The organism is Yoonia sp. (assembly GCF_965660735.1).
Classification (GTDB): Bacteria; Pseudomonadota; Alphaproteobacteria; order Rhodobacterales; family Rhodobacteraceae; genus Yoonia.
In genome coordinates, this window is record NZ_CBFIBD010000001.1 from 170,809 (window position 1) to 227,528 (window position 56,720).

General features: G+C 60.0%; 53 protein-coding genes (2 of these 53 only partly in view). 19 read left to right on the top strand and 34 right to left on the bottom strand.

The features are described from left to right. The 3 genes from ACTG4B_RS00825 to recQ form a co-directional block, all read right to left on the bottom strand. Positions 1-146, bottom strand: the beginning of a protein-coding gene (locus ACTG4B_RS00825) for a DUF1643 domain-containing protein (RefSeq protein ID WP_439153767.1). It extends 364 nt beyond the left edge of the window; only the first 146 of its 510 coding nucleotides appear in the window; the start codon lies at positions 144-146; its stop codon lies off the left edge, out of view. Further along, positions 143-1,057, bottom strand: a complete 915-nt coding sequence (gene truB / locus ACTG4B_RS00830; protein ID WP_439153768.1) for a tRNA pseudouridine(55) synthase TruB — start codon at positions 1,055-1,057, stop codon at positions 143-145. The genes ACTG4B_RS00825 and truB overlap by 4 nt, the downstream gene beginning before the upstream one ends. Before the next feature lie 95 nt (positions 1,058-1,152). Beyond that, positions 1,153-3,189: a DNA helicase RecQ gene (recQ, locus tag ACTG4B_RS00835; RefSeq protein ID WP_439153769.1), complete on the bottom strand. Its 2,037-nt coding sequence runs from the start codon at positions 3,187-3,189 to the stop codon at positions 1,153-1,155. Between the two features lie 162 nt (positions 3,190-3,351). Between recQ and ACTG4B_RS00840 the strand changes: the two genes are divergently transcribed. Both ACTG4B_RS00840 and ACTG4B_RS00845 read left to right on the top strand, forming a co-directional pair. Continuing rightward, on the top strand, positions 3,352-3,996 hold the full coding sequence (locus ACTG4B_RS00840) for a histidine phosphatase family protein (RefSeq protein ID WP_439153770.1): 645 nt from the start codon (positions 3,352-3,354) through the stop codon (positions 3,994-3,996). 12 nt (positions 3,997-4,008) lie between these two features. Then, positions 4,009-5,058 carry a saccharopine dehydrogenase gene (locus ACTG4B_RS00845; RefSeq protein WP_439153771.1) on the top strand — a complete coding sequence of 350 codons (1,050 nt, stop codon included), beginning with the start codon at positions 4,009-4,011 and terminating at the stop codon, positions 5,056-5,058. Between the two features lie 151 nt (positions 5,059-5,209). On the opposite strand, the gene ACTG4B_RS00850 is transcribed toward ACTG4B_RS00845, so the two are convergent. Continuing rightward, entirely contained in the window at positions 5,210-5,536 is a 327-nt protein-coding gene (locus tag ACTG4B_RS00850) for a DUF3775 domain-containing protein (RefSeq protein ID WP_439153772.1), read from the bottom strand. Between the two features lie 135 nt (positions 5,537-5,671). Between ACTG4B_RS00850 and ACTG4B_RS00855 the strand changes: the two genes are divergently transcribed. After that, on the top strand, positions 5,672-6,475 hold the full coding sequence (locus ACTG4B_RS00855) for a GNAT family N-acetyltransferase (protein ID WP_439153773.1): 804 nt from the start codon (positions 5,672-5,674) through the stop codon (positions 6,473-6,475). 147 nt (positions 6,476-6,622) lie between these two features. After that, on the top strand, positions 6,623-7,414 hold the full coding sequence (locus ACTG4B_RS00860) for a hypothetical protein (protein ID WP_439153774.1): 792 nt from the start codon (positions 6,623-6,625) through the stop codon (positions 7,412-7,414). Between the two features lie 72 nt (positions 7,415-7,486). Here the strand turns inward: ACTG4B_RS00860 and ACTG4B_RS00865 are convergent, their stop codons facing one another. Genes ACTG4B_RS00865 through ACTG4B_RS00885 form a run of 5 tightly spaced genes read right to left on the bottom strand, consistent with a single transcriptional unit; the run spans position 7,487 to position 12,078 of the window. Further along, a complete protein-coding gene (locus tag ACTG4B_RS00865; RefSeq protein ID WP_439153775.1) occupies positions 7,487-8,224 on the bottom strand; it encodes an SDR family NAD(P)-dependent oxidoreductase in 738 nt (245 codons plus the stop codon). A 1-nt stretch (position 8,225) separates the two neighbouring features. Beyond that, entirely contained in the window at positions 8,226-8,798 is a 573-nt protein-coding gene (locus ACTG4B_RS00870; RefSeq protein WP_439153776.1) for a DUF3833 domain-containing protein, read from the bottom strand. Positions 8,799-8,801: 3 nt separating this feature from the next. After that, positions 8,802-10,028 carry an MFS transporter gene (locus ACTG4B_RS00875; protein ID WP_439153777.1) on the bottom strand — a complete coding sequence of 409 codons (1,227 nt, stop codon included), beginning with the start codon at positions 10,026-10,028 and terminating at the stop codon, positions 8,802-8,804. Next, complete coding sequence (locus tag ACTG4B_RS00880; RefSeq protein ID WP_439153778.1) at positions 10,025-10,783, bottom strand: DUF1365 domain-containing protein; 759 nt, start codon at positions 10,781-10,783, stop codon at positions 10,025-10,027. Before ACTG4B_RS00880 ends, ACTG4B_RS00875 begins: the two co-directional genes overlap by 4 nt. Next, a complete protein-coding gene (locus ACTG4B_RS00885) occupies positions 10,780-12,078 on the bottom strand; it encodes an NAD(P)/FAD-dependent oxidoreductase (protein WP_439153779.1) in 1,299 nt (432 codons plus the stop codon). Before ACTG4B_RS00885 ends, ACTG4B_RS00880 begins: the two co-directional genes overlap by 4 nt. A gap of 257 nt (positions 12,079-12,335) precedes the next feature. Between ACTG4B_RS00885 and ACTG4B_RS00890 the strand changes: the two genes are divergently transcribed. The 3 genes from ACTG4B_RS00890 (at position 12,336) to ACTG4B_RS00900 (ending at position 14,586) form a co-directional block, all read left to right on the top strand. Continuing rightward, positions 12,336-12,860, top strand: a complete 525-nt coding sequence (locus ACTG4B_RS00890; protein ID WP_439153857.1) for a sigma-70 family RNA polymerase sigma factor — start codon at positions 12,336-12,338, stop codon at positions 12,858-12,860. Between the two features lie 8 nt (positions 12,861-12,868). Beyond that, positions 12,869-13,519, top strand: coding sequence for a ChrR family anti-sigma-E factor (locus ACTG4B_RS00895; RefSeq protein WP_439153780.1), 651 nt, complete (start codon positions 12,869-12,871; stop codon positions 13,517-13,519). A 332-nt stretch (positions 13,520-13,851) separates the two neighbouring features. Beyond that, entirely contained in the window at positions 13,852-14,586 is a 735-nt protein-coding gene (locus ACTG4B_RS00900) for a DUF2189 domain-containing protein (RefSeq protein WP_439153781.1), read from the top strand. A gap of 17 nt (positions 14,587-14,603) precedes the next feature. Here ACTG4B_RS00900 and ACTG4B_RS00905 read toward each other — a convergent pair whose 3' ends face one another. The 9 genes from ACTG4B_RS00905 to ACTG4B_RS00945 all read right to left on the bottom strand — a co-directional run bounded on the left by ACTG4B_RS00905 (position 14,604) and on the right by ACTG4B_RS00945 (position 26,287). Continuing rightward, positions 14,604-15,839, bottom strand: a complete 1,236-nt coding sequence (locus ACTG4B_RS00905) for a DNA recombination protein RmuC (RefSeq protein WP_439153782.1) — start codon at positions 15,837-15,839, stop codon at positions 14,604-14,606. Continuing rightward, positions 15,836-17,647: a DNA mismatch repair endonuclease MutL gene (mutL, locus tag ACTG4B_RS00910; RefSeq protein ID WP_439153783.1), complete on the bottom strand. Its 1,812-nt coding sequence runs from the start codon at positions 17,645-17,647 to the stop codon at positions 15,836-15,838. The genes ACTG4B_RS00905 and mutL overlap by 4 nt, the downstream gene beginning before the upstream one ends. Before the next feature lie 106 nt (positions 17,648-17,753). Beyond that, positions 17,754-19,064 carry a M16 family metallopeptidase gene (locus ACTG4B_RS00915; RefSeq protein ID WP_439153784.1) on the bottom strand — a complete coding sequence of 437 codons (1,311 nt, stop codon included), beginning with the start codon at positions 19,062-19,064 and terminating at the stop codon, positions 17,754-17,756. Then, a complete protein-coding gene (locus tag ACTG4B_RS00920) occupies positions 19,064-20,395 on the bottom strand; it encodes a M16 family metallopeptidase (protein ID WP_439153785.1) in 1,332 nt (443 codons plus the stop codon). Before ACTG4B_RS00920 ends, ACTG4B_RS00915 begins: the two co-directional genes overlap by 1 nt. A gap of 84 nt (positions 20,396-20,479) precedes the next feature. Next, complete coding sequence (locus ACTG4B_RS00925; RefSeq protein WP_439153786.1) at positions 20,480-20,989, bottom strand: DUF3035 domain-containing protein; 510 nt, start codon at positions 20,987-20,989, stop codon at positions 20,480-20,482. 54 nt (positions 20,990-21,043) lie between these two features. Further along, positions 21,044-21,523, bottom strand: a complete 480-nt coding sequence (gene lspA, locus ACTG4B_RS00930; protein WP_439153787.1) for a signal peptidase II — start codon at positions 21,521-21,523, stop codon at positions 21,044-21,046. A gap of 64 nt (positions 21,524-21,587) precedes the next feature. Beyond that, complete coding sequence (purH, locus tag ACTG4B_RS00935; RefSeq protein WP_439153788.1) at positions 21,588-23,177, bottom strand: bifunctional phosphoribosylaminoimidazolecarboxamide formyltransferase/IMP cyclohydrolase; 1,590 nt, start codon at positions 23,175-23,177, stop codon at positions 21,588-21,590. 16 nt (positions 23,178-23,193) lie between these two features. Then, positions 23,194-24,897 carry a heparinase II/III family protein gene (locus ACTG4B_RS00940; RefSeq protein WP_439153789.1) on the bottom strand — a complete coding sequence of 568 codons (1,704 nt, stop codon included), beginning with the start codon at positions 24,895-24,897 and terminating at the stop codon, positions 23,194-23,196. A 115-nt stretch (positions 24,898-25,012) separates the two neighbouring features. Beyond that, complete coding sequence (locus tag ACTG4B_RS00945; RefSeq protein WP_439153790.1) at positions 25,013-26,287, bottom strand: RsmB/NOP family class I SAM-dependent RNA methyltransferase; 1,275 nt, start codon at positions 26,285-26,287, stop codon at positions 25,013-25,015. 70 nt (positions 26,288-26,357) lie between these two features. Here ACTG4B_RS00945 and ACTG4B_RS00950 point away from each other — a divergent pair, with 70 nt between their 5' ends. Beyond that, positions 26,358-26,534: a DUF1674 domain-containing protein gene (locus ACTG4B_RS00950; protein WP_439153791.1), complete on the top strand. Its 177-nt coding sequence runs from the start codon at positions 26,358-26,360 to the stop codon at positions 26,532-26,534. Positions 26,535-26,618: 84 nt separating this feature from the next. After that, the gene (locus ACTG4B_RS00955; protein ID WP_439153792.1) at positions 26,619-27,737 is read left to right on the top strand and encodes a polysaccharide biosynthesis/export family protein; all 1,119 of its coding nucleotides are present in this window, start codon (positions 26,619-26,621) and stop codon (positions 27,735-27,737) included. 97 nt (positions 27,738-27,834) lie between these two features. Here the strand turns inward: ACTG4B_RS00955 and ACTG4B_RS00960 are convergent, their stop codons facing one another. Beyond that, positions 27,835-30,024, bottom strand: coding sequence for a calcium-binding protein (locus ACTG4B_RS00960; protein WP_439153793.1), 2,190 nt, complete (start codon positions 30,022-30,024; stop codon positions 27,835-27,837). Positions 30,025-30,244: 220 nt separating this feature from the next. Between ACTG4B_RS00960 and ACTG4B_RS00965 the strand changes: the two genes are divergently transcribed. Continuing rightward, entirely contained in the window at positions 30,245-31,624 is a 1,380-nt protein-coding gene (locus tag ACTG4B_RS00965) for a phosphomannomutase (RefSeq protein ID WP_439153858.1), read from the top strand. Between the two features lie 3 nt (positions 31,625-31,627). On the opposite strand, the gene galE is transcribed toward ACTG4B_RS00965, so the two are convergent. From galE to gmd, 5 genes are all read right to left on the bottom strand, one after another. Then, a complete protein-coding gene (gene galE, locus ACTG4B_RS00970; protein ID WP_439153794.1) occupies positions 31,628-32,647 on the bottom strand; it encodes a UDP-glucose 4-epimerase GalE in 1,020 nt (339 codons plus the stop codon). Then, complete coding sequence (locus ACTG4B_RS00975) at positions 32,647-34,233, bottom strand: M10 family metallopeptidase C-terminal domain-containing protein (RefSeq protein ID WP_439153795.1); 1,587 nt, start codon at positions 34,231-34,233, stop codon at positions 32,647-32,649. The genes galE and ACTG4B_RS00975 overlap by 1 nt, the downstream gene beginning before the upstream one ends. Positions 34,234-34,444: 211 nt before the next feature. Further along, the gene (locus ACTG4B_RS00980; protein WP_439153796.1) at positions 34,445-35,857 is read right to left on the bottom strand and encodes a mannose-1-phosphate guanylyltransferase/mannose-6-phosphate isomerase; all 1,413 of its coding nucleotides are present in this window, start codon (positions 35,855-35,857) and stop codon (positions 34,445-34,447) included. A gap of 16 nt (positions 35,858-35,873) precedes the next feature. Continuing rightward, entirely contained in the window at positions 35,874-36,842 is a 969-nt protein-coding gene (gene fcl / locus ACTG4B_RS00985) for a GDP-L-fucose synthase (protein ID WP_439153797.1), read from the bottom strand. Positions 36,843-36,845: 3 nt separating this feature from the next. After that, entirely contained in the window at positions 36,846-37,967 is a 1,122-nt protein-coding gene (gmd, locus tag ACTG4B_RS00990; protein ID WP_439153798.1) for a GDP-mannose 4,6-dehydratase, read from the bottom strand. A gap of 172 nt (positions 37,968-38,139) precedes the next feature. Here gmd and ACTG4B_RS00995 point away from each other — a divergent pair, with 172 nt between their 5' ends. The 7 genes from ACTG4B_RS00995 (at position 38,140) to ACTG4B_RS01025 (ending at position 44,598) form a co-directional block, all read left to right on the top strand. Further along, on the top strand, positions 38,140-38,901 hold the full coding sequence (locus ACTG4B_RS00995) for a DUF2793 domain-containing protein (RefSeq protein WP_439153799.1): 762 nt from the start codon (positions 38,140-38,142) through the stop codon (positions 38,899-38,901). Between the two features lie 357 nt (positions 38,902-39,258). Then, complete coding sequence (locus ACTG4B_RS01000) at positions 39,259-39,819, top strand: F0F1 ATP synthase subunit delta (protein ID WP_439153800.1); 561 nt, start codon at positions 39,259-39,261, stop codon at positions 39,817-39,819. Further along, positions 39,820-41,355: a F0F1 ATP synthase subunit alpha gene (gene atpA, locus ACTG4B_RS01005; protein WP_439153801.1), complete on the top strand. Its 1,536-nt coding sequence runs from the start codon at positions 39,820-39,822 to the stop codon at positions 41,353-41,355. A 24-nt stretch (positions 41,356-41,379) separates the two neighbouring features. Then, complete coding sequence (locus ACTG4B_RS01010; RefSeq protein WP_439153802.1) at positions 41,380-42,252, top strand: F0F1 ATP synthase subunit gamma; 873 nt, start codon at positions 41,380-41,382, stop codon at positions 42,250-42,252. A gap of 18 nt (positions 42,253-42,270) precedes the next feature. After that, positions 42,271-43,695, top strand: coding sequence for a F0F1 ATP synthase subunit beta (gene atpD, locus ACTG4B_RS01015; protein ID WP_439153803.1), 1,425 nt, complete (start codon positions 42,271-42,273; stop codon positions 43,693-43,695). Positions 43,696-43,707: 12 nt separating this feature from the next. Then, complete coding sequence (locus tag ACTG4B_RS01020) at positions 43,708-44,145, top strand: F0F1 ATP synthase subunit epsilon (RefSeq protein ID WP_439153804.1); 438 nt, start codon at positions 43,708-43,710, stop codon at positions 44,143-44,145. 105 nt (positions 44,146-44,250) lie between these two features. Next, positions 44,251-44,598: an H-type lectin domain-containing protein gene (locus ACTG4B_RS01025; RefSeq protein WP_439153805.1), complete on the top strand. Its 348-nt coding sequence runs from the start codon at positions 44,251-44,253 to the stop codon at positions 44,596-44,598. A 56-nt stretch (positions 44,599-44,654) separates the two neighbouring features. On the opposite strand, the gene ACTG4B_RS01030 is transcribed toward ACTG4B_RS01025, so the two are convergent. Then, complete coding sequence (locus ACTG4B_RS01030; RefSeq protein WP_439153806.1) at positions 44,655-45,674, bottom strand: ribose-phosphate pyrophosphokinase; 1,020 nt, start codon at positions 45,672-45,674, stop codon at positions 44,655-44,657. A gap of 112 nt (positions 45,675-45,786) precedes the next feature. Here ACTG4B_RS01030 and ACTG4B_RS01035 point away from each other — a divergent pair, with 112 nt between their 5' ends. After that, entirely contained in the window at positions 45,787-46,386 is a 600-nt protein-coding gene (locus tag ACTG4B_RS01035; protein WP_439153807.1) for a 2-hydroxychromene-2-carboxylate isomerase, read from the top strand. Between the two features lie 7 nt (positions 46,387-46,393). Here the strand turns inward: ACTG4B_RS01035 and ACTG4B_RS01040 are convergent, their stop codons facing one another. The 6 genes from ACTG4B_RS01040 to ACTG4B_RS01065 all read right to left on the bottom strand — a co-directional run bounded on the left by ACTG4B_RS01040 (position 46,394) and on the right by ACTG4B_RS01065 (position 51,242). Then, a complete protein-coding gene (locus ACTG4B_RS01040; protein WP_439153808.1) occupies positions 46,394-47,440 on the bottom strand; it encodes a threonine aldolase family protein in 1,047 nt (348 codons plus the stop codon). A gap of 1 nt (position 47,441) precedes the next feature. Beyond that, positions 47,442-47,909, bottom strand: a complete 468-nt coding sequence (locus tag ACTG4B_RS01045; RefSeq protein ID WP_439153809.1) for a YcgN family cysteine cluster protein — start codon at positions 47,907-47,909, stop codon at positions 47,442-47,444. Beyond that, positions 47,896-48,840: a bifunctional riboflavin kinase/FAD synthetase gene (locus ACTG4B_RS01050; protein ID WP_439153810.1), complete on the bottom strand. Its 945-nt coding sequence runs from the start codon at positions 48,838-48,840 to the stop codon at positions 47,896-47,898. Before ACTG4B_RS01050 ends, ACTG4B_RS01045 begins: the two co-directional genes overlap by 14 nt. Before the next feature lie 36 nt (positions 48,841-48,876). Next, positions 48,877-49,320, bottom strand: a complete 444-nt coding sequence (locus ACTG4B_RS01055; RefSeq protein WP_296374456.1) for a MaoC family dehydratase — start codon at positions 49,318-49,320, stop codon at positions 48,877-48,879. Between the two features lie 90 nt (positions 49,321-49,410). Next, a complete protein-coding gene (locus ACTG4B_RS01060) occupies positions 49,411-50,286 on the bottom strand; it encodes a TIGR01459 family HAD-type hydrolase (RefSeq protein ID WP_439153811.1) in 876 nt (291 codons plus the stop codon). A gap of 35 nt (positions 50,287-50,321) precedes the next feature. After that, the gene (locus tag ACTG4B_RS01065) at positions 50,322-51,242 is read right to left on the bottom strand and encodes a manganese-dependent inorganic pyrophosphatase (protein ID WP_439153812.1); all 921 of its coding nucleotides are present in this window, start codon (positions 51,240-51,242) and stop codon (positions 50,322-50,324) included. Between the two features lie 107 nt (positions 51,243-51,349). Between ACTG4B_RS01065 and ACTG4B_RS01070 the strand changes: the two genes are divergently transcribed. Then, a complete protein-coding gene (locus tag ACTG4B_RS01070) occupies positions 51,350-52,009 on the top strand; it encodes a DUF2161 domain-containing phosphodiesterase (protein ID WP_439153813.1) in 660 nt (219 codons plus the stop codon). Positions 52,010-52,018: 9 nt separating this feature from the next. Here ACTG4B_RS01070 and ACTG4B_RS01075 read toward each other — a convergent pair whose 3' ends face one another. The 3 genes in view from ACTG4B_RS01075 to ACTG4B_RS01085 are tightly spaced (at most 33 nt apart) and all read right to left on the bottom strand, a layout consistent with a single transcriptional unit that may run on beyond the window. Then, the gene (locus ACTG4B_RS01075) at positions 52,019-53,011 is read right to left on the bottom strand and encodes a TraB/GumN family protein (RefSeq protein WP_439153814.1); all 993 of its coding nucleotides are present in this window, start codon (positions 53,009-53,011) and stop codon (positions 52,019-52,021) included. A 33-nt stretch (positions 53,012-53,044) separates the two neighbouring features. Beyond that, entirely contained in the window at positions 53,045-53,725 is a 681-nt protein-coding gene (locus ACTG4B_RS01080; protein ID WP_439153815.1) for a Crp/Fnr family transcriptional regulator, read from the bottom strand. Beyond that, positions 53,722-56,720: the 3' portion of an ATP-binding protein gene (locus tag ACTG4B_RS01085; protein ID WP_439153816.1), read on the bottom strand. Its footprint extends 67 nt past the window's final position; only the last 2,999 of its 3,066 coding nucleotides appear in the window; the start codon falls outside the window, past its right edge; it ends in the stop codon at positions 53,722-53,724. The genes ACTG4B_RS01080 and ACTG4B_RS01085 overlap by 4 nt, the downstream gene beginning before the upstream one ends.

The following is a 56,720-nucleotide window of genomic DNA, read 5'->3' on the forward strand; positions in this document are numbered from 1 at the left end:
GTTGCCTTGGATGGGTTCAGCATCACGAACAACACGCGTTTGCCGCCCGCGTTCCACGTCCGCGTCAGCGCATAGCGGTAGCATGCGCAATCCGAATAGACTGCGGTTGACGGCGCATCGTCCTTGATATGCGTGCGGGTAATCACCCGTCTTGGGTCACAAATACGCGGGTCGGGTGCAATTCGCCGCCGCGATAGGTGCCGACTGCAATCGCCTGCCCGTCGAAAGAGGCCCAGACCTCTTCGCCATAGTCCACATCGGATGCGATGACCGACGCGGGGTTCCCGTTGCGCAGTTTCGCCACGCTTTCGGCAAGGCAGCGGACCTCTGGCAGGTCGGCCAGACCAATTTCCAGCGGCAGGATATGCGCGTCAAGCTGGGGGGTTTTCGCCATGGCATCAATCTGGTCCAGTGACACGCCATCTGTGGCCTGAAACGGCCCTGACCAGATACGGCGCAGGGTGACGACATGGCCGTAGCATCCCAGCACCTCTCCCAGATCCCGCGCGATGGAGCGGACATAACCGCCCTTTCCACATGTCATTTCCAGCACCACGTGATCTGCATCGGGGCGATCCGCCAGCAGCAGTTCCTCGACCCAAAGCGGGCGCGCGGCAAGGTCCATCGCTTCGCCGTCGCGGGCCTTTTTATAGGCGCGTTCGCCATCGACCTTGACGGCCGAAAACTGTGGCGGCACCTGCATGATGTCACCCACAAACTGACCCAGCGCCGCCTTGATAGCATCATCATCGGGGCGCGTGTCGCTTTGCGCAATCACCTTGCCTTCGGCGTCGTCGGTGTTGGTGGCCTGGCCAAGACGCACAGTGAAAACATAGGCCTTCAGTGCGTCGGTGATGTAGGGGACTGTCTTGGTTGCTTCGCCCAGGGCCACGGCCAGCACGCCCGTCGCTTCGGGGTCCAGCGTGCCGGCATGGCCTGCCTTTTTGGCGTCCAGTGCCCAGCGCACCTTGTTGACCACCGCAGTCGAGGTGATCCCGGCGGGTTTGTCTACGACCAGCCACCCGGAAATATCGCGACCCTTGCGTTTGCGTGCCATTGTCTTGTCCTTTGAAACTGCGCGGTTGCTAGTGGGATGGGCCACTGTGGTCAAGGTTTGTGGGGCGGATGGTTGCGGTTAAGACCCTTTATCGTCTACCCGCCTTCCAAAACCTCCAGAAACGCATCGCCAAAGCGTTCGGCGTATCTGTCGCCGATCAGCCGGGTCAGCTGATCGGCATCCGCACTGCGCATCTGCGCCACCTTGGCCAGTTGGGCCGCCGAGCAGCTCATCGGTTTGTCTGCACCGTGGGGGCCGCGGGCCAGCTGCGCCTGCGCCTGCATCAGGCGGTCGTAAATCGCGCCTTCATCGCGCCCTGCCAGTTTACGGCGGGCAGGGTGGATATCATCCCCCGCACCGGCGATCACCTCCAGAAAGGCACGCCCGTAACTTTCCAGCTTTTTCGCGCCGACGCCGCCGATATTGGCCATTTCATCCAATGTGCGCGGCTTGCGTTCGGCCATTTCGATCAGGGTGCGGTCGTTGAAAATAATATAGGCAGGTGCATTCACCTGTTCCGCCAGGAACCGGCGTTTGGCCTTGAGCGCGGACAGCAAAGGCGCATCTTCGTCGCTGACCTGCATCCGCACCTTTGGGCCGGTGCCACGGGCGGCGCGGATCGTGTCGCGGCGCAGTTCAATCGTGGCCTCGCCGCGCAGAATCGGGCGGGCGGCCTCTGTCATGCGCAGGGCGCCGTGGCGGTCTGGGTCGGGGCGCAGCAGGTCGTGGCCCATCATCTGCCGGAAAATCGCCTGCCATTGGCGTTTGTCATATTCCTGGCCGACGCCAAAAGTCGGCAGCCCATCATGCCCGCGTTGCCGGATCTTGTCGGTCAGATCGCCGCGCAGAATGTCGATCAGGTGGCCCGCGCCGAACCATTCTTCGGTGCGCAAGGCCGCAGACAACGCCATGCGCACAGCGGTGGTGGCGTCGAACACCTCGGCGGGTTTGTCGCACAGGTCGCAGTTGCCGCAGGCGGCGGACGTTTCACCGAAATATGACAGCAGGTTCTGGCGGCGACAGCGCAGCGCCTCGGCCAGACCCAGCAGCGCGTTTAGCCGTCCATGATCGGCGGCACGACGTTCGGGGGGGGCCAGACCTTCGTCAATCTGCTGGCGGCGATAGCGGATGTCGTCAGGCCCGAACAGCGTCAGCGTTTCGGCGGGGTCGCCATCGCGGCCTGCGCGGCCGATTTCCTGATAATACGCCTCGATCGACTTGGGCAGGTCGGCGTGGGCGACCCAGCGGATGTCGGGTTTGTCGATGCCCATCCCGAATGCGACCGTGGCGCAGACGATCAGCCCGTCTTCCTGCTGGAAACGCCGTTCGACAATGCGCCTGTCCTCGGCCTCCATCCCGCCGTGGTAGTGGCAGGTCAGGTGGCCGGTTTCAGCCAGCGCGCGGGCCAGCGTTTCGGTCTTGGCGCGGGTGCCGCAATAGACGATACCGGATTGCCCCTTGCGGGCGGCGGCAAAGTTCAGGATCTGCGCGCGTGGCCCGTCCTTGACCGCGAATGCCAGATGGATGTTGGGCCGGTCAAACCCGTGCAGAAAGGTCGCGGGTTGGACGCCGTCGAACAGTTTCTGGATGATTTCCGCCTGTGTTTCTGCGTCCGCAGTCGCGGTAAAGGCCGCCAGCGGGACATCCAGTGTGCGGCGCAATTCGCCGATGCGCAGGTAATCGGGGCGAAAATCATGGCCCCACTGGCTGACGCAATGCGCCTCGTCCACGGCGATCAGGCTGATGCCCGCGCGGCGCAGCATGTTGATCGTTCCGCCAGAGGCAAGCCGTTCAGGCGCCATGTAAAGCAGCTTCAGCGCGCCCGCCTCCAGTGCTGCAAACACGGCCTCGGTTTCCTCGGGGGTGTTGCCGGATGTCAGCGCTCCTGCTTCGACCCCGGCCTCGCGCAGGCCGCGCACCTGATCGCGCATCAGGGCGATCAGCGGTGAAATCACGACCGTCACACCGTCGCGGACCAAGGCCGGCAGTTGAAAACACAGCGATTTGCCGCCGCCCGTGGGCATGATGGCAAGGGTGTTCTGCCCGTCCACCACCGCCTGCACGATGTCCTGCTGGCCGGGGCGGAAGGCGTCAAAGCCAAAGACATCACGAAGCAGCGTAGCGGCGCTCATGCAAGGGGACCTGTTGATTTGTTCATGCTCGTTTGCGCGACAATCCCACAGGCGGATTCCACGAACAAGGGATGCCTTGCCGTCTGGTGGATTTAAATCCACGCTGCCGGGCGTTGCCAACTGGCCGCCGACGCCGTAACCCTGACCCCGCAGGAGGGCACGATGGGCGAGATTGTACTGATACGGCACGGGCAGGCGAATTCAGCCGCCAATGACGAAGAAAGCTATGACAAGCTGTCCGATCTGGGCCACCAGCAGGCGCGCTGGCTGGGCGATTACCTGCGCGAGCGGGAAAAGCCGTTCGACAAGGTGATCAGCGGTAGCTTGCGGCGACACCGCGAAACAGCCGCTGGACTTGGCCATGATGCCCCGCTGATTGATCCGCGTTTGAACGAGATGGATTATTTCAACCTTGGCAAGGCGTTGCAGGATGTGCATGGCGTGCCATTTCCAGGGCCAGATGAATTTGCCGCCCACGTCCCGCAGGTCATGCAGGCCTGGCACAAGGCCGAAATCAAGGGCAATGAAACCTTTGCTTCCTTCGAGGATCGTGTGGCGTCAGTCTTGCAAGAGGCCGCCCGGCCCGGTGTGCGCATCCTTTGCGTCACATCCGGCGGGGTGATCGGTATGATCGTCCGGCATTTGCTGGGGCTTGACCCGACCCGCATGGCGCATATCCTGTTGCCGATCATGAACACCTCGATCCATCGCGTGCATGTGATCCCGCAGGGGCCGATCCTGGGTGGTTTCAACGCGATCCCGCATCTGGACCGGACTGACCGCGCCCATGCCGTGACGCATTACTGAAGGATTGAAATCATGGTTCACCTTTGGGTTCGGTCCGAAAGCCGCGCACATGAGGAACGGGTCGGTCTGACCCCGCAGGGGGCGGCGCGTTTGCGGGTGGCCGGTATCAAGGTGACGGTCGAGCAAAGCGCGCAACGGATCATTCCCATTGCTGAATATGCTGCCGCGGGCTGTGCCATCGCGCCTGAATTTTCATGGCCGGATGCGCCGCGCGACGCGATCATCTTTGGGCTGAAAGAACTGCCCGACGACGACACCCCGCTGCCGCATCGGCACATCATGTTCGGCCATGCCTACAAAGGACAGCCCGCAGGCAAGGTTTTGCTGGACCGGTTCCGCGCCGGGGGAGGTGTGCTTTATGATCTGGAATATCTGACCGATGCGGATGGGCGCCGCGTGGCCGCGTTCGGGTATTGGGCGGGCTATGCCGGGGCGGCGGTTGCGCTGATGTGCTGGATGGCGCAACAGCGCGGCGGCATCGCGGGGCCGGTGCAGGCCTATCCCGGCGCACACCACATGCTTGCCGATTTGCAGCAGGGGCTTGTCACGCTTGGCGCAGCGCGGCCTACGGCGCTGATCATCGGGGCGCTGGGGCGGGTCGGCACGGGGGCCGCAGACCTGTGTCAAGCGATGGGTGTGGCCACGACGAAATGGGACATGGCGGAAACCGCATCAGGCGGGCCGTTTCCGCAGGTCCTGACGCACGGCATATTCCTGAACTGTATTCTGGCACGCCCCGGCACGCCGGTTTTCGTGCCAGCCAGCGCCAGGGTCGCGGCACGCGATCTAAGCGTGATTGGCGATATCGCCTGTGATCCCGACAGCGATTTTTCCCCGATCAAGGTTTATGACCGGACAACCACCTGGGATGCGCCCGCGCTGCGTGTGCAAGACGCGCCCGTGCTGGATGTCACGGCGATTGACAACCTGCCCTCAATGCTGCCTGCCGAAAGCAGCGCGGATTTTGCCGGCCAGTTACTACCGCATCTGCTGACGCTGGATGCGCTGGATCAAGGGACTTGGGGCAGGGCACGGGCCTGTTTTGACAGGGCGGTTGCCTGATGGGTGATATGGCGGTGCATTTACCATGTGCCTAGGGTTGCTTCGACATCAATAAACGCGGCTATTTTGGCGCATCCGAAAAGCGCAATCCGCTGGGGATCATTCCCATCGGGCCGTAGCTGGCGTGGGCCAGGGTAGATTGAAATCCACCTTACACGGGCTTGATCAGGCGATCCTCTTCCTCGGTCGCGTCGATGCCCAGCGCGTCCAGCCCCGCCTCCAGATGTGTGGCAAGCAAAGGCGATCCCTTGAGGTATTCTGTGGTTGGCGTTGTCGCCTCGTTCGTGGCCGTTGCCATGGCTTCATCCAGATCGTCAGCGTCGTAAGTGCCGCGCCCGATCCAGTAGATCGCGACTAGGGCGGCCTGTTCTTCAGCGTTAAGCGCATTGACGAGCCCGTCAAATTCAGGTTCTGCGCGGTCCAGTTCGCGGGCCAGAATGATGACCTCTGCAACTTTGGCGACCGAAATTGGTAGCATGATGATGCCCTCCTTTTTTGTCACGATGGGGCATTGTCCTGACAAGAGCCTTGATCTGGCGCAAGTTGCGTGCCCGGCATTTCCGCAAAATTAAGAAGAATTGACCGGACTGTTTGTATCGGCAACAGTTGGTCCATGGAAAATATCTATTTTGGCACCCAGACCCAGCAAGGGCTGCAATACCGCACGGACCGGCTTTGGTCGCTGTTGAAGTCCCGCACGGAATATTCATGCCACGGGCGGTCGGTCGGGCTGGCGGATGCCACATCGGAGAACCTGAAAGAACAGCTCGCGCTCGCGCAGCTTTTGGGGGCCGGCGCGGCTGAGGGTGTTGACGTGGCAGATGTTGCCGCACGCAAAGCCGCGATCGAGGCTGCCGGGATGATGACCGACCAGTATGTCGAATGGCAAGGCGGGAAGCAGGTCGTGGAGGCCGCCCGTGCCGTGAGCGGGGCGCGCCGTCTGAGCGAAGATCTTGTGGTTCATGCAACCGATGCGCAGACCCAGACGGAAGACCTGAAACAGCTGGACGCATTGACCCAGCGTTGCGAGGTTCTGTTGCCGATGGCGTCCTTCCTGCGGGGTCATGATCAACCGACGGTGTGTCTTTATGCCAAGGACAACGATGGCCGCGTGGTCGGTGCGTCGGCATCGGTCATGCAATACCACCGCGATCATGCCAAAGGGCGAAAGGCGTGGTGGGGCATGTTATCGACAGACCCCGATCGCAGGGGGGAGGGGATCGCAATGGTCATGGGTGCCCTGTGCATTCTTGCGATGCACGACCGATTTGGCACTGCCAATTTCATGACAGGCATCAGAGAGGGCAACGGCCCGTCAGAGGCGCTTTGCGGTAAACTCGGGCTGCGACCGACAACCAATATCTTTCTGATCGCGATTGATCCCGTTATTTTCGGGGCAGGGCGCGTGACGAAATAGGTGGTCGCTGCACACTGACATGAGAACTCCACACAACTTTATCTACTCTTTCTTTTTTAAAAGACTGTGACCACACCTGACCTGAAGCCCCACTTTATAGCCTATTCCTAAGAGTGTTAAGTTCACGAATTTCAAAAAGAGCAACCAATGAAATTTGAATTATCCAGCTTTACTGTAATTGCAGCGCACTTCGGTGATTTTTTCTGGATTGGAAATTTGGAAAAAAGAATCAGATCGCTTTCCAAATCCGACTCAATTCAAGATTTCCGCATAGTCGATCAAGACCGAAGCAATAAATCAGCATTATTTCTTGCAGACCTGCCCAGCAAGCCGAGTGTTCTTACGTTCCCAGAGGACGTTGAGCAAATTGCTCAGTTCGGGCATGATCATGCGGCGGCCCTCAATCACTGTATGAACGTGGATTATGCGACCAGCCATCTGATTATCCTGGACTCAGACTGTTTTCCGATCAAACCCGACTGGATCGATATGATCCAACGCATATTGGATGCAGGCAGTGATGCAATAGTCGCCCGGGATCCACACAAAAGCGGATTATCGCATCCATGTTTTATGGTGCTGCCAATTGGGGCGCTTCATCGTCTGGACTTTGCAGAAGGCTTCATGGAAGTGGGTATTGATACCGGCCGACTTATTGGTTTTCAGCTGCAAAAGCAGGGCTATCAGGTGCACTGGGACGAAGGAAAGAAAGCATCGTCATATCGCAGCAGCTACTTTTATCTGGAGCGTTCACTTTATCACCACGGCAGCGCATCATTTGTAAGCTCGTCACAAAAAAAGTTATCATCACAGGTTAACGCCGTCACTGAAGAATTCTTTAGGAAAAAAGTCGCGCACGGTGAGTTCGATTTGACCTTGTCTGACAAAATTCGGCTTTCCATCCTCAAGCGCTGCACCAGACTGTTTGTCACCAGTTGATTTTTCACTCCAGTGCGATCAGTCACCTCAAAATTGCCGTAGCCTGAAGGTTTGATGATTGAACCTCTGGAATCATCTCGCCCCAAAAAGCCTGTAATACATCCAGTCGGGCATGAATTGTGACAGGCGGAATACCCATGAAAACACCATTGGGAAACTTTTCTTGAAGCCGTCACCGTTCATGTGGTCAAAAAATTCCCGCGCGGCGTCTTCGGGCGACATGATGAACGGCATATTGAAATCGTTCTTGTCGGTCAGGCGGGTTTTGATGAAACCGGGGTTGATGACCTGCACCTGAATGTTCGATTTATGCAAATCTGCCTGCATCGATTCCGCCAGTGCCATCAACCCGGCCTTGGATGCGGAATAGCCGATCGCCCCCGGCAGACCCCGAAACCCCGACAGCGACCCGGTCAGCACGATGTGGCCCTGGTCGCGCTTGATCATATCGTCGATCACCGCACCGACGACGCGTGACGCGCCCAGATAGTTGATTTCCCCCATCAGGTCGGCTTTTTCGTTGTCCCATTCGCTGGCTTTCATCGGCCAATAGACACCGGCCAGATAGACGACACCGTCCAGTTCGCCCGCCTCTTTCGCCGCAGCCTCGACCGCGGCGCGGTCTGTGACGTCAACGGTGATGTAGGATGCCTTTCCGGGCAATTCCGCGACCAGTTCTTTCAAACGGTCCTCGGATCGGGCAGAGACGATGACCTCGGTCCCGACGCGGCTGAGGGCAAAGGCAACAGCGCGCCCCAGACCTTCGCTTGCGCCGACAATCCAGTATCGTTTTCCCTGCCAGTCTTTCACGTCATTCTCCTGCGTATGCTTGGTCTTTCGGGCGCATTGTGGCGACAAGTTCAGCTACCTTGATGCCGAATTTCCTAAACTGGCTGCGGTTCATGATGGACCCGTTCGCCATCAGATACATCCAGTCGGTCGTATCCAGAACATGACCGCCTGCCTCGTCCGCCAGCTTGATCCGGTAGTTCAGCAGCACTGCTGACCCTTCCTGTCTGCCTGTTCCCGTGCCGACAACATCAGGTGCGTCGGCCTTGATCCCTCCGTCATTGCCAAGGGTCAGGGTCCAGACCCTTTGTTGCGTGTTTCCACTATCATATTGAAAGGTTTCTGTCATCGTGCCGACATTGCCATCCCAAGATGCATCGAAGTCCGCAACAAACCGCGATGTGACGCGACCGGTTGGTCCGTAAATCACGCCTTCGCAGGCGATGGGACCGTTGAAGCGTTCGCGGATATCAAAGATCGGGCCATCGGTATAATCGGACGGTTTCTGCGCCCGGAAAGACATGTAGCGCGATTTGAGGATGAGGACGGCCGCAACCAAAATGCCACCGATCAGGGTATAGGTCAGAACACTCATCGTCTAATCCTCAAGTTTCGTGGCGATCAAAAGCCCGATCGCCACCAGTTTCAAAAGCGACGGCACCAGTGCATAAAGCACCGTCAACATGGTCAAGGCCCCAACGGGCGATGTCTGTGCCCCGGCCACGAACCCGGATTGTTCCAATGCCGGCAGCAGAACCGCCGCGGCGAAGGCAAGCGTGAACTTGTTCACCAGATTCCAAAGACCGAACCCCTGCCCGCCCGTGGGCGATATCACCGCCATCCGTTTTGCAAACATCGCCGGCAAAAGCGTGAGGTCCGCCCCGATCGTTGCACCACTTAATACGCAGACAACTGCAAAGGGGATCACATCGCCGGTGGATAAAGTGACGGTATAGCCAAATGACGCAACCGCCAGCACCATGGCCGTCAGCAGCACCCGCTTTTCCCCGTATCGTCCCGCCAGTGCCGACCACAGGGGCGACGACAGTGCAGCGGCCAGAAAAAACAGCACCAACAGTGCGCCTTCCCAGCCGGGTGCGCCCAGGCGGCTTTCGACGTAGAACAGAAACAGGGTGGAGGACACCGCCAACGGCGTGGCGTTGACCAGCGCAAGGATCAGCAGTTTGCGCGCGACAGGGTCGCTGATTATTTCGCGGATGTGGGTGGGCTCCGCAGCGGTCCGCCCCTTCCATTCGGGCCACATGAAATAGGCGGCAATCAGCGTGACCACCGCAAAGCCATAGGCAAAGGTTGCAAAGGGCGCGGCGACCACATCCATCAACAGCGTCGGGATAACGGCCGCGATGCAAACACCAAGCAAGGCCCCGCTTTCGCGCCAGGCTGCCAGCCGGATGTGGCCTTGTGGTCCGGCGCCTGCCTTGCTGATGCCTTGCGCGTAAAAATTGATGGTCAGAAAGCTGAACGCCGTGAACAATCCGGTGATGGTCAGCCCGAACCACCAGATCGGCGCGATAGGTGGCGTCACGGCGAACAGCCCCAGCATCGACAAGGCCAGCAGCCCAGCCGTGGCGGTGACAATCATTTTCTTGTTGCTGCGCAGCCGTTCACTGATCCAGCCCAGCACAGGATCCTGCACCACATCGAACAGGCGCAACCCGAACAGCACCGCACCCAAGGCCGTCAGGCTGACGCCATAGGTGTCGGCATAATATTTCGGAGCATAGATATAGATCGGAAGCCCGGCCCCTGACAGCACGGCGGCAAAGCCGGTGTAGGCGGGCAGCCGCTCGGTCAGGGCTGTCATTTGCTGACCTCTTGGGTGGGCGGTTCGGGGCGGGGGCGGAATGTAGCGCCCTTCCACCAGAGTTTCATCGCCTGCCAGTGGATCAGCGCCAGCACCCGGCGCGACCCGAACGGGCGGCGCAGCACAGCGCGAAGGATTGATGTGTTGCGCAGCGGCTTGCGTGCGCCGGTCAGCGTGGCGATCAGCCCGCCGTTGCCGCGCGAATAATCGATCCAGATACCGATACTGTCAGGCTGGATATCAAACCGAAACACATACCCGCCCTCAACCGGCTGGAATGGGGAGACATGGAATATTTTTTGTGCTGCGATGGTATCTGACTTGACGATTTCGCGCCCGTCATCGTGGCGGCACAGATAGGAATGGCGATCACCGAATGTGTTGCTGACCTCGGCGATGATGGTGCGCAGCGTTCCATCGGCATCGCGACACAGCCAAAATGAGACCGGGTTGAAGACGTGCCCCAAAACACGGGGTTGGGCCAGCAACTCGATACGCGCAGGAGGCGCGATACCATGCGCGGTCAAGACGTCGCGCACCCATGCGGCCCCTGTCCCGGCCTTGGGTGGCCCACCATGGTCGCGGTCGTGCAGCGACATCAGGTTGCCGCGGTTACGCGCAAAAAGCGCGGGTGTGTCCGGCACTGCCTCTGCATCCAGCAGCACATAGTCGATGGAATAACGAAAGGTGTTTTTCACACCCCCGCGCCGACCGTGATAGGTTTCCCCTGCGATATGATCGATGGTTGCGGTCACTCTGCCGCGACCTCCATGCGTTCGGCGGCGTTCAGTGCGCGCACAACGTCCATCGCGCTGGAAAGGCCATCCTCGTGAAAGCCGTTTTTCATCCATGCGCCACAAAACCATGTCCGGTTGGACCCGTTCATCGCGGCGGCGGTTTGTTGGGCGGCCAGCGCGGCAAGGTCGTAAACAGGGTGGTGCAGCGTCACCTCGTCCCAGATCAGGTCTTCGCGGATCGGGCGTTTGGTGTTCAGCGTGACCATCATGTCGTCGGCCTGCAACCAGGGCTGAAGCGAATTCATCCAATAGGTCAGGTCAATTTCGCGGGTGCTTTGTGCTGCGTCTTCGGAATAGACCCACGACGACCAGACAGCGCGCCGTTTGGGCATCACCGACGTATCGGAATGGAGCACGACCTTGTTGGGCTGGTATTTCACTGCGCCAAGGGTCGATTTTTCCGCCGGTGTCGCGTCTGACAGCATCGCAAGCGTCTGGTTGGAATGGGTGGCAAAGATGACCTCGTCGAACATTTCCCATTCCCCACCGTGGGTTTTCACCTCGGCCCCAAGTGGGCCGCGCCGGACGGCATTGATGGATGCATCAAGTCGGATATCCACGCCACGGCGCACCATATCGGCGCCAAGCCGCGTGACATATTCACGGCTGCCACCATCTACAGTATACCACTGATGCTGGCCCGTCGCACCCAGCAGGGCGTGATTGTCGAAAAATTTCATCATCGCATAGGCTGGGAAATCAAGGATTTTTTCTTTGGGTGTCGACCAGATCGCACCCGAAAACGGCAGCAGGTAATGATCGCGGAAAAAATCCGACAGCTTTAGCTTGCGCAGCAATTCCCCGATGGTCAGCGTCTCATCCTGACTTGCGGCAAGACCCTTGGCGTTAAAATGCAGGATATCCCGGACCATGCGCAGAAAACGCGGGCTGGCGATGCTGGTGCGCGTGGCAAACAGCGCGTTCAGGCTGGCCAAGCCATATTCCAGCTTGCCACCGGAAAACGACGCGCCAAAGCTCATGTTGCTTTTCGTGACCGGCACTTGCAGGTGATCGAACAGCGCCGTCAGGTGCGGATAATTGGCATAGTTGAAAACGATAAACCCGGTATCCACAGGCTGGTCGGCGCTGCGTCCGGCCATGCGCGTGCGGGCATGGCCACCCAGACGCTTTTCTGCCTCGAACAGGACAACCTGATGATTTTCGGCCAATGCGTGTGCGGCCCCCATCCCGGAAATACCCGCGCCGATCACCGCCACACGCTTTGGAGCGGCTGTCGCTTTTTCAAATGGCATAAATTACTGCTCCGTTGCCGTGTCGTCTTTTTCCTTAAGTCATACGTAACTTACGATTTGATGGATCACACGGAAAAAGCGGCGGATCTTGTGATCCGGTTCGCGACACGTGGCGTATTATTTATATGTCAACGCAAACCGACCTAGCCGTGAAACCGGATGCACTTGCCGGGCTTCCCCTTTATACGGGGGGAGATATAAGACTATCGGCCAAGGGCGGAGCGAAAAAGTTGACAACGGAACAAACGACGAAACGCATGGCCTGGGTGGTCCAGGTCACGGCGGTCAGGGATAGAAAAGACAAGGCCGCGTTTGCCGAACTCTTTGCCTATTTCGCCCCGCGCGTGAAATCGTTTCTGATGAAATCGGGCGCCACCCCTGATCTGGCAGAGGAATGCACACAAGAGGTCATGGTGACCCTATGGAACAAGGCGCATCTGTTCGATCCTGCCAAGGCGAGCGTGTCAACGTGGATTTTCACGATTGCGCGAAACCGCAAGATTGATCTGCTGCGTAAACAGAAACGGCCCGAGCCCGAAGACCTGCCATGGGGCCCCGAGGCGGAACCCGATCAGGCCGATGCGCTTGGCTTGCAGCAAGATACGGAAAAACTGGGTCAGGCGCTTGCGACCTTGCCCGCTGAACAAAGAACACTAATTGAACGTGCTTATTACGGCGAGTTAAGCCACAGCGAAATCGCGGCCGAAACGGGCCTTCCTCTTGGGACGATAAAATCGAGAATCAGACTGGCGCTGGATCGTTTGCGCCACGTAATGAAGTGAATGTAGCCATGAAACAGATCAAACATCACCTGACCGAACCACTTTTGATGGGGTATGCCGCCGGCACATTGCCAGAGGCATTCAACCTTGTGGTCGCGACGCATATTTCCATGTGTGATACCTGCCGCGCGGCCCTGGCCGAGTATGATGCGGTGGGCGGAGAGGTCATGATTGACGCAGAGCCTGTTGAACTGGCCGAAGATGCGCTGGCGGCGACGATGGCGCTCATCGACAATGCGCCGGCGTTTGATATGCCCCGTGCCAAGGTGCTGCGCGGTGGCGTGTTCCCTGCCCCGTTACAGGATTACGTGAACGGCGATCTGGACAATGTTAAGTGGCGTCGGGTCGGTGGCGGTGTGCGCCAGATGGTGTTGGAAACATCGGATCAGGCCAGCGTGCGTTTGCTGTATATTCCTGCCGGAACTGCCGTGCCGGATCATGGCCACCGTGGCACCGAACTGACACTGGTGCTGCAAGGCGCATTCGTTGACGAAACAGACCGCTTTGCTGCCGGTGACGTCGAGGTCGCGAACGAAGACCTGAACCATACGCCTGTCGCCGAGGAAGGGATGGATTGTATCTGTCTGGCCGCGACCGACGCGCCGCTTTCGTTCAACGGCCTGGTGCCGCGCATCGCGCAGCGTTTCATGGGAATCTAGACGCGACATGTTCAGGTCACCCCCCAAAGGCCCCGGTTTTTCCGGGGCTTTTTTGTGGGCTGCGGCCATAGACACTATTTTGTCAACACGGCCACACCACCAGACAATTCACGGATTTTCTGCTACAATGTGATGCGACGGGTTTTTCGGCTATTGCCGGAAAACGAAGGTTTGACATTGATCCAGAGGGAGAATGCGTCATGGTCCAGACAATCGGAAATCCCCTTACTTATATGGCATCTGTGTTCAGGCGCGGCTCTCGGCATTTGGGCGAGGGGGTTGCGGACTTGGGAACAAAGGATACCGAACCGGTCGAAATACGGACCCTGGAATTGTCAGATCTAAAGATGTGTCTGCGCAAAGGTCTGACTGATTTCGGCGCAATGCGGACCGACGTGATCTTCATCGTGGTGATCTACCCTGTCATCGGGGCGCTTTTGACATGGGTGGCTATCAATCAAGAGCTTTTGCCGCTGGTGTTTCCGCTGGTATCGGGATTTGCGCTGCTTGGGCCCATCGTTGCGCTGGGGCTTTATGAAATGAGCCGCCGTCGCGAAGCCGGAAAGGAAGTGACCTGGACGGACGGGCTGGGCGTGCTGGCCTCGCCTTCTCTGATCCCGATCCTTGTTCTGGGCTTTTATCTGGTGGTGATCTTTCTTTTCTGGATGGGGATCGCGCTGGGTCTTTACAGCGCTACCTTGGGACCAGAGCCGCCGGTATCTGTCGTAGCTTTCCTGCGCGATGTCTTTCTAACCACCGATGGCCAGGTGATGACAATTGCTGGTGTCGGCATCGGGTTCGTTTTTGCGGCCACGGTGCTGGCGATCAGTGTCGTGTCTTTTCCCCTGCTTCTTGACCGTGATGTCGGCCTCGCCCGGGCTGTAGTGACATCGGTGCGTGTGACGCTGCGCAATCCGCTGGTCATCGGCACCTGGGGTATCGTTGTGACCGTATTGTTGGGGGTCGGGGTTCTGACGCTTTTTGTCGGGATGATCGTGGTGCTACCGGTGCTTGGGCATGCGACGTGGCATTTGTATCGGCAGGCCGTTGTCAGGCCGGAAAAGTAACCCCGCGGTTGGCCTGATTACCCTTTTTGCGGCGCTGCAATCGGGACGACAGCAGTATCCGGCGACAACTCCTCAAAGTCGAAATTATCCAGCCTGTCTGCCCGCTTGCCTGCCCGTGTGGCAGCAGTCAGCACGCCTGACACGTCTTCTCCGGCCTGCCGCAGATGGGTTTCCAACTTGCCGGCCTTTTCGCTGATAATCTCGACATCACGGTGCAGCAGGCGCAGGGCCTTGCGAATTTCGCCAGCCTGTTCGCGCATCCGCGCGTCTTTCAGGATTGCGCGCATCGTATTCAGCGTTGCCATGCAAGTGGTCGGTGACACGATCCAGACGCGGGCATCGAACCCCGCGCGCACCACTTCGGGCAGGCGGGCGTGCAGCTCGGCATAGACCGCCTCTGACGGCAGGAACATGATCGCGCCGTCGGCGGTTTCGCCTTCGATCAGGTATTTTTCGGATATCGCCTTGATATGAACGCGCACCGCAGCGCCAAGTGCGCGCAGGGCCAGTGCCTGATCGTCCTTGGTATCAGCGGCGGCAAAGGCCTCGTAGGCTTCAAACGGAAACTTGGCGTCGATCACGATGGGCCCGGGGGGATTGGGCAGATGCACCAGACAGTCGGCGCGTTTGCCGTTCGAAAGGGTCGCCTGCAGCGTATAGCTGTCCGACGGCAACGCCTTTGACACGATGTCGGTCAGCTGGATTTCCCCGAACATCCCGCGCCGCTGTTTATTCGACAGGATATCCTGCAACGACAGCACGTCACCTGACAGTTTTTCGATATTCGTCTGCGCCTTGTCGATCGTCGCCAACCGTTCCTGCAACTGCGTCAGGCTTTTGGTGGTTCGTTCTGAACTGCCGGTCAGCGTTTCCTTCATCCGTTCCTGCATATCGGACAGTGACCGCGCTGATTTCAGCGCATTGTCGGCCAGCCGTTCGGCCATTTGCGCCTGCACCTCGGCCAGCCGCGACTCCATCGTCTGGATCACCCGCACCTGGGCATTGGCCTGCGCATCGCTGACGGTCTGGATGTTGCCGGCAAGCTGGCTTTGCCCCTGTCCCAAGGCGTTCACATCCATCGAAAGCCGTCCGACCTGTGACGCCACATATTGCACCGCCTCGCCCGACTTGCCCGCGCGACGCACGGCGGTGATCAGCAGGATCAGCACCAGCAGGATGATCGCGGTCCCGACAAGGGCCGCAATCACCGCCGGATCGCTGAACGCATAAGTCTGTTCGCCGATCTGGATCATGTGCGCCCGAACAGCCGTTCAATATCCGACAGCTTCAATTCCACATAGGTGGGTCGCCCGTGGTTACATTGGCCCGACAGTGGCGTCGCCTCCATTTCGCGTAACAACGCGTTCATTTCCGCCCCCTGCATCCGGCGACCCGACCGGATGGACCCGTGGCAGGCCACGCGGCTTAAAATCGCTTCGATTCTTGCCTGCACCGATGCGCTGTCGCCCTGATCGGCCAGTTCATCCAGAATGTCGCGCAGCATCGCTTGCGCGTTGACCTCGCCAAGGATTGCGGGCGTTTCGCGCACGGCGATTGCCCCACCGCCAAAGGGTTCGATGGTCAGGCCGAACCGCGCCAGATCATCCGCGATATCCAGCAGTTGCGCCGCCTCGCCTTCGGTCATTTCAACAATGTCCGGAATCAAGAGCGCCTGTGCCGCCACACCGTTGTCAGCCATCTGTTTCTTCAGCTTTTCATAGACCAGCCGTTCATGCGCGGCGTGTTGATCTACGATGACGATGCCCGTTTCGGTTTGCGCGATGATGTAGTTTTCATGCACCTGCGCGCGGGCGGCACCCAATGGCAGGTGGTCGGGTTCGTCTTCGACCGTTGGTTCGATCCGTGCGCTGGGCGCTTCGTGAAATCCCGGTGTCTGCGCCTGAAACGTCATCGAGCGCGCGCTGAAACTGGGCCGGTCCATCTGGTAGACGCGGGGCTGGCCGGGTGGCGGTTGCATCGCCCCCAGCGTCGCATGGGCCACGGTTGTCGATGCGCGGTGCCCTGCGCCCGCCAGCGCGTGCCGCAGGCCCGAGACGATCAGCCCGCGCACGGTGCCGGGGTCGCGAAAGCGGACCTCGGATTTGGCGGGGTGCACGTTGACATCGACCAGCGTCGGGTCGCAGTCCACGAACAACGCGGCGACGGGGTGACGGTGACGCGATAGCACGTCCATATAGGCGGCGCGCAAGGCCCCCAGCAACATCTTGTCGCGGACCGGCCTCCCGTTGACGAACAGGAACTGCGCCACGGCAGCGCCGCGCGAATAGGTGGGCAGCGCGGCATAGCCGGTCAGGTGGAACCCGTCGCGTTCCGCATTGATCGACAGTGCGTTTTCGGCAAATTCACGGCCCAGCACGGTTTGCAGGCGCCCATGCAGCGCATCGAACAAATCCCCGGTTTGCGCCTCGGCGCGGAACGTGGTGCGCGTGTCTCCGTTTGATGCATCGCGCAGGATGAATGTGATGAAAGGTTCGGCCATGGCCAGCCGTTTGACGATATCGCCCACGGCCTGCGCCTCGGCCCGGTCCGTGCGCAGGAATTTCAACCGCGCAGGGGTGGCGTAGAACATATCGCGCAACTCAACGACCGAGCCGTTTGACAGGGCGGCAGGGCGCACATCGCTGGTGCGGCCACCGGACACGGCAATGCTGGCGGCATCGGCCCCCGGCACGCGGGACGTGATCGTCAGGCGGCCGACAGCCCCCAGCGATGGCAAGGCCTCTCCGCGGAAGCCAAAGGAATGGATGTTCAGCAGATCAGAGCCGTCGATCTTGGAGGTCGCGTGGCGCGACAGCGCCAGCGGCAGATCAGAGGCTGCGATGCCACAGCCATCGTCGGTGACGCGGATCAGGGTCTTGCCGCCATCGGCGATCACCACCTCGATCCGGGTTGCACCGGCGTCAATGGCGTTTTCGATCAATTCCTTGACGGCAGAGGCGGGGCGTTCCAACACCTCTCCCGCCGCGATCCGGTTGATAGCGGCCTCATCCAACTGCCGGATCACCGGGCGTGGCTTTATCTGGGGGTCTGCAATCGCCATGCCACAAGGACTAGCACAACAACCGGCGATTCTGCGAGGGGGAAAGCGCGAAGGAAATTCGCGAATTTCCTTCGCGCAGATCAATTTTCTGGAAAATTGATTGCACCTATTGCGTGCTTTCCAACCCTTCGGGTTTGCCCACGACCACGAAATGCAGCGCATCGGGTTGCAGCAATTCCGCTGCGACCCGGTTCACATCGTCCAGCGTCACGGCCGCGATGTAATCGTTGCGGTTGACCACATATTCGGGTGGCAGGCCGATGGTCTGCATCCCCACCATGATGTTTGCAATCGCGCTGTTGCCATCGAACCGCAGCGGGTATTCCCCGGTCAGATAGGTTTTGGCGCTGGCCAGTTCCTCGGGTGTGACACCTTCATTGGCCATGCGGGCCCATTCTGCCTGTGTGACGGCAATCGCCTCGGCAATCGTTGCGTTGGACGATGCGACCGACCCCAGCATCATTTCCGCGTGGAATTTCGGCACCAGAAAGGTGCTGATCCCATAGGTCAGCCCGCGCTTTTCGCGCACTTCGGTCATCAGGCGGGATTCGAAACCGCCAGCGCCCAGCACCTGATTCATGATGTAAGCCGCAAAGAAATCGGGGTCATCGCGTTTCATGCCCGCATGGCCGAACAGGGCGACGGACTGCGGCGTGTCATAGTCGATGACCGTGATCCCGCCTTCCAGACCGAATGCGACATCGGCGGGCTGGCTTGCGCCAGTCGCGGGAAGATCACCCAGCAGATCATCCAGCATCGGCCCCACGGTATCCGCCGTGATGTCACCGACCACGGCGACGTAAAGTTGATCGCGTGTGATTGTATCGCGGTAGGCCTGAAACATGTCATCGCGGGTCAGGGCGGTTACGCTTTCGATCGTTCCATCGATGGGGCTGCCATAGGGGTGGTCGCCAAAGGCCGCCGCGTTGAATGCCGCGCTGGCGATGCTGTCGGGGTCCTTGGCGTCGCTGGCGATGCCTGACAAAACCTGTGCGCGCACGCGGTCCAGCGCGTCCTGATCAAATGTCGGCGCGTTTAGGGCCTGCCGCAGCAGTGCCAGCGCCTGATCCTGATTTTCGGTCAGGAAACTGGCCGAGATTGATAGTGTATCATCGCTGGCGCGGAACCCGAAATTGGCCGCCAACGCCTCGCGCGCGGTCTGGAATTCTTGCGCTGCCATATCGCCTGATCCTTCCTCGATCAGGCCGGTCATCAGGTTGACGGCACCACGTTTACCGGGCCGGTCCAATGACGCGCCGCCGATAAAGCGGATTTCGAGCGCTACAAACGGGATGCTGGGTTCTTCGACGACCCACGCGTTGATGCCGCCGGGCGATGTGACTTCGATAATGTCGATTTCGGCGCGGGCGGTGGTTGTGATGATACTCAGGCACAAGGCCAGAACGATGCGCAACATCAGCGTGCCTCCTCTTCATTTGGCACAACCCAGCCAGTGACGGATTGGTCGCGGTTCAAGACCTTGGCGGCTACGGCCTTGATGTCGGCCTCGGTCACGGATTGCAGGATGTCGGGCCATGCCTGGACATCGGCGACCGTCAGGCTTTGGGTCAGGGCGGCACCATAGCGCCGGGCAAGGCCCTGCACGTTATCTCGCGCGTAAATCTCGGATGCGCGCAATTGGGTGCGGATGCTTTCGATCCGGGCCGGGTCGATGTCGCGGGTCATGAAATCCGCGATCACGCCATCCATCGCGGCCTCGGCCTCTGACAGGGGGACGCCGGGTGTCGGCACCACGACAAAGCTGAACGTCGATGTGTCAAGTGAACTGCCGCTGTAGGACGCATTGGTGTAAATCGCGGTTTGCGTATCGAATTGCAGTGCCTGCCCCAAATCGGATGTGAATGATGACCCGCCCAGCAACTCTGCCAGATAGACCAGTGCCGCCGCCTCTGACTGTGCGCCGGGGTCACGTTCGGGGGCCAGATAACTGCGGATCAGATAGGGCTGGCTGACGCGGGGATCGGTGTAGGTGATCCGCCGTTCCGCCCGCTGCGGCGGTTCTTGCGGGCGAATGCGTTCGGGCAGCTGTTCTTCGGGGGGGATCACGCCGTAATATTCTTCGGCCAGTACGCGGACCGCGTCTGGTGCGACATCGCCAGCCACGACCAGAACGGCGTTGTTGGGGGAATAGTACAGGTCGTAAAATCCCAACGCATCTTGCAGATCAAGCTGCTCCATCTCGTGCTTCCAGCCGATTATCGGCACGCCATAGCGGTGGTTTTGGTACTGCGCGGCGCGAAACTGTTCGCTGGCCAGTGCGCCGGGGTTGTTTTCGGTCCGCTGGTTGCGTTCCTCGAGGATCACGTTGCGTTCGGTTTCGATGTCATCGACGGTGATGGCCAGATTGTTCATCCGGTCACTTTCCATACGCATCATCAGTTCCAGCCGGTCGGCGGCGATACGCTGAAAATAGGCCGTGTAATCATAGCTGGTAAAGGCGTTGTCGCGGCCACCGTTCGCCGCAACTGTGGCGGAAAATTCACCTGCGTCCAGCATTTCGGTCTGTTTGAACAGCAGATGTTCCAGAAAATGGGCGACCCCCGATGACCCCACCGGTTCATCCGCCGATCCGGCCTTGTACCAGACCATATGGACAACCACAGGGGCGCGGTTGTCCTCGATCACGACGACCTCCATCCCGTTATCAAGGGTGAAGTGCGTGACATCTTCGGCCTGTGCGGCCAACGGGGCGGCCAGCAAAGCCACGGCAGCAAGCAGTTGTTTCATGGAAACCCTTCACGTTTAGTTGCCATATAATCTACGTCGGGTGCGACGATGTTCAAGGCGACATACGCGGATGTGAAAGCCGGGTTATTGGCGGGTGGGCGCGTTTGGAACCTGCACGCCAAGACTGCGCAGCCGCTGCAATTCTGCATATGGGTCAAGCACTTGCCCCGCATACGCCGGAAAGTAGCGGTCCCGGTTCAAGGGGTTGAAGATATTTGAGCGGCGCTTACGCTGCAAGATCCGTTCATCCTCGGCCGCAAGGGTCGCGCGAATGTCCGGCTCTGTCCCATAGCGGCCGGCCTGTGCCACCAGCCCGGCATCGCTGGCAGGGACGCCGCCGGCCCGCTGTGCATCAGCAGATCCGCCAAGGGCCGTGATCGCATCGGCCCGCGGTTGCGGGTCGGTCAGGTTGGTGCCTCCGGGGGTCGGGGGAGGCAGGGTCAGCTCTGACGGGATTTCAAGCGGTGCCAAGGGGATCACGGCAAATTCGTCGGGGCCACTGCCAGCGGCGCGCATGTCGCGCAGCGGGCGGTCGGTATCGCCACAGGCGGCCAGAAATACCAGCAGCAGGGCAGAGGTGATCATCGCACGCATCACAAATCCTTCAATCCGTCTTGGTCTGTGTTTTAGCCCAAGCACAGGGCGGCGTCACGTGGTCTTCTTTGTCTTGCCGTCTTCCCCCAGAAACGCAAGACCGATGGCCCCGACAAAAATCGCAATGTCGGCGATGTTGAAGGCATAGGGGTTGTTGATACCGCAGCAGGACATGTTCAGGAAATCCGCAACCGCGCCATAAAATACACGGTCAACCACGTTGCCCATCGCCCCGCCGATCAGCACCCCGGCGGAAATATGAACCCATCTTGTCCCACCGGTCCGGCGCAGCCAGATCAGCACCGCGATGCTGATCGCAAAGGCCAGACCGATCAGCACCCAGCGCATGTCGAAATCGGCGAACAGCCCGAAATTCACGCCGCGATTCCATGCCATGCGGAATTCCAGATAGGGCGGCCAGACCGTGATGCGGCCGTCGGGGTCATTGGCCAGGCCAAGCCAGTGCACAACGTAATATTTGCTGGCCTGATCCAGCAGAAAGACAGCAAAGCCAGTCCAAAATATCAGGCGCATTTCAGAAGTTTCCTAAATCTGTCCGTGCCATAGGCACGGACTGTATGATTGTGACTGATGCATTCTAGTGCCGGAAATGCCGCAAGCCGGTAAAGACCATGGCGATCCCGGCCTCGTCCGCTGCGGCGATCACCTCGTCATCGCGCATCGACCCACCGGGCTGGATCACGCAGGTGGCCCCAGCTGCTGCGGCTTCCATCAGCCCGTCGGCAAAAGGAAAGAACGCATCCGATGCCACGGCGGACCCGATGGTCAGCGGTTGCGGCAGGCCCATCGCATCGGCCATGCGCTCGGCCTTTTTGGCGGCGATCAGTGCGCTGTCGAGGCGGCTCATCTGGCCCGCGCCCACGCCGACCGTCGCGCGGTCCTTGACGTAGACGATCGCATTGGATTTGACGTGTTTCGCCACTTTCCATGCGAACAGCAGGTCGGCCATCTGTGCATCGGTCGGCGCGACTTTCGTCACGACCTTCAGGTCGTCCAAGCTGACATGGCCGGTGTCCTTGTCCTGCACCAGCATTCCGCCGGCGACCTGACGATAGGTCGTGGTCCGTGCCTTAACGTCGGGCAGCGCGTCGGTCGTCAGCAGGCGCAGGTTTTTCTTGGCGGCAAAGATTGCCCTCGCCTCATCGGACGCACCCGGCGCAATTACCACCTCGGTGAAAATTTCGATGATCGCCTTGGCGGTTTCTGCGTCCAGCGGCTGGTTCAGCGCAACGATCCCGCCAAAGGCGCTGGTCCGGTCGCAGTCGAACGCGTTCTTATACGCCTCATGCAGGGTCGCGCCGCGGGCCACACCACAGGGGTTGGCATGCTTGATAATCGCGACGGCGGGGCCATCGGCTGGGTCAAATTCGGCAACAAGTTCAAACGCGGCGTCCGTGTCGTTGATGTTGTTATAGGACAGCTCCTTGCCCTGATGCTGCACGGCTGTCGCCACGCCGGGGCGGTTCGTGCCGTCGGTATAGAACGCCGCCTTTTGGTGGCTGTTTTCGCCATAGCGCATGACCTGTTTGAAGGTGCCGCTGAATGACCGGCGGCGCGGATTGTCCTGCCCGATGGCACCTGCCATCCATGTGCTGACGGCGGTGTCATAGGCGGCGGTGCGGGCATAGGCGATCTGCGCCTGATCTTGCCGGAAGGCATAGGTGGTCTGCCCGTCATGCGCATCCAGTTCGGCCAGCAGGGCGGCGTAATCTTCCACATCGACGATAGTGGTCACAAAGGCGTGGTTCTTGGCCGCAGCGCGGATCATCGCAGGGCCACCGATGTCAATATTCTCGATCATCTCATCATATGCGGCACCACGGGCCAGCGTCGCCTCGAACGGGTAAAGGTTGACCACCAGCAGATCGATCGGCCCGATCCCGTGTTCGACCATCGCATCCTTGTGGTCGTCATTGTCGCGCAGGGCCAGCAGGCCGCCATGCACCACCGGGTGCAGCGTCTTGACGCGACCGTCCATCATTTCGGGAAAACCTGTCACATCGGCGACATCGCGCACCTCGATCGCTGCGTCGCGCAGGGTTTTGGCCGACCCGCCGGTGGACAGGATTTCCACCCCGCGATCCGCCAATGCACGGGCAAGGTCGATCAGCCCGGTCTTGTCAGAAACAGAAAGCAGCGCGCGGCGCAGTGGTGCAAGATCGGTCATCCGGTGTCCTTTGAGATTATTCAACGGCGTCCGTCAGCTCAGCTTGCACAAGATCGCGCACAATATCAGGCGTGTCCTGTGCCTTGGCCAGTGACCAGCGGACGCGTGTCGCATAGGCCATACTGCGTCCGGATAAAACCACCTGTTGCGCCTTGGTCGGCGTTAATTGGCCATTTTCAAGATAGACAGAGCCGGAAAGGTCCAGTTTTGCGGTGCCATCGTGGCGAAAGACCCACGTTTCGCCGGATTTCAGTGTCAACTGAACGGCGTCTGTGGCCTCTGTCAGCGTTGCTTGCACGTCCGGATGCAAGTGGAACCGTGCCGACCAGGCGATGCCGTCGTCACCCGCGCGGGCCAAAGCGTTGTCGAACCGCCCCCTATCCACAGGGGTCAGCGTTGTCAGCATGTCTTCACCAGCAAGCATCCGGCCATCATCGGATAGGGTCAGGATGCGGGCGTGGGTCAATCCGTGTTGGGCCTGATAGCCGTTGTGCGAGAGTTCCAGCGTGCGGGGGTCACCCTCGGCCAGTTCACCCTGGACGTAGTCTGGCGTGTCACGCAACCATTCCTGTCCTTTGTGCAAGCGCCCCGACGCTGCCAGCCGCGATGACGATACCGCATCAAGCCCAAGTGTCGCATGGCTGGGTGTCGCCCGACTGGCGCGGTTCCACTCCGGTCCGAACCGCGCGCCTGATCCACAATTCACAATCAAGGGTCTGCGCCCCGACGTCAGTTCGAATGCCAGTGTGCTGGCATGGGCATTGGCCGAAGCAGCCCCGGTGGGCGGGGGGGCTGCATCCACGATCACCGTGGTGCGCCCGCCGGCCAGCCGGGCGAAACCCATCTGCAATCCCGGCCCGGGCAGGTCCTTGACGCCGGATGCCGCCAGCGCCTGATCCAGCCGCCCCGCGATTCCGCGCCCGCCGCCATGAAACCGGGCCAGTGCGCCGTCCGCATGCCGCAGCGCGCGCAGGGTAGGTGCGACCCGGTCAATGGCGCGGCTGATCGGCACGGGGACAGCCCGGTTTGTCTGGGTCAGTGCCTCGTTTGTCCAGTTCAGAAGCGAAAGCAGTTCCAGCAATGCCTCGGGGTTGCGCGTGGCGATAGCGCCGTCTGCATCGATTTCGGTTTCGCAGTCGCGGGTGATGGCCTGCACGGCCGGATCGACGTGTCGGCCCTGCCCTTCAAGCGACACACCCGCGTGGATCGTGCCCGCCAGCGCCTGAAACCGGGGCAAGCCCGCTGGCATGACAGCCCACCGGCGCGACAAGAACAATGTCTGCCGGGCGAGGCTGGTAAAAACCCGGTCCCTTTGGGCGCGGTTTTGTCCGCGCAGCAGAAATTCACCATGGTTAATCCATCGGATCAGACGTCGGCCCACGATTTCGGGCAGCCAGCCTTGGCCCCTGCCATCGCCATGTCGCTCGATCCACTGATTGACCCAGATCTGGGCACGGTCGCGGGCCGCTTCCGTGCCGACGGCGGCCAGATCATCCAGCCAGTCGCAGCCATGAATCTCTTCGGCCACCCCGGCATGTGTTCCCGCGATATCCCAGACCGAGAGGGTCGCGCCCTGAACACGCAGGCCCGAAAAAAGGAAATCACCTTGAAGAAGTTGCTGGCCCTTAGGCAAACTGCCGATGGTTCGCGGCTCTGGCGGGCGCACAAAGCCGGTTGTCAGATCTGTCCGCGCAGCCCGGCGTGCATGCAGCCGATGCATGAAATTGATCCGGCGGGCGTGCCATGTTTGCATATTTACCAATTACCGCAGCCTCAATCGTGACGCGTGCACCCGTGTTCGCATATGAAATCATAACAGCAGCAGGTAGCAAAAGTCACGCAGGCTTTGTCAGCACCGCCATATAGAACCCATCCATTCCACCCAGATCGGGCCAGAAATCAGGGCGTAGGCGCAGCCCGCCTTCGGGGGTGATCCAATCAGGCTGCACGCCGGCGATATCCAGCGCGGCACGATCCACCGTCAAGGCGGGGTGTCGCACAAGCGCCTCTTCGACCTGCACCTCGCCTTCGTCGGGCAAGAGCGAGCAGGTGCAAAACACCAGCCGTCCACCGGGGCGCAGCAAGGTCAGCGCATGGTCGAGCATCGCGGTTTGCTGGTTGATCAGCGCACCGAACTCCGATCCGTCCTTGGCATAGGGCAGATCAGGATGGCGCCGAATCGTGCCGGTGGCCGAACAAGGTGCATCCAGCAGCACCGCGTCAAAGCCCGTTTCGACAAAGTCAAAGGCGTCGCTGACCACTGTCTTGGCCTCCAACTGCGTCCGCGCCAGGTTCTCCTGCACCCGCGCCATGCGTTTGTCCGACAGGTCCACTGCGGTTACATCGGCCCCGCCTGCGGACAGTTGCAGGGTCTTGCCGCCGGGGGCGGCGCAAAGATCAACTATCTTCAAACCCGTCACATCACCCAGCAGCTTCACCGGGAGCGCCGCTGCGGCGTCCTGCACCCACCAGTCGCCGCTGTCGTATCCCGGCAGATTGGACACCTGACCCGGGGCATGCACACGCACTGATCCTGTTGGCACCACATCACCTCCCACAGCGGCCGCTACAGGCACTGGATCGCCTTTGGCAGTCAGATCCAGCGGGGCACCGGCGAAATGTGCGGCCTCAATCCCGGCGACAGCGTCACGGCCCCATGCGGCAACCAAGGGTTGGCGCAGCCACCCGGGCGTCAGCGGTGCTGGGCGCTTGGCCCAGCCTGCGGGGCCTTCGTCGGCGATCTTGCGCAGGACAGCGTTGACCAACCCTTTCATTGCCTGGGTGCGTTTGTTGCGCCCGACAATATCGACGTATGCATTGACGACGCCATGTGCGGCCTGACCGCCGCACAATTCGATCACGCCAAGACGCAGCGCGTTCATGACATGATCGGGGGGGGTCTTTTTCAGGTAGGGTTTCAGCATCCGGTCGGCGCGATCCAGCCCGCGCAGCGCATCGGTGGCAAGGCGCTGGGCGCGGGCGCGATCGTCGGGGGCGAGGTCGGCCAATGCGCCTGCGCCGATCAGTTCGGCCATCAGGCGGCCGTCGCCGATGATCTGCATCAGCAGGGAATGTGCGCTGCGGCGGGCGGGCAGACCGGTCTGGGACATTTGGCAAATCTCTTGAAGGTAGGTGGGGGCGACGTATATCAAAGCCATGCCACCCACAAGGACAGCACCCATGACCGACGCCCCGCACGATCTGCCCCCTGCCGCCCAACGCGCGCTGGCCGAGGCCGAAGAACGCCGCAAGGCCGCAAAGGACAAACTGCTTCCGCTTGAATTGGGCGGGCGCGACGGGCCGGAACCGGTGCGTTACGGTGATTGGGAAAAAAAAGGACTGGCTGTCGATTTTTGAGCCTCAGATTCCGGTTTTGCAACAACATAGTGTTGTCGCGGGCTTCGATGACCCTATAAGCTGTGTAAAATCAGCGGGGGAATCATGCGCCATATCTTGTATCGCTTCACGGTGACGGGTTTGTTTCTGGTGTTGGCCGGTTGTGGTCTTCCCCGGGGGGCCGGTTTCCAGTCAGAGGTCTTGGCCGCCAGCAATGCCCAGACCGCAGCCCAAGGCGAACCGGCAGAGTATGATTTTGCAGTGTTCGCAGTGACGCGCGCGGTTTTGCCTGTTGTGCGTGACTGGCCAGCCAACAAAAGCCGGAGTTTTCCCTGGCTGGATCGCCAACAGCAGCCCGCATCGCTGCTCATTGCACCGGGCGACCGCCTTCAAATGACTGTCTGGGACGCGGGTGAAAACTCTGTCTTTGCAGGTGCCGCCCAACGGGCGACCCCCCTGCAAGAGGTGCAAGTCGGGTCTGACGGGCGCATTTTTGTGCCCTACATCGGTGAGTTGCAGGTCAGCGGCATGTCGCCTGCGACGGCCCGCGACCGCATCGAAGAAGAAATGACGCGCACGATTCCGGCCGCGCAGGTGCAGTTGATGGTCGCGCCGGGCCGGGCCAATACCGCAAACCTTGTATCGGGGGCGGCTGTGCCGGGTGTCTATCCGCTGCCTGACCGGAATTACAGGGTTCTTGATCTGCTGGCGCAGGGCGGTGGGGCAAATCCGGCCCTGATAAACCCGCAGGTTCGACTGATCCGGAACGACAGGATTTACGGCGTATCACTGCGCCGCCTTCTGTCCGAGCCACGTCTTGATACCACGCTGCGCGGTGGTGACCGGGTGATCGTCCAGCAGGAAGAGCGTTATTTCCTGTCATTGGGGGCGACCGGCACGGAATCGCTGCATGTCTTTCAAAAAGACCAGATTTCAGCCCTCGACGCGATGTCGATCATCGGTGGATTGAGCGATGCGCGTGCCAACCCCCAAGGCATTCTGATCCTGCGGGAATATGCGCCCGGTCAGGTGCGCAGCGACGGGTCGGGCCCACCGCAGGAACGGGTCGTGTTCCTGCTGGATCTGACAACGGCGGACGGGCTGTTTTCGGCGGGGTCATTTGCCATCCAACCCAACGATCTGGTCTATGCAACCGAAAGCCCGCTGGGGTCCGCCTTGTCGGTGCTGAACCTTGCGACCGCTGCGTCGAACTTCAGCAACTAGAGCGGTTCGCCTTTATACGGGATAGAAATACCCAGTCTTTGCCCGACGGCCGAACGCAATTTGCGATGTCGGCGTCACAAGTCGGGGCTGCAAAGCATCAGAACAAGGCCATGCTGTCAGCCAACGCGGCATAGTCGATCACGCCGTCGATGTGCAATGTGTTGCCACCACCAAGGTCAATGGTTGCGCGGCGGTCGGCGTAGCTGCCATATACGGCCAGCACGTCGGCGGCCGATGTCAGCCCCGTCCAAAGTGCGGCGTCAAGTGTGATCTGATCGACGCCCTGTTCGAAATCGCCAATGACGTCCGTGCCGCCGTCAAAGATGAACGTGTCGGCGCCAGCATCACCCCAAATCTGGTCGTCGCCCGGCCCACCGCGCAGGGTATCCATCCCGGGGCCGCCACGCAGGATGTCATGCCCGTCTTCGCCATTCAGCAGATCATCACCATCCCCTGCCAGCAACAGATCAGCCCCGCCGCCCCCGGTCAGGTGGTCAGCCCCGGCGCGGCCCATGATAATGTCATCACCTGTGCCACCCGCCAGCACATCGGACGCTGCCGTTCCGATCAACACATCGGGCGCGGTGCTGCCTGTCTGCCCCAAGCCGTTGCCCCATGGCGTTTCGGATTGCGTCAGCGCCCCACGCAAGTCAGCGGTGTTGGCCGCTGCTAGTACACCTAACCCGGGGCCTATACTGAACGGCCCCCCTTGGTCCGTTGGTGTTGCGGGGGTGTCGCCGGGGGGCAGGTCGGGGGGTGGCGTTGCCGGTCCGGGATATCCTGCCACGATATCCGAAGGCACCCGGGTCTGACCAATGATGTCGGCATTTGTCAGCGTTCGATAGTCGATCGTCCGGCCATCGGCGCTTTGGACGACCAGCAGCTCTTGACCATAGCGGATATCCATCCCGTAGGGCTGGATGTTAATCGTCAGTTGGCTGAGATCGTGCAGCATTGACCAAAGCGACAGGTCGATCCGGTCCTGACCCAAGGTAAAGTCCGTGATCGTATCGGTGATCCCATCGGCAGAGAGCAGAAACACATCTGCGCCCGCGCCGCCGGTCATGGCGTCAGACCCGGCCCCGTCGCGGATTACATCATCGCCCGCGCCTGCATTGATCTGGTCGGCACCATCATGGCCCTGCAGAATGTCATTGCCGGCGGTTCCCACCAACGCACCGCCGGCCAGTGTCGCTGTCGCCGTCGCCCCCGCTGGCCCGGTATCAAGGCGAAGCTGTGTCAGCCCCGGTTCGCTGCTGCTGGCCACATATATATCAACCCCGTCGGCCATCCCGCGGGCGGCAATCGCGCTGACGTTGTTCAGCCCCATTGCCGGGGTGTCAGCGATATGCGCGTGGTCCAGCAGATGCCCGCCTTCCAACAAAAGAAAGACAGACAGCCCGTCATCCGCCCCCCCTGCAATCACGTATGTCCGGTCGTTATGGGTCACGATGTCGATACTTGTGACGCCGCCAATGCGGGTTTGCAAACTGTCCAGCAGATGGTCTCGCAGGGTCAGGCCGCCGGCGCTGCCAATTTCCATGACGCTGAGCGTCCCACTGCCTGCGGCACCCAGCACCAGATAGCTGATGCCGCCGACCGTGCCGACCGCCAGCGCGCTGGGCGTCGCGATCCAAAGGCCGTCATCAACGCCTATGGTTTGCACTGGGCCAAGGCTACCATCGTCGCCGATGGCCCAGCTTGTCAGGGTGTCAGCGGTAGAATTCGCGGTGAACAGAAAATCCTGCGCGCCCATATTGACGGTTGCGATCGCGCTGATTTGCGCGGCCACGGCGCCCGGGCTGGCCAGCACCGAGCCTGCAAAGCTGCCTGCCTCGGAAAAATCGAGGCGCGCGATCCCGCTGGTCCCGGTCAGCGCGCCATAGATCGCCTGCGTTCCATTGCCCAGTTGCACGCTGACACCATGCTGAAACCCGGCCATGCCCGGTGGCAATGCGGTGGCAATGCCAAACATGCCTTCCGGTCCAATGACATGGGTTTGCAGTGTTCCGCCCAAGCCGCCGCCGGTCAGAACAGATGTTGCACCGTCCATGGTCACCGGCACGAGGCTGCTGATAATGCCGGGCAGATCGCCGCCCTCATAGGCGACCTCGCCGATTACGCCCGGCAGGCCGTCAATTTGCCAGCTACGCAGCACGCCATCAAAACGGGTCGTGCTGATCAACACCGGTGTGCCGCCGGTCTGGATGATCGCCAGATCGGTAATATGCGACCGGTCAAGGTCGGCAGAGCCCATTACATGAGCCAGAAACGTGAACGAAGCCATGAAAGAACCCCCCGGTCCTGCAAGCGCCATCAAGGGGGAAAGGGTTGCATCGGGCAGGGATGGTGCCATGACCCAATTACGGCAGCGAAGCGACGTTTATCCTTCAATTTCTTCAATATCGCGCCAGATTTGCGATAGTATCGTTAACAGATTTTCGGTGGCTTTGCGGCCAAGGTCGGGCTAGATGCTTTCAGGCAGTTATCGCTTTGGAGGGTTGGCCTTGGCACCGAAATTCGGCACCAGCGGGTTGCGCGGGCTGGTCACTGATCTGACCCCCGCGCTTGTCGGCGATCATGTTGCGGCTTTTGTGGCGGCTTGTCCGACAGGCACGGGCCTGTATCTGGGTCATGATCTGCGCGCGTCATCGTCTGATATTTCCGGTATGGTGGCCAGTGCGGCAAGGGCCGCAGGGCTGGCCGTCACCGATTGCGGGGCTGTGCCGACGCCTGCACTTGCCTTGGCGGCGATGCAGGCGGGCGCGGCGGCTGTGATGGTCACGGGCAGCCATATTCCGGCCGACCGCAACGGGCTGAAATTCTATACACCGCAGGGCGAGATTTCCAAGGATGACGAACGGGCGATTCTGGGTGCGCTGGGCCGCGCGGCCAGCGGACTGACCGGCCCGCCGGTTGCGGTGCGGACTGATGTGGGGGCCGCTTACGTCACCCGCTATGTCGCGGCGTATGGCGCTGCTTTGCAGGGTATGCGGATCGGCATCTATGCCCATAGCGCGGTCGGGGCGGATCTGCTGGATGTGCTCTTGACCCGCCTGGGTGCTGATACCGACATACTGGGTCGATCCGATACGTTCATCCCCGTAGATACCGAGGCTGTGCCGCAGGCCCTGCGTGACCAGTTGCGCCGTTGGGCGCAGGATGGTGGGTTTGACGCCATCGTATCCACCGATGCCGACGGGGACCGCCCGCTGGTTGCCGATGAGGCCGGAACCATCGTGCCGGGCGACATTCTGGGGCAGGTTACCGCAGCGACGTTAGGAGCGGATATTGTCGTGACTCCGGTGTCGTCGAATACTGGTGTCGCGGCATCGGGCCATTTCAAACAGGTTGTCCAGACCGCCATTGGTTCGCCCTATGTCATTGCCGGTATGGCCACTGCAAACGGCCGCGTCGTCGGATACGAGGCGAACGGCGGCTTTCTGTTGGGGTTCCAAGCGTCAGGCCCGGCTGGGGCCATGCCGCCATTGATGACGCGCGATGCTGTTTTGCCAATGGTCGCCGTGCTGTGTCGGGCGAATGGCACCGGGCTGTCGCACGTGGTCGCGGCAGAACCGGCCCGCTATACCGCCGCTGATCGTTTGCAGGACGTGCCAAGCGAGATTTCCAAAGAGCTTGTGGCGCGTTGGGCAGGTGACCGGACTGCGCGCGCGGCTTTTCTGACGGCAATGGGCGGTCAAGAGGCGGAGCTGAACCGTGTCGATGGTTTGCGGATGGGCCTGCAAGACGGGCGGATCATTCACCTTCGGCCATCAGGCAACGCCCCCGAACTGCGCCTGTACGTCGAGGCTGATACGGCAGCGACGGCACAGGAAACGCTGGTGCGCGGGCTTGCTCTGCTGCGCGATATACTGAAAACGCCTTAGCGTCTAATCCGGTGTGCCATAGCCATCGGGATTGGCGGATTGCCAGGCCCATGTGCTGGCGGTCATGTCGTCAAGCGAATGGGTCGCGGTCCAGCCCAGTTCGCGCTTTGCACGGCTGGCATCGGCCTGCATTGCAGCGATATCGCCTGTGCGCCTGCCTGCCTGACGGACAGGTATGTCACCCCCGCAAGCACGGCTGAATGCCGCAACCATGTCGCGGACGCTGTGGCTTTGGCCGGTGCCGATGTTAAATGCCCGCGCCCCGGTGTTGCACGCGGCGTGGTTCAGCGCGGCCACATGCGCGCGGGCCAGGTCAACGACGTGAATATAGTCGCGCAATCCGGTGCCATCGGGTGTGTCGTAATCATCGCCATAGATCGTCAGCGCGTCGCGTTTGCCTACCGCCACTTGCGCGATGAACGGCATCAGGTTGCCCGGAATATCCTGCGGATCTTCACCGATGCGGGCCGAATGATGCGCACCCACCGGATTGAAATACCGCAGGATCACCGCAGCGGCGTCGGGGTTGGCCCCGGCCCAATCGGTCAGGATCCGTTCGGCGGCCAGTTTGGTCTGTCCATAAACTGATGTGGGGTTTGTCGGGTGGTCTTCGTCATAGGGCATATAGACAGGTTCGCCGTAAACCGTGGCCGACGATGAAAAGATGATCCGCCTGCATCCTGCCCGGTCCATGGCCTGCAACAGTGCGACCGTTCCGCAGACGTTGACATCGTAATACGCCAGCGGCTTTTTGGCGCTTTCGCCCACGGCCTTCAAGCCGGCAAAATGCACGACCGCGTCGGGCCGGAACGTGGTCATGACCTGATCCAGCAGTGCGGCATCGCGGACATCGCCGGTATAATCCGCCACGGTGCCGTTCGACAGTGCGCGGACCCTGTTCAAGACTTCGGGCGTGGCGTTGGCGTAGTTGTCCAGCACGCACACCGCATGGCCTTGTGCCATCAGTTCAAGCAAGGTGTGGCTTCCGATATAGCCGGCGCCACCAGTCACAAGAACCCGCATCAGAGGATGAAATCGCTGTCGGTCAGGTCGTTCACATTTTGCATCAAGGCCCCCATTTCTGCAATGCTGTCACCGTCCCGGTCAACATGCACGAACGTGTCGCGACCGGCAACCGTGACCCAGATGTTGCCGGATGTATCGGTCAGGTTACCTGCGTCCCCAAATTGTAATGACTGGTTGCCCTGCATTGCCAGATCTGCATCAATCCCGGACAGATCGATCCGGTCGATACCTACCTCGAAATCGGTGATCGTATCGGCGCGCCCGGCCCAGCTGTCACTGATGAAGTCGAAAACGAATGTATCAGCGCCCGCCCCACCGGTCAGCCGGTCATGGCCGATCCCGCCGTTCAGGATGTCCGGGCCGGCGCCCCCGTCCAGCGTGTCATCGCCCCGCCCGCCATTCAGCAAATCGCCCGTCGCGCCCCCAACCATGATATCGTTCCCGGCGTTGCCGAAAATGGTGTCAGAGCCATTCCCGCCTGTCAGCCGATCGGCGCCGCTATTGCCATAGATAAGGTTGGTACCGGCTGTGCCACTGATTGCATCAGAACCGGAATTGCCATGCAGGCTGTCGTTGTTGCCTCCTCCGATCAGCGTATCCGCACCGGTTCTTCCGGTCAGCACATTCGCCGCATCATTCCCGATCAGCATGTCATTCCCGTTGCCGCCGGTTGCATCTTCGATCACCACTCCGGCGGCAATCGTATAACCCCCGGCGATTCCGTCGGCGGCTGAAACAAAGCCGCCACCCCCATCCTCGTAGCGCAGTGTGGCGGCGCGCAGGTCAAGCGTGACATCGCGGCTGCCGTGGTAGGTAATGGTGTCACGTCCACCGGTATCCCAGATTGCCAGCCAGCCAGAGACCACATCGGTCAGATCATAGCTGTCATTTCCATTGGCATGGCCAAGATTGGCACCGTAGATTTCCTGCAACATTGCGATATCCAGCGCCATGGGCCCCATCGCGCTGCCGGTGTCGTTGTCTTGCGATGGGGCTGCGGCATACCCATCGTTATACGACATGATGGTATAAACGGTCTGGTTCAGGTTGAAATCGCCAAAATCCCCAAACGGGTAATCGGGCTGTTCGGGGTCCAGCCCGTCAAGTATCAGGTCGCCGTCGTGTGGATGATCCAGCCCAAGCCCGTGCAACACCTCGTGGATGATGGTGGAATAGCCCAGCCCGCCGGCAAGCAAGCCCAACGTTGTCCAGCCGTGTCCGTTGACATTGAATACCCCCATCAGCGCCCCGGTGTAATCCGGTGTGCTGGGTTGATAGAAATATCCCAGCAGGTCAGGATCGTTCAATTCGTCGTTGTCCAAAACCATTTGAAAGTCGGCATTCTGATCGCTTGTCTGCACAAATGTCAGATCCGCGTAGGTCGATATTCCTGCCAGCGCCGCCATCACTCGGTCAATCTCGGCCTGCGCCCAGCCATCAGAGATGACGTCAGCCTTTTCGTCGGTTGTCAGACCGGCGAAGGCCGCCGTCCTGTTTTCGGCAACAAAGTGAACAGAGATTGTCCGATCCCGAAGGCTCGCACCGCTGTCAAGCGTGGCAACAGGAGAGGTTGGATCGGGCATGTGTCAACTGTCCTCTGCTCTGGTCAAAGATAGCGCGTGGTCTTTGTCCTGAAAACAATTCACTGCATTTGCCGCCTAAAAAGCACGTCGAATGTGGCGAAAGTCAGACGGCCATGGGCATGATCACGCGCCCCGCGGAATATTGCTGAACTCTGGCATATCGGGCGACCATTGAACCCCTTCCGGTCAGTCACTGATTTTCCGAACGGCACTAGTCCCTTGCATAGACGTCCTCGTAGCGCAGGATGTCGTCTTCGCCCAGATAGCTGCCGGTCTGCACCTCGATCAGGACCATCGGCAGTTTGCCGGGGTTTTCCATGCGATGAACCGCGCCCAACGGCACGTAAACCGACTGGTTTTCACTGATCAGTTGCACGGTGTCGTCAATCGTCACCTTGGCAGTGCCCTGCACGACGACCCAATGTTCGGCCCGGTGATGGTGCGACTGCAACGATAGCGCGGCACCGGGGTTCACCACGATCCGTTTGACCTGAAACCTGTCCCCGATCACAAGGCTTTCGAACCAGCCCCATGGCCGGTGATCCTTGGGAAAGCTTTCTGCCTGTGGCACCTTGCCGGCCTTCAGCCTGTCCACCGCCTGTTTCACCTCTTGGGTGCGGCCCTTGTGGCTGACCAACACCGCGTCGGGCATCGCGATGGCAATGATATCATCCAGCCCGATCCCGACAATCGCCTGCCCCTCGACCTCGGACCGAAGCAAGCTGCCGGTGCAGTCGATGGCCGTTGCTGGCCCATGAAGCGCCAGACCGTCATGTTCCGTTTCGCGCCAGACGGCGGCCCAATCGCCAAGGTCGGACCAGCGCCCTGTGAATGGCACGACGGCAAGGTTGCCGGAATTTTCCATCACGGCATAATCGATGGAAATAGCGGGGGCCTTGGCCCAGGGGCCTGGGGCAAGGCGCAGAAACCCCATGTCGGCGCGCGCCTCTGCCACCGCTTGCGTGACCGCCGTCAGCATGTCGGGTGCATGGGTTCGATAGGCCGACAGGATTGTATTGGCGGTGAACAGGAAGATCCCGGCGTTCCACAGATATCGCCCCGCAGCCAGCATATCGGCGGCGCGGGCGGCATCGGGCTTTTCGACAAAGCTGCGCAGCGGCAGTGGTGCGAGGCCGCCATCGGGCGCTGCGTGCAGTTCCAGATAGCCATAGCCGGTTTCAGGGCGGTCCGGGGTAATCCCGAATGTGACAAGCTGACCGGCACGCGCGGCAGGCACGGCTGCGGTGATAGCGGCGTCAAAGGCCGGTTTGTCGGGAATTACGTGATCCGACGGCGCGACGAGCATCAACCCGTCCGGGTCGGTTTCGGCCAGATGCAGTGCCGCAGCAAGGATCGCGGGGGCGGTGTCGCGCCCTTCGGGTTCGATCAGGACCGCGCCGGGCGTGATCGCGACATCACCAAGTTGCTGCACCACGATAAACCGGAACGCATCTGCGGTGACGATGACGGGGTCGGCATAATCCGGCCCGCTGAGCCGCTGTGCGCTGGCTTGAAACAGGCTGGCGTCGCCGATCAGCGGTGCGAACTGTTTGGGATAGCTTTTGCGCGACAGAGGCCATAGCCGCGTGCCTGATCCGCCGCATAGAATGACAGGTGTAATCAATGACTTGGCCCCTTATTTAATTGGCCCTCAGGTCCGCGCCAGCAGCCCTTTGCGCCTTGTACCAGTCATAAGTTGTGCTGATCCCGTCCCGAAGGTCAATGCCCGCCGACCAGCCAAGCCTTGTCAGGCGACGGACATCCATCAATTTACGGGGGGTTCCGTCGGGCTTTGATGTATCGCAGACGATGTCTCCGGTGTATCCTGTTACATCTGCCACCATCCGTGCCAGTTCCATGATCGAAACATCCGTGCCCGTGCCGACGTTGATATGGCTGAGCATGGGGTCGGTTTCGGCATCATAGGCGGCGCGGTCAAGGTTCATCACGAAAAGCGATGCCGCAGCCATGTCATCCACATGCAGAAATTCCCGACGCGGCGTGCCAGTGCCCCAGATCGCCACCTGGCTGGCGCCATTCTGCACAGCGTTATGAAACCGGCGGATCAGACCCGGCAGAACATGAGAGTTTTCGGGGTGAAAGTTGTCTCTCGGCCCATAAAGGTTGGTGGGCATGACTGACCGGTAATCGGTGCCATACTGCCGGTTATAGCTTTCGCACAGCTTGATCCCGGCGATCTTGGCAACCGCATAAGGTTCGTTGGTGGATTCCAGCGGTCCGGTCAAAAGTGCCCCTTCGGCCATCGGCTGGGGTGCGTCGCGTGGGTAAATGCAGGATGATCCCAGTTGCAGCAGCCGGGTCACGCCAGCAGCGTGGGCCTGATGGATAATATTTGCCTGAATCATCAGGTTTTCATAGATGAACTGCGCGGGATAATTGTTGTTGGCCACGATCCCGCCCACCTTGGCGGCGGCAAGGATCACCGCGTCAGGGCGCTGCGCCCGCATGAATTCACTTACCGCCGCCTGATCTGTCAGGTCCAGTTCCCTGCTGGTCGCGGTGATCAGATCACACCCGCCCTGCGTTTCAAGCTGCCGCAGGATCGCGCTGCCGACCATGCCCTTGTGTCCGGCCAGATAAATGCGCATCGCTTAATCCTCGAACGTCACAGGCAGGTTCAGCCCGTGTTCCTGCAGCAGCGCATGGCGCCGCGCGCCGCGCAGGTCTTCTGCGACCATTTCGGCACACATTTCCTGCGCGGTGATCTGCGGCTCCCAGCCCAGTCGTGCTTTGGCCTTGGCGGGATTGCCCAACAGGGTTTCCACTTCGGCGGGGCGGAAATAGCGTGGGTCAATCCGCAGGATCACATCGCCAACCTTGATCTTGGGGGCAAGGTCACTGGTCACGGCGGTGACGGTGGCTGTTTCATGCACGCCACTGCCAGTGAATTCCAGCGTCAGCCCCAGTTCCGCCGCCGACCAGTTGATGAAATCGCGCACGGAATACTGCTTGCCGGTCGCGACCACGTAATCTTCCGGTTTTTCCTGTTGCAGCATCAGCCATTGCATCCGCACGTAATCGCGGGCGTGGCCCCAGTCGCGCAGGGCATCGATATTGCCCATGAACAGGCACTGTTCCAGCCCCATGGCGATATTGGCCAGCCCGCGCGTGATCTTGCGGGTGACGAATGTTTCGCCCCTGCGCGGGCTTTCGTGATTGAACAGGATGCCGTTACAGGCAAACATGCCATACGCTTCGCGGTAGTTCACACAGGTCCAATAGGCATAAAGTTTCGCCACCGCATAAGGGCTGCGCGGGTGAAACGGTGTGGTTTCTGTTTGCGGTGTTTCCCGCACCAATCCGTAAAGCTCTGAGGTTGACGCCTGATAGAAGCGGGTCTTGCCTTCCAACCCGAGGAAACGGACCGCCTCCAGCAGCCGCAATGTGCCGATCGCATCAACATCGGCGGTATATTCGGGCGCCTCAAAGCTGACAGCAACATGGGATTGGGCGCCGAGGTTGTAAATCTCGTCCGGCTGCACCTCGGATATGATGCGTGTCAGGTTCGAACTGTCGGTCAGATCCCCGTAATGCAGCTTGAAACGGCCGTTATCGGTGTGCGGATCTTCATAGATGTGATCGACGCGGGCGGTGTTGAACAGGGATGCGCGGCGCTTGATGCCGTGAACCTCATATCCTTTTTCAAGCAAGAACTCAGACAGATAGGACCCGTCCTGCCCGGTCACACCTGTAATCAACGCACGCTTTGTCATCGGCAGCCTTTGTCTTGAAATCATCCCTGTCCTTAAAGCCTGCGGGGCAGACGCGCACAACCCTTGGCAGTGGCCTGTTGCGCAGACCAACGGGCGCTGGACCAGGCAAAGGTTTACCGCGCACCCTGCATAGTGTCCCCCAATTCACCACTGCGGAAGGCGCGTTTCCCCTATGTCTGATCAAACCCCCAACCTGTCCCTGCCGTTCATCCAGGCAGCGCAGGCGCAAAAACATGTCACGCACAACGAAGCCATCGAATTGCTGGACATGATTGTTCAACTGGCTTTGGAAAGCACGGGGGCTGCGATGCCGCCTGTCGCCCCGGCAGAAGGGCAGACTTGGGGGGTGGGCACAGGTGCGACAGGCGGCTGGGCTGGCCAGGACGGGAAGATTGCCACATGGCGCGGCGGTGGCTGGCTGTTCGTGGCCCCGCGCGATGGCTGGCGGGCGTGGGTGCGGGATCTGGGCGAAATGCAGGTCTGGACTGGCGCTGCGTGGGACACGCGAGGCGCGCAGGTTCTGGATAATCTCCCCGGTGTCGGAATCAATGCCACTTCAGACGCGACAAACCGGCTTAGTGTGGTCGGTGCGGCAACCTTGTTAAGCCATGACGGGGCGGGCCATCAGGTCAAGATCAACAAATCGGGCGCGGCTGATACCGCATCGGTTCTGTATCAGACGGGGTTTTCCGGGCGGGCCGAAATGGGTCTGGCGGGCAACGACGATTTCGCCATCAAGGTCAGCCCGGATGGCGGGTCTTGGGTTGCGGCCATATCGGTGACTGCGGCGAATGGGCGCGTCGGGATCGGTCAGATGCTGAACCTTGCGCCCGGGGTGGCGCCTGTCAGCCCGATGGCGGGGGACGTCTATTTCGACACCGCCACGGCCAAGCTGCGATGCCATGACGGGACGATCTGGCACGATCTTTTCTGACCGCATCAATCGGCACCCCGGCAAATCGCCGCATCCGACACCCCGGATGCGGCTTTTTGACGTGGCTTGCGCAAGAATCATGCGCGCGCGCGGCGCCGGATCAGCCGGATCGGCAAGAACATCGCGACAGTTGGCGCTAACGGGCAAGCGACGGGCGCGTTTAAATTATTGGCATATCAATCCATGGTGCGATTCATTGGGCGTTTCTTGTCGCAGAGTGCTTGCGACACCCCAGAGGCTCTGCTACATCCGCCAAGATTTTGACGCTTCCGTGATCAACGGGGGCCAAACAAGTTGCCCGTTTGCCACCGTTCACACTGGGGGTGAGGTCGGGCATAAGACATCGGAAGGGTGGACGTGTCCGAAACTGCTGGTATCTCCACAGGCATTGCTGCGCGCTATGCGACAGCCGTGTTTGACCTTGCCAAGGAAGGCAAGGCGATCAAAGCGCTTGAAGCTGATGTAAGCGCTTTGGAAACTGCAATAAACGAAAGCGAAGATCTGCGCGCCTTGCTGACCTCCCCGCTGTATAGCCGGGATCAGCAGGCAACCGCGATCAGCGCCGTTGCCAAGAAAATGGATCTGTCGCAGACAACAGCCAATGTGCTGTCACTGCTGGCGTCCAAGCGACGCTTGTTTGTGCTGCCGCATCTGGTGCGCGTGCTACAGGATATGTTGGCCGAGGAACGCGGCGAGGTGACTGCCGACGTTACCACCGCGAAAAAGCTGACCAAGGCGCAGGCCGACAAGCTGGCGAAAACGCTGAATGCCCAAGTGGGCAAGAAAATCATCATCAAGGAAACCGTCGATGAAAGCATCATTGGCGGTCTCATCGTTAAAGTGGGCTCAAAGATGATCGACACCTCGATCGCCTCCAAGCTCAACGCACTCCAGAACACTATGAAAGAGGTCGGATAAATGGCGATCCAAGCGTCTGAAATCTCTGCGATCCTGAAGGACCAGATCAAGAACTTCGGTCAAGAGGCCGAAGTGGCCGAAGTTGGCCGTGTGCTAAGCGTCGGCGACGGTATCGCCCGCGTTTACGGGCTCGACAATGTGCAGGCCGGTGAAATGGTCGAATTCCCTGGCGGTATCCGCGGGATGGCATTGAACCTTGAATCCGACAACGTCGGTATCGTGATCTTCGGGTCCGACCGCGACATCAAGGAAGGCGACACCGTCAAGCGCACCAAGTCCATCGTGGACGTGCCTGTGGGTGACGAACTGCTGGGCCGCGTTGTTGACGGTCTGGGCAACCCGCTTGACGGCAAGGGCCCGATCAAGACGAAAAACCGCGCCGTGGCCGACAGCAAGGCCCCCGGCATCATCCCGCGTAAATCGGTGCACGAACCAATGGCGACCGGCCTGAAATCGGTTGACGCCATGATCCCGATTGGCCGTGGCCAGCGGGAATTGATCATTGGTGACCGTCAGACGGGTAAGACCGCCGTGGCGCTTGATACGATCCTGAACCAGAAATCCTATAACGACGCCGCCGAAAAAGAATACGACAAGCTGTATTGTGTTTACGTCGCGATCGGCCAGAAACGGTCCACCGTGGCACAGCTGGTGAAAAAGCTCGAAGAATCCGGCGCGATCGAATATTCCATCGTTGTGGCTGCCACCGCATCTGACCCGGCGCCGATGCAGTTCCTTGCACCTTATGCCGCAACTGCGATGGCCGAACATTTCCGCGACAACGGTCGCCACGCGCTGATCATCTATGATGACCTTTCCAAGCAGGCCGTGGCTTATCGTCAGATGTCGCTGCTGCTGCGCCGCCCACCCGGGCGTGAAGCCTACCCAGGTGACGTTTTCTATCTGCACTCTCGCCTGTTGGAGCGTTCGGCTAAGCTGAACGAAGACAACGGTGCCGGTTCGCTGACTGCGCTGCCGATCATCGAAACCCAGGGTGGTGACGTGTCCGCGTTTATTCCAACCAACGTGATTTCGATCACCGACGGTCAGATCTTCCTTGAAACCGAACTGTTCTATCAGGGTATTCGCCCCGCTGTGAACACCGGTCTGTCGGTGTCGCGTGTGGGTTCGTCTGCCCAGACCAACGCGATGAAATCGGTTGCCGGTCCGGTGAAACTGGAATTGGCGCAGTATCGTGAAATGGCCGCATTCGCGCAGTTCGGGTCCGACCTTGACGCTGCAACCCAGCAGTTGCTGAACCGTGGTGCCCGTCTGACCGAACTGATGAAACAGCCGCAGTATTCGCCGCTGACAAACGCTGAAATCGTCTGCGTGATCTATGCAGGGACACATGGTTACCTTGACAAGATCAAGGTCAGCGATGTCGGCCGGTTTGAACAGGGTCTGCTCAAGCATCTGCGTACGAACGCCAAGGACGTGCTGGACATGATCACCAAGGAAGACCCCAAGGTCAAAGGTGATGCAGAGGCCAAGATCAAAGCTGCTTTGGACGCCTTCGCCGCTGACTTCGCGTAAATCTTGAGATAAGGAGACGATGACGTGCCTAATCTTAAGGACCTGAAAAACAGGATCGCGTCGGTCAAATCGACCCGCAAGATCACCAAGGCCATGCAGATGGTCGCGGCTGCAAAACTGCGCCGCGCCCAGGACGCAGCCGAGGCGTCGCGCCCCTACACAGAGCGTTTCAACGCTGTGATGGCCGGGCTTGCCGCGTCGGTTGGCGGATCGGACTCTGCGCCGAAATTGCTGTCGGGCACCGGCAGCGACAAGGTGCAGATGTTGATTGTCATGACCGCCGAACGCGGGCTTTGTGGTGGTTTCAACGGCAACATCGCGAAGCTGGCAAAAACCCACGCCCGCAAGTTGCTGGCCGAGGGTAAAACGGTGAAAATCCTGACGGTCGGTAAAAAAGGCCGCGATGCGATGAAACGTGACCTTGGTGATCATTTCGTGGGTCATGTCGATCTGACCGACGTCAAGCGCGTGGGTTATGCCGACGCGCAGGGCATTGCCAAGGATGTGCTGACCCGTTTCGACAGCGAAGAATTCGATGTCGCGACAATTTTCTTTGCGCGCTTTGAAAATGTCGTCGTGCAGCATCCAACCGCACAGCAAATCATCCCCGCCCAGTTTGAACAGGCCGAGGATGCCGAGGCGACGCTTTATGATTACGAGCCCGGCGAGGAAGAAATCCTTGCCGATCTCTTGCCGCGCGGCGTTGCGACCGCAATTTTCAGCGCGCTGCTGGAAAATGCGGCGTCGGAACAGGGTGCGCGCATGTCCGCCATGGATAACGCGACCCGCAACGCAGGCGAGATGATCGACAAGCTGACAATCGAGTATAACCGCTCGCGTCAGGCCGTGATCACGAATGAGCTGATTGAAATCATTTCGGGCGCGGAAGCGCTCTAAAGAACCGGAGAAACGAGAATGGCACAAGCAAAAGGCAAGATCACACAGGTGATTGGCGCCGTCGTGGACGTGCAGTTCGGGGATCACCTGCCAGAGATCCTGAACGCGCTGACGACTGACAACAATGGCAAGACGCTGGTCCTTGAAGTGGCACAGCACCTTGGCGAAAGCACCGTGCGCGCCATCGCCATGGACAGTACCGAAGGTCTGGTGCGTGGTCAGGAAGTGACCGACGAAGGCACGACCATCACGGTTCCCGTTGGCGACGCAACCCTTGGCCGCATCATGAACGTTGTGGGCGAGCCTGTGGACGAAAAAGGCCCGATCGGTGAAACCGAACGCCGGTCAATCCATGCGGATGCGCCCCCATTCGAAGCGCAGTCTACCGCATCCGAAGTGCTGGTGACAGGCATCAAGGTTATCGACCTGCTGGCGCCATACGCCAAGGGTGGTAAGATTGGTCTGTTCGGCGGTGCTGGCGTGGGCAAGACTGTTCTTATTCAGGAACTGATCAACAACATCGCCAAAGTGCACTCGGGCTATTCGGTGTTCGCAGGTGTGGGTGAACGGACCCGTGAGGGGAACGACCTTTACTACGAATTCATCGAATCCGGTGTTATCAACGCCGAAGACCTGACCAAGTCCAAAGTGGCGCTGGTTTACGGTCAGATGAACGAACCTCCAGGTGCACGTATGCGTGTGGCCCTGTCCGGTCTGACCATGGCGGAATCGTTCCGCGACCAGTCCGGTACGGACGTTCTGTTCTTCGTCGACAACATCTTCCGCTTTACACAGGCGGGTTCCGAGGTGTCCGCGCTTTTGGGTCGTATTCCGTCCGCTGTGGGCTATCAGCCAACGCTGGCAACCGACATGGGCCAGATGCAGGAACGGATCACATCGACCAAGAACGGTTCGATTACGTCTGTTCAGGCGATCTATGTTCCTGCCGATGACTTGACCGACCCCGCGCCCGCCACGTCGTTTGCGCACCTTGATGCGACCACCGTTCTGAACCGTGCGATTTCGGAAAAGGGGATCTACCCTGCCGTTGACCCGCTCGATTCCACATCGCGTTTGCTTGACCCTGCCATCGTGGGCGAAGAGCACTACAAGGTTGCAGCTGACGTGCAGCAGACCTTGCAGCGCTACAAGTCGCTTCAGGATATCATCGCCATTCTGGGCATGGACGAATTGTCGGAAGACGACAAACTGACCGTGTCCCGTGCGCGTAAGATCGAACGCTTCCTGTCACAGCCGTTTGACGTGGCCCAGGTGTTCACTGGTTCGCCCGGCGTTCAGGTTGCATTGGAAGACACGATCGCGTCGTTCAAGGCCGTTGTTGCCGGTGAATATGACCACCTGCCCGAAGGTGCGTTCTATATGGTCGGCGGTATCGAAGAAGTGAAAGCGAAAGCCGAAAAAATGGCGGCAAGCGCCGCGTAAGGAGCTGCCAATATGGCAAATCTACAATTCGATCTTGTCTCGCCCGAACGCCGCCTGGCGTCGGTCGAGGCATCAGAGGTGCAAATCCCGGGATCTGACGGCGACATGACAGCCATGGCTGACCATGCGCCCACGATCACGACATTGCGCCCCGGCGTTCTGCGCGTCACCCATGGCGGTGGCAGCGATGAATACGTGGTTTTCGGCGGCTTTGCCGAAATCACCGCCGACAGCGTATCAGTCCTGGCCGAACAGGCCCTGCCAAAGTCAGAAGTGACGCAGGAAATATACGACCGCATGGTCGAAGAAGCGAAAGAGGCTTACGGCAAGGCCAAGGAAGTGTTCAAGAATGAACCCGGACCGGTCGATGATGCGGCCAAGCTGTTGTCGGATATGGTTGCGATCGGTGGCCACATCGGATTGGACCCGAAACAATCAAACTTTGGCTGAATACGCGATCAAGTAATCAAGAATGGCCCCGTTTTCGGGGCCATTTTTTTGTCTCGTTTTCACATTCGAAATTCACTATGCCTAATCCCGGAGGCATTGGATGACATGTTAAAGCTGAACAGTGGCACAGTCGGAATCGCACAAGGTGATGCCGTGTTGTTTTCAGATTTCGAAGACGACGGCCCGATGTGGCGCGGTGTGGGGCAAAGGGAAAGCCGTAGCAAAGTCAGCTTTGCCCAAGCTTACCGCACGGTTCCGCATGTGCAGGTGTCCGTGTCGATGCTGGATATGTCAAACATCAGTAACATTCGACTGGATGTGCAGGCCGAAAACATCACTGAAACCGGGTTTGATATCGTGTTTCGGACATGGGCGGATTCGCAGGTGGCGCGGGTGCGGGTCGCGTGGATGTCGATCGGTGAACTTCCCGACGAAGACAACTGGGACCTGTAGGCGCACCTCTCGCGGTCGAATATCCGGCAGGTCAGTCTGACAGGCCGGACAAGCGTTCATTCCGCCGCATAAAGCCCTTCATAAATCGGTTCCAATGTCTTGTGATCGAACAAGGATGACACCGATGTCCCGCTCCAGGTGTTCAGAATTGCCTGCGCAAACATGGGCGCGGTCGGGACAATACGAATGTTCCTGGCGCCTTTGACGGCGGTTGTGGGTGCGATCGTGTCGGTGATGACCAGGCTTTTCATCACGGAATTTTCGACCCTTTCGACGGCAGGCCCGGACAGCACACCGTGGGTAATATAGGAATGGACCTCTTTCGCGCCGTTTTCCATCAGCACTTCGGCAGCCTTGCAAAGGGTGCCTGCCGTATCGACGATGTCATCGACGATGATGCACACGCGGTCCTTGACCTCGCCGATGACGGTCATTTCGGCGACTTCCCCGGGCTTGCCGCGGCGTTTATCAACGATTGACAGGGGCGCGCCGATCCGCTGGGCAAGATCGCGTGCCCGTGCGACGCCGCCCACGTCGGGGGAAACGACCATCACGTCATCCATCCGATTACGGAAATTGTGCATCGCATCCAGCGCATAGATCGGCGACGCGTAAAGGTTATCAACCGGTATATCGAAAAAACCCTGAATCTGCGTGGCGTGCAAATCCAGGGTTAAAACGCGTTCGATTCCGGCTTCGACGATCATGTTGGCGACCAGTTTCGCGGTGATCGGCGTGCGGGCCTTTGACCGGCGATCCTGTCGCGCGTAGCCGAAATAGGGGATCACCGCAGTGATGCGCCCTGCCGATGACCGGCGCAACGCATCGGCAATGATCAGCAGTTCCATCAGGTTGTCATTTGCCGGGTTCGATGTTGGCTGAATGATGAACATATCTTCGCCGCGCACGTTCTCGAATACTTCGACGAACACCTCGCCATCATTGAACCGTTCCACCCGTGCATCGACCAAACCGACGTTCATGCCCCGGTGCATCGACATCCGACGGGCGATTGCGGTTGCCAGAGGCTGATTTGCATTACCGGAAATCAGCTTTGGCTCGTTCATGATGGGCATGGGGTGCGTCCTTTGGCGACAGGTTACAGGTGTGTAACAGATTCGTGGCGTTGACACCGCCTAGCACAGCGTTACCGTCGCGCAAAGAATTGACGTGCCAAAGGACTGTGAAATGCCCCATATTGATTACTTCTTTGCTACGCTGTCGCCCTTTACGTACCTTTGCGGCACGCGTGTCGAGGATATAGCCGCCAAGCATGGCGCGACGGTCACTTACAAGCCTGTTGATATCATGGCGCTGTTCGCACGCACCGGGGGCACGCCCCCCAAGGACAGACACCCCAACCGGCAGGAATATCGTTTGCAGGAACTGCGCCGCCGCTCTGCGCTTGCCGGTTTACCGTTGAACCTGAAGCCAGCCCATTGGCCCACCAATGGCGCGCCTGCGTCCTACGCGATAATCGCCGCACAGAACGAAGACCCGACCAAGGTTGGCAAGTTGGTGAACGCTATCGGTGCCGCCTGCTGGGCCGAAGACCGCGATATCGCGCAAGATGACGTGATCCGCGATTGCCTGACCAAGGCGGGCTATGATCCCGCGCTGGCCGACAAGGGGTTGATGACAAGTGCGGACACCTTTGCATCCAATCTGGAAGAGGCGGTGATGCGTGGCGTCTTTGGTGCGCCGTTCTTCATTACCGACACGGATGAACGGTTCTGGGGGCAGGATCGGCTGGACGATCTGGATGCCTATCTGGCGGGCAAGATCTAGGGCGCGATCACCCGTGCAATAGCGCAAGGAATTGGTCAACGCCGTCTTTGGTCATTGACCAATCCGTCACCAGCCGCCCGGTCAGCATTTCATCAGGATCGCCTGCATCGGGATCGCCGTTCATCACGTAGTAGACCGCGCCACCATCCAGCAACCGTTTATGTTCGCGGCGAGGCATCTGGAAAAAGATGATGTTCGCCTGTGGTTCAAACAGGAATTGCGCGGCATCGTGGCCGCGCATGCCATCGGCCAACTGGGCGCAGCGGGCATTCGCCGCACGCGCCATATCCAGCCACAGCCCATCGGCCAGATAGGCCTGCATCTGCGCCGACAGATAACGGTGCTTTGACAAAAGATGCCCGCCACGCTTGCGCCGCAACTCGAATTCCCACGCCAGATCAGGGTCAAAGATGATGCAGGCCTCGACCCCGACCGCGCCATTCTTGGTGCCGCCAAAACTGACGGTATCGATTCCGGCCCGCCATGTCATATCGGCAGGCGAACAGTCCAGAGCGGTCAGCGCATTGGCAAAACGCGCACCGTCCAGATGGGTTTTCAGCCCGTATTCGCGGGCGATCCCGGTCAGCGCGCGGATGTCATCCAGTTTATAGATCGTGCCTTTTTCAGTCGCCTGCGTAATCGAAAGCGGCCCGCGCTGGGGGCCGTGCACGCCGCGGTTTTCCTCGGCCAGAATTTTGGCGCGCAGGGCGTCGGGGGTGATCTTGCCCTCGGTCGTAGGCACCAGTGTCAGCTTGGCTTGGGTATAAAACTCGGGCGCATTGCATTCGTCTTCATGGATATGTGCGCAGTCGGAGCAGAAAATCGTCTGCCACGGCTGCGCCATGGTGGCGAGCAGTATGGAATTGGCAGATGTGCCGTTGATCACCAGATAGACCGCCGCATCCGGTGCTTCGAATATATCACGGATTTGCGCGCGAACCTCGTCCATGATCGGGTCCGCGCCATAGCCCATGGCATAGCCCTGATTGGCAGCGACCAGTGCATCCATGACTTTTGGATGGGCGGGGCCTGCGTTGTCGGATGCAAAAAACATGTCAGCTCGGTTCCTCGATGATATGGTCTTCCCAGTCGTCTTCGTCGACGTCGAATTCCGGGATGGTCTGTCCGCGCAACGATACGCCAGCCCGGTGCACGGTTTCGGGATCGCCCGAAATCAGCGGGTGCCAGTCAAACAGCGCCTCACCCTGGTAAACAAGGCGATAGGCGCAGGTTTGCGGCAGCCAATACAGATGGTCGGTAATGTTTTCCGGCGTCAGGACGATACATTCCTTCACGTATTGATGCCGGTCGCGATAGTTGCTGCACAGGCAGGTCGCGTCATCCAGCAGGCGGCAGGCCACACGTGTCAGGGCCACATCGCCGGTATCCTCGTCCTCCAGCTTGTTCAGGCAGCATTTCCCACAGCCGTCGCACAACGCCTCCCATTCGGGGCGGTTCATGTCTTCCATGTGTTTGGTTTCCCAGAACCGGGGCGATAACCCGTCGCGATCAATCTTTGACATGGGCAAGTATCTTTCGTGCTTTGGCACAATCGGCATCCATCTGGGTGATCAGCGCGGCAATGCCGTCGAATTTCAGTTCGGGCCGCAGGAAATCGACCAAGGCAACAGACAGGGTCGCGCCATAAAGGTCGCCCTTGAAATCGAACAGAAAGGTTTCGCAGTTGGGGATGTTTTCCCCGAACATCGGGCGCACGCCGATGGATGCCGCTCCGTCATAAGAACCTTTGTGTGGTCCATCCAGAACATCGACCTTGACCGCGTAAACCCCGAATTTCGGCGGATGCAGCCCTTCGATCGACATGTTGGCGGTGGGATAGCCCAGATCGCGCCCGCGTTGGTCGCCACGGATCACGGCACCCTCGATGCGGTGCCAATGGCCCAGCATGGCGGCCGCGTCCCGGGGGCGGCCATCGGTCAGGGCCTGCCGGATCGCGGTGGATGACACGCGCCCGGCAGGCAGCTTGACCATGGATACGATGGTGACACCAAAGCCCATTTCCTTGCCAAAGGCTTGCAGGTCGGTTGCCGTGCCGACCCGATCCTTACCAAAGCAGAAATCGGCACCAATGATCACATGTTTCAGCCCCAGTTGATCGCAGATCACCTGTTGCGCAAATTCGCGCGGTGTCAGGCGGGCAAGGGCGGCGTTGAACGGCACCTCGTACAGTTTTTCAACGCCGAGTTTTGCAAGCCGGTTCGCGCGGGCTTCGGCGTTCATCAGGCGGAACGGTTTTGGATCGCGGGAAAAATAGCTGCGTGGGTGCGGTTCGAACGTCATGATCCCCAAAGGGGCATTTGCGGCCTCGGCCGCGCCGCGCGCGATGTCGATCACGGCCTGATGGCCAATGTGTACACCGTCGAAATTGCCGATGGCCGCGGCGGCACCACGATCGGCAGGGTCAATGAAAACGGTGTCACGGATGATACGCATGGCTTTGCGTATCCCGACCCGCCCAAGGGTGCAAGATCAGTCGAACTTGCGCGACGGTGCCAGCACGGTGGCGTCGCCCACCAGCACCTTTTTGTTATTCACGATGCAGCGGGTGTTCATCGTGACCCTGCGTTTGGAATGGTCGATGTCTGTCACCTCGACCTCGGCCAGCACCATGTCACCGGGGCGGACGGGGGCCAGGAATTTCAACGATTGCCCCAGATAAACCGTGCCATGACCGGGCAGTTGTTCGCCGATCACGGCGCTGATCAGACCCGCCGTCAGCATTCCATGGGCGATACGGCCCGCGAAAATGGTGTCTTGGGCGTAATCTTCATCCAGATGCACGGGGTTCCTGTCGGTCGATACCTCGGCGAACATTTCGATATCGCGGTCGGTCACGACCTTGCGCAGGGACCGGACCATGCCGATTTCGATATCTTCGATGCAGATCGTTCCGCGTGGGGCGTTGTCTAACATTGCTCGCTCCGCTGAGTAACAAAAAATTCCATATCACGTAGATATTGAAATTTAATTACTTTGCGAACGCAGAAAGATCAAGTGATTCCGTTACCGCAGGTGCCCGATGGTATAGGTCGCATCGGTTTGTTGTGCTTGCAGATAGTCGGCTAGCGCCTGCGGATCGGGCTGTTGGATCGTATCGGTCTCTGTCGCGGCCAACCCGCCCGAGATGAACAATGCGTCGATGTCTTCCTGCATGGCGCCAAGGATATCGGTGCCGATTCCGTCGCCGATGGCAATGATACGCGGATCGGATGGCGCATTGGTCAATGCAGCAAGCCTGCGGCGCGCAAGGTCGTAGATCGGCGGATGCGGTTTGCCGAAATAGAGGCTCTCGCCGCCCATTTCGGTATAAAGCGCCGCCAGTGCCCCCGCACACCATTCGCGCACATCACCCCGATCCACGATGATATCGGGGTTGGCGCACAGCAACTTCAGCCCCTTTTGCTTGGCATATAGAAACTCGGGTCGGTTCACGGCGGGATCGGCCAGTGGGTCAAACGGGCCGCAACACACGATGCCTTCGGCCTGATCCAGCGGAACCTTTTGAATATCCACCGGATTTTCAATTATCTGCAGGGGCTTAAAGAAATCGTCGTCGCGGGGGCTTTCGCCCATGAACCAGATCTTTTGCCCCACGATGCCGCGAAACATTGCCGCACGCGCGCTGTCGCCGGATGTGGCGATGGCGTCCCACGCATCATTCGGCACGCCGAAACCGCTGATCTGACGCGCGACCGAATCCCATGGTCGGGGGGAATTGGTCACCAGCACCACGATTCCACCCGCCGCCCGGTATTTCTGCATCGCTGCCACCGCATCGGGCAGGGCATGCACGCCGTTGTGCATGCAGCCCCATAAGTCCACGAACGCGGCGTCATATTGTGCCGATACCTCTGAAAAGGCCGTGATGATCTGGGTCATTGTGGCCCCTTTTCTGCCGCGCGGTGGCGGGCGGTTCAGGAAAGTTTCAGGTTCGGGATGATCTGCTTTTTCCGGCTCATCACGCCGGGCAGGACCACGGTGTCGCCGTCAACCTTGGCGTCAAACGATGCCTCTGCAACGGTCTTGGTCAGGTCGTTGGGGACCAGCATCGTGGCTTCTTCGCGCAGGATATCCACGACGAACAACAGCACCTGATCGACACCGTCCTCTTTCGCGACGTCGGGCATGGCGGCGACCAGCGCATCCTTGCGGTCCAGCACAGTCTTGGGCGATGTGGTTTCCAGCACCGAGACGCGGAATTTCTTGCCGTCGACGGCGTACTCCTTACTGTCCATGCGCAGCAATTCCGCCTCGGAAAACGCAGAGACATCGGATTTCGCGGCAAACATTTCGTCGGCGTATTTCGTGATGTCGATGTTCAGGTCCTTGGCCAATGCCTCGGCCAGGTCCCGATCGACCGGCGTAGTTGTGGGCGACCGGAACGCCAGCGTGTCGGACAGGATGCACGACAGCATCAACCCCTTGATGCCTTCGGGCATGTCTGCGGCCTTTTCGCCCATCATCTGGTGCATGATCGTGGCGGTGCAGGCCAGCGGACGGATCGTGATATTGATGGGGTTCTTTGTCTCAAGCCCGCCCGCAAGCTTGTGATGGTCGATAATGGCGATCACATCCGCGGCGTTGATGCCTGCGGGCAATTCGGCGGGGTTGTTGGTGTCAACAATCACGCATTTCTGATCGGCGTCCACATCCGAGATCACATCGGGCAGATCGAACCCCCAGCGTTCGGCGACGAATTGTGCTTCAGTGTTGGGGGTGCCCAACAGGGCGGCCTTTGCTTCCATGCCGGTGTGGTTCAGGAACCATTCCCAGATCAGCGGCGATCCGGTGCTGTCGGTGTCGGGGGCTTTGTGGCCGAAAACAAGCGTTGTCATGGGGTGTCTGCCTTCATCTGCGATGCAATTTGCGGGCGTTATAGCAGGCGTATGGCCGATGTCACGCCACCTTGCATCATCAGGGCGAAACGGGCGAAAATGCCGCCATGACAAAACCGCGCGAAGCCGATCTTTATCCGCCCATCAAGGCCTTTCTTGAACAACAGGGTTACACCGTCAAGGGCGAGGTGGGCGCGGCGGATGTCGTGGCCCGTCGGGGTGTAGAGCCGCCGCTGATCGTGGAGTTGAAACTGGGGTTTTCGCTGGCTCTGTTTCATCAGGGAATTGCGCGGCTGTCGCTGACCGATCTGGTCTATGTCGCGGTGCCGGAAAAACCGGGCAAGCGTGCGCTGCGCGATAACGTGGCGCTGGCCCGTCGCGTGGGGCTGGGGGTGCTGACGGTGCGCATTCGCGACGGTCATGTCACGGCGCATGCCGATCCGGTGCCATATGCGCCCCGCAAGTCTGCGAAAAAGGCGGCCCGCCTGCTGCGCGCTTTTGACCGGTTGCAGGGCGATCCGAACGAAGGCGGCGCAACCCGGCACGGGATTGTCACCGGATACCGTCAGGATGCGCTGCGCTGTGCGCGGTTTCTGGCGGTGCATGGCCCGTCGCAGGGCGCGCAGGTCAAGGCATGGGCCGAAGTGCCGGATGCCACCCGCATCATGGCCGCCGATCACTATGGCTGGTTTGCCCGCGTGTCGCGCGGGGTTTACGACCTGACCGATACAGGCCGTCGCGGCTTGGCCGATTTCGGTGGCGACTAATGCTGTGTTTTAATCCAGCCGTGTCAGCGCCCAGCCATCGTTTTCCAACAGTTGCAGCAACCCGTATTCGCCCACCAGATGCGCCGCACCAGCGGCCACGACGATATCATCGTGTTGTGCCACTGCGGCATTGATGACGGGCATCCATGCAAGGTTGCGGTCGATCAGCAGCGCTTGTTCGGTCTCGGCGAAAAGTGCTGTCGCCTCTTGCAGCGTCACGCCGGGGACATCGGCCGTCGCGATGCGCGACAGTTCCCACAACCGGCCCACATCGCGGGCGAAATACCGATCCAGCGTGGCGACAAATATCTGTTCCTGCTGATCAGGGGCACCAAGGGCGACACGCAGCATTGCGATCTGATCTTCCATCGGATCGTTCTGAAAAATGTCGAACAGCGTCGTATAGGGTTCCAGCGCCTGCATCGGAACGCCGGCAAGGGTGGCATCGTCGATAACCATCGCGTCCAGACCGCGATTGCCCGCCATCAGGTCGTCGGATGCACAAGGCGGTATCGACAGGACCATCGACAGATACCACGGTTGCATCTTGGCGGCCAAGAACGCGGGAATGTTGCGTGCACGCACTGCGTCTGCGATCAGCTGCCATGTGGGTTCATCCAGCAGGTCCGGCAGGGTCGGCCCGTCGGTGATGAACAGCATATCGGGCTGGGTCGCCATTAATTCCTGCAACTGGCGTTCTTCGGCGGGCGTTGCTTCCAGCAGGACCAGATCGGCGGTTGTCACTTCGGGGCGCAGGGCGTCGCGGATGGGGTCCAGCCGCGGATCATAGATATGCATGGTCCCGGCAAGGGTGATTTCGCGGTCGCCCCTGCGGGCCTGCCAGATCAACCCCCGGGCATAAGGCATGTCCGCGACGGCAGCGGTCAATGCGGCCGTCTGGGCCGCGTCAAGCTGATCCAGGTAGTTGCTTCCGGTACATTCTGCAGCGGCAGGCAGGCCAAGCAAAACGAAAAGAGCAGTCAGGGCGCGGCGCAGGAACATCATGTCTCCTTTGGGGTGAATATGATCTGTCTTTTAGATAACGCATTCTGACAGAATTTCAGGATCGACGATCTCAATCCTTTGACGGGCCGGCCGAATGGCCCCGCGTCTGGCCAGCTTGCTGATAGAGCGGCTGACCATTTCGCGGTTTGCGCCGATCGACCCGGCAATCTCGGCGTGTGTGGGGGCATTTTCGATCACCGCGCCGCTGGCCAGTTTCCCATGTTCGGCGGCCAACCGCAGTAGATACGCGCCGACACGCTGTTCAACCGACAGGGTTGTCATTTCCATGTTGCGTTCGGTCAGGCTGCGGATACGGCCCACCAGTTGCCGGACGACCCGGTCGCGGATCACCGGCACATCGTTGAAAAGCCGAAGGAAACTTTCCTGCCGCATCGACAGGATCGTGGCATCTGTCTTGGCAAAGACAGCCAGTGACCGTGCAGTGCCGTCCAAGGCTGCCAATTCACCGAAATAGGCACCTTCGGGGAACCGCGAAAAAACGATTTCGCGCCCGTCTTCGGTCCAGAATACAGCGAGCAGTGCACCAGAGATCAGAAAGTAGATTTCGTGTGATGTTTCATGCTGGTCAAAAAGCGTTTGCCATGCGTTCAATCGTGTCTCGGTGATATCCAGCGGGATGCCCGCAAGGTCATCGACAGATACACCCGCAAAAAGTGGAAGATCATAGGCGAGAAGGCTTTCGGCGCTCATCGGGTCTGCAACATGTCATTTGCCGTGGCGAATTCGGGCGGTGTGGCCGCCGGTGACAGTGCGGCAAGGGCGTGCCGCAGGTCATCGTGGCTGGCGTTTCCTGCGCGAAACTGGTCGATCCTGATGCGCAGGCGCCACAGGCCAGCGTGCTGCTTGTCGGCTGCCGTGAATGCCTGTGCAAGTGCCTTTGTCGCCTCATCGTGGCGGCTGGTGCGCCGGCAAATATCGGCATAAAGCCGCAGCACCTCGGGGTGCCAGCAATAAAGACCTGATGCCGTGCTATCGCGGGCAGCTAGTCTGGCGCACTGGATTGCCGCGTCATCCTGCCCATGTCGCAACAACGCCTGCGCATAATGCACACGAAAATAGGGAAGCCCGACACGCGAACCTATCGCCTCGTGGGTCAACAGGTTCTGGTTGAACCGGGCCAGCCCGTCGGGTGTGTCGCTTTGGCCGGGATCCATGACATGCAGCCATGCGTCCCCGGTGATCTGCCAGAACATCGCGGCCTGTGAATGTGCGGTTGCAATTCCCTGATGCAGCCGCGCCAACGCGCGGTCATGATCACCCGCGTAAAACAGCGGCACCGCCCCCCACGCCTGTGCATAAGGCAACATGACCGGGATATTCAGCATATCCTGATGCGCATCGGTTTCGGCTATCAGATCTGCAACCATATGGGTGTCGCCGCTGATCGCGCGGCCGACCGGTTCGAACATTTGCGCGGCGGCAAAACTGTCCATTCCGTATTGCGCAATCATCGTGCCATGGCGGGCAATGTCATAGATCCCGCGCAGCCGGGCAAAGCCGGCGAACTGGTCCTGAAAATGGCCTGCGTAAAAGTTGTAGCAGATTTCCGTGTTAAGCGCGGCAAGCTGGATTTCGTGATTTGTCGTCTCTGGCGATACATGTGCGGCGGTATCGACCAAAAGATCGCGAAACCGTTCGGCACCTTCCCGGTCAGCCGAGATGATGGCGTGTGAAAAACTGCCGAAAAACGCTGGACCGTTGGCGCTTGAATGGGCGTTGGTGGTCGCGGCGAGCGTTGCCACCGCCTCGAATGCGTCTTTGACGGGCGGCGCGGTAAAACCTTGTGTCTGCATCCGGATCGACCCAAGCGCCGTCTGACAGGCGATCTGCAAATCGGTCACATCAACACTGTCAGGGGCCTCTTCACATAATGCGATGGCAGCCAGAACATGCGCCTCTGCATCTTCGAACGCCCCCTGGAGCATCGCCCATTGGCTGACGGCCAGATAGTTCTGGATCGCGGGCACATGTTGTTGCGCAAGGCTGAGGTGGTCAGTCAAGAGCGCGGGGTTTCGGCGGACGGCGTCTGCATGGTTTTCCTGCAGGTGTCGGGCGATCCGCGCATGATATTCCACGCGGGTTTTGCGCAACATCCCATGATACGCCGCCTGATGCAAAAGCGCGTGCGAAAACTGCCAATTGTCCGTGCCTTGTCGTTCCAGCACACCTTGGGCGCAGGCCGCTGTCAGATGATCATCAAGCGATGTTTCATGGATGGCAAGCGTGTCGAGCATGTCGCGGCTGAACTGCCTGCCAACCACAGCGGCGCATTGCAACACCGGCTTGGCCGGGCCGGTTGCGTCAATCCGTTCTGCCAGAAGGTCCATCAATGATGCCGGGATCTGATTTTTCCCCGTGGCACTGCGGCGTTTGAACAGTTGTTCCAGAAACAGCGGCACGCCACCGGCCGTTTCGATCAGGGCGGTGCGTTCGGCGGGTGTGATGTGTCCTTGGGACAGGGCATCCAGCATCCCGGCGGCGTCTGTGTCGTCAAAGGCACCCAGGGGGATCATTTGAATCGGCAGGGTCCCGAGATACTTGTTGATCTTGGTATCTTCGCGGCTTGTCATCAGGATTTGATAGTTGGCTGCCGCCGGGCTTTGCAGGATGCTGACAAGCACGCTGAAACTGGCGTTGTCCAGCCAGTGCAGATCTTCGAAGATCATCAGGCCACCGGGCTGAACCGCCTGGATCGCCTGCCATATACTGTTTTCGATCAAGGGCTTCAGGGCCAGATTGGATTGTTCGGCCAATAGCCGCTGGCCTTCGGGCAGGCCCAGCACCAGTGCCAGGGCCCGCTGTGCTGTGTTTTCCAAGCCGGGAAACTGCTGCTGGATGTCTGCAAATTCGGGCAATTTGCAGTTGGTCTGCTGCACGATCCAATCGAGGAACGGCCGATAACTGGCCCTTGTATGCACCCCATTGGCGGCAAAGCTCAGCACCCGATCCGTCGAGCGGGCGACAAGACGGCTGATGGCCGTCTTACCGATGCCGGCCTGCCCGATCAGCAGGGATGGTTCACGGCCGGTGCTGATCCGCCCCAGTTCAGTCTGGCGACCAATGAAAGTTCCGCCCGCTTCATCTGGCGGCCTGTTGCCGGATGAAGCCCCTTGTATGACTGGTTGGAACAGGGTCTGTGTCTCGGAAAATCCCTTGAGCTGCTGGTGGGGGATCTCTTGCAGGGGGATCGACCCGCGCAAGAGTATCTGCGTGCTTTCCGAGACCAACACAGTTCCCGCAGTTGCGCGTTCCTGAATTCGCTGGGCCAGCGTGGTGACCATGCCCGTGGCCCGTGGCCGCACATCATTGCCATCTGCGGGACGCACGGCGGCCTCGCCTGTGGCGACGCCCGCGCGCAGTTGCATCTTGATGTCACCACGAGAGCCGGCGTGAATGTCGCGCACCGATTGCAGTGCGGCGTTTACGGCCTTGGCGGCGGCCAGTTCATCAGCCCGGGTCAGCCCGAACAGTGCCACGATCCCGTCGCCCAGATATTCGGTGATTTCGCCGTCATGGCTCTCGATGATCGTGCGTGCCTGGGTATAGTAATCATCAAGCCAGTGCTGCAAATCCTCTGCGTCTGCCGTGCTGGCGATGTCGCTGAATCCAACCAGATCAATGAAGACGGCAGTGATCTGTTTGCGCTCGCCTCTGCCATGTGTGGCAGCCGGCCGATGCGACCTGT

What these genes read in the sequence shown, in the direction of transcription:
- atpA (WP_439153801.1), top strand. Translation starts at nt 39,820, where the DNA reads ATGGCGATCCAAGCGTCTGAAATCTCTGCGATCCTGAAGGACCAGATC.
- ACTG4B_RS01020 (WP_439153804.1), top strand. Translation starts at nt 43,708, where the DNA reads ATGGCAAATCTACAATTCGATCTTGTCTCGCCCGAACGCCGCCTGGCG.
- ACTG4B_RS00955 (WP_439153792.1), top strand. Translation starts at nt 26,619, where the DNA reads ATGCGCCATATCTTGTATCGCTTCACGGTGACGGGTTTGTTTCTGGTG.
- ACTG4B_RS00870 (WP_439153776.1), bottom strand. Translation starts at nt 8,798, where the DNA reads ATGAGTGTTCTGACCTATACCCTGATCGGTGGCATTTTGGTTGCGGCC.
- ACTG4B_RS01080 (WP_439153815.1), bottom strand. Translation starts at nt 53,725, where the DNA reads ATGAGCGCCGAAAGCCTTCTCGCCTATGATCTTCCACTTTTTGCGGGT.
- ACTG4B_RS00960 (WP_439153793.1), bottom strand. Translation starts at nt 30,024, where the DNA reads ATGGCTTCGTTCACGTTTCTGGCTCATGTAATGGGCTCTGCCGACCTT.
- atpD (WP_439153803.1), top strand. Translation starts at nt 42,271, where the DNA reads ATGGCACAAGCAAAAGGCAAGATCACACAGGTGATTGGCGCCGTCGTG.
- ACTG4B_RS00845 (WP_439153771.1), top strand. Translation starts at nt 4,009, where the DNA reads ATGGTTCACCTTTGGGTTCGGTCCGAAAGCCGCGCACATGAGGAACGG.
- recQ (WP_439153769.1), bottom strand. Translation starts at nt 3,189, where the DNA reads ATGAGCGCCGCTACGCTGCTTCGTGATGTCTTTGGCTTTGACGCCTTC.
- ACTG4B_RS00920 (WP_439153785.1), bottom strand. Translation starts at nt 20,395, where the DNA reads ATGAAACAACTGCTTGCTGCCGTGGCTTTGCTGGCCGCCCCGTTGGCC.
- ACTG4B_RS00945 (WP_439153790.1), bottom strand. Translation starts at nt 26,287, where the DNA reads ATGTCCCAGACCGGTCTGCCCGCCCGCCGCAGCGCACATTCCCTGCTG.
- ACTG4B_RS01045 (WP_439153809.1), bottom strand. Translation starts at nt 47,909, where the DNA reads ATGTCAAAGATTGATCGCGACGGGTTATCGCCCCGGTTCTGGGAAACC.
- lspA (WP_439153787.1), bottom strand. Translation starts at nt 21,523, where the DNA reads ATGCGCCTGATATTTTGGACTGGCTTTGCTGTCTTTCTGCTGGATCAG.
- ACTG4B_RS00925 (WP_439153786.1), bottom strand. Translation starts at nt 20,989, where the DNA reads ATGCGTGCGATGATCACCTCTGCCCTGCTGCTGGTATTTCTGGCCGCC.
- truB (WP_439153768.1), bottom strand. Translation starts at nt 1,057, where the DNA reads ATGGCACGCAAACGCAAGGGTCGCGATATTTCCGGGTGGCTGGTCGTA.
- ACTG4B_RS01025 (WP_439153805.1), top strand. Translation starts at nt 44,251, where the DNA reads ATGTTAAAGCTGAACAGTGGCACAGTCGGAATCGCACAAGGTGATGCC.
- mutL (WP_439153783.1), bottom strand. Translation starts at nt 17,647, where the DNA reads ATGGCGATTGCAGACCCCCAGATAAAGCCACGCCCGGTGATCCGGCAG.
- ACTG4B_RS00850 (WP_439153772.1), bottom strand. Translation starts at nt 5,536, where the DNA reads ATGCTACCAATTTCGGTCGCCAAAGTTGCAGAGGTCATCATTCTGGCC.
- ACTG4B_RS01070 (WP_439153813.1), top strand. Translation starts at nt 51,350, where the DNA reads ATGACAAAACCGCGCGAAGCCGATCTTTATCCGCCCATCAAGGCCTTT.
- ACTG4B_RS00885 (WP_439153779.1), bottom strand. Translation starts at nt 12,078, where the DNA reads ATGCCATTTGAAAAAGCGACAGCCGCTCCAAAGCGTGTGGCGGTGATC.
- ACTG4B_RS00855 (WP_439153773.1), top strand. Translation starts at nt 5,672, where the DNA reads ATGGAAAATATCTATTTTGGCACCCAGACCCAGCAAGGGCTGCAATAC.
- ACTG4B_RS01030 (WP_439153806.1), bottom strand. Translation starts at nt 45,674, where the DNA reads ATGCCCATCATGAACGAGCCAAAGCTGATTTCCGGTAATGCAAATCAG.
- ACTG4B_RS01050 (WP_439153810.1), bottom strand. Translation starts at nt 48,840, where the DNA reads ATGCGTATCATCCGTGACACCGTTTTCATTGACCCTGCCGATCGTGGT.
- ACTG4B_RS01035 (WP_439153807.1), top strand. Translation starts at nt 45,787, where the DNA reads ATGCCCCATATTGATTACTTCTTTGCTACGCTGTCGCCCTTTACGTAC.
- ACTG4B_RS01065 (WP_439153812.1), bottom strand. Translation starts at nt 51,242, where the DNA reads ATGACAACGCTTGTTTTCGGCCACAAAGCCCCCGACACCGACAGCACC.
- ACTG4B_RS00940 (WP_439153789.1), bottom strand. Translation starts at nt 24,897, where the DNA reads ATGCATCGGCTGCATGCACGCCGGGCTGCGCGGACAGATCTGACAACC.
- gmd (WP_439153798.1), bottom strand. Translation starts at nt 37,967, where the DNA reads ATGACAAAGCGTGCGTTGATTACAGGTGTGACCGGGCAGGACGGGTCC.
- ACTG4B_RS00905 (WP_439153782.1), bottom strand. Translation starts at nt 15,839, where the DNA reads ATGATCCAGATCGGCGAACAGACTTATGCGTTCAGCGATCCGGCGGTG.
- ACTG4B_RS00840 (WP_439153770.1), top strand. Translation starts at nt 3,352, where the DNA reads ATGGGCGAGATTGTACTGATACGGCACGGGCAGGCGAATTCAGCCGCC.
- ACTG4B_RS00915 (WP_439153784.1), bottom strand. Translation starts at nt 19,064, where the DNA reads ATGTTGCGCATCGTTCTGGCCTTGTGCCTGAGTATCATCACAACCACC.
- ACTG4B_RS01060 (WP_439153811.1), bottom strand. Translation starts at nt 50,286, where the DNA reads ATGACCCAGATCATCACGGCCTTTTCAGAGGTATCGGCACAATATGAC.
- ACTG4B_RS00875 (WP_439153777.1), bottom strand. Translation starts at nt 10,028, where the DNA reads ATGACAGCCCTGACCGAGCGGCTGCCCGCCTACACCGGCTTTGCCGCC.
- ACTG4B_RS00975 (WP_439153795.1), bottom strand. Translation starts at nt 34,233, where the DNA reads ATGCCCGATCCAACCTCTCCTGTTGCCACGCTTGACAGCGGTGCGAGC.
- ACTG4B_RS00890 (WP_439153857.1), top strand. Translation starts at nt 12,336, where the DNA reads ATGGCCTGGGTGGTCCAGGTCACGGCGGTCAGGGATAGAAAAGACAAG.
- ACTG4B_RS01075 (WP_439153814.1), bottom strand. Translation starts at nt 53,011, where the DNA reads ATGTTCCTGCGCCGCGCCCTGACTGCTCTTTTCGTTTTGCTTGGCCTG.
- ACTG4B_RS00895 (WP_439153780.1), top strand. Translation starts at nt 12,869, where the DNA reads ATGAAACAGATCAAACATCACCTGACCGAACCACTTTTGATGGGGTAT.
- ACTG4B_RS00860 (WP_439153774.1), top strand. Translation starts at nt 6,623, where the DNA reads ATGAAATTTGAATTATCCAGCTTTACTGTAATTGCAGCGCACTTCGGT.
- fcl (WP_439153797.1), bottom strand. Translation starts at nt 36,842, where the DNA reads ATGCGCATTTATCTGGCCGGACACAAGGGCATGGTCGGCAGCGCGATC.
- ACTG4B_RS00995 (WP_439153799.1), top strand. Translation starts at nt 38,140, where the DNA reads ATGTCTGATCAAACCCCCAACCTGTCCCTGCCGTTCATCCAGGCAGCG.
- ACTG4B_RS01040 (WP_439153808.1), bottom strand. Translation starts at nt 47,440, where the DNA reads ATGTTTTTTGCATCCGACAACGCAGGCCCCGCCCATCCAAAAGTCATG.
- ACTG4B_RS01055 (WP_296374456.1), bottom strand. Translation starts at nt 49,320, where the DNA reads ATGTTAGACAACGCCCCACGCGGAACGATCTGCATCGAAGATATCGAA.
- ACTG4B_RS00950 (WP_439153791.1), top strand. Translation starts at nt 26,358, where the DNA reads ATGACCGACGCCCCGCACGATCTGCCCCCTGCCGCCCAACGCGCGCTG.
- purH (WP_439153788.1), bottom strand. Translation starts at nt 23,177, where the DNA reads ATGACCGATCTTGCACCACTGCGCCGCGCGCTGCTTTCTGTTTCTGAC.
- galE (WP_439153794.1), bottom strand. Translation starts at nt 32,647, where the DNA reads ATGCGGGTTCTTGTGACTGGTGGCGCCGGCTATATCGGAAGCCACACC.